Origin of the sequence: Promicromonospora sp. NPDC050249, from assembly GCF_040656015.1 — a bacterium.
In the GTDB taxonomy this organism is placed as follows: domain Bacteria; phylum Actinomycetota; class Actinomycetes; order Actinomycetales; family Cellulomonadaceae; genus Promicromonospora.
Genome location: NZ_JBFAKY010000008.1, coordinates 169,997 through 216,448 on the forward strand (window position 1 = coordinate 169,997; position 46,452 = coordinate 216,448).

The following is a 46,452-nucleotide window of genomic DNA, read 5'->3' on the forward strand; positions in this document are numbered from 1 at the left end:
GCCACGTTGAGTCGCCAGATCCCTGCCCGGAACTCCGGGATCTCCTCGTCCGGGTTCCAGTTCGCCATCACGAAGCCGACCACCTCGTCGCCGTCGAGGACCACCCTTGGCCATGCGGTGGGATTGACGTACGCCTCGGCGACCGACCAGGCGACCGGCGCCACGGGCTCCTTGTCGGGTGGCTGAGGTGGCAGCTGCATGGCCGCGAAGAGATTGTCCGTCGTGAGCTCGGCGATCCGGAGGTTGGCCATGGACCGACTGTGCCACGAGCCACCGACACCCGACGTGTGGCGGACTCGGCGGATCAGCCCGCCAGGGCAGCGCCCGATGGATCACCGATCAGCCGTCGGAAGGCCTCTTCCGCGAGGATCCACGCGCGTTCCCGGGCCTCGCCCGTTCCCGGTGGCCTCGAGTCCGGCAGCATCGCCTCCGCCGTCCGCAGCTCCGCCTCGACGAACTCCAGGAGGGCGTCCTGCACCACGATCGAGCCCATCTCCCGGGTGCGCGACTTCCGACCGATCAGCTCGTCGACGAGCGCGCCGAGACCCTCGGGAAGCGCGGATTCCGCCGCGAGCGTCGGCAGATCCATCGGGGGCGGTGCGGTGGTCTCCCGCAACCTCATCCAGCGCAGCGTGACAGCCGGACGCAACGCGTAGAAGAACTTCTTTGCCACACCGCTCGAGGCCAGCAGAGCCAGGTTGTTCCTGGCCACATGCACGTAGTGCTTCCTCAGCGCGTCCTGGTCCACGACGTCCTCGGCCAGAGCCAGCAGATCGTCGCGGAAAGCCACGTCACCGCGATAGACGATCGGCGAGCGCAGCCACTCCCCCACCGTCGCGTTGCCGTTGACCATCAGTCCGAGGGCCTTACGGACGTCCCAGCCGTTGACGTCGAAGACCTTGTCGAGGGGCGTCTCGATCACGTCGCGCCGCGTGCGCAGGCTCAGATAGTCGCGGGCGCGGTGCACATAGAAAAAGCGGCAGTCGTAGTCCGAGTCCGGCGACGGGAATCCCCAGGCGCGGCTACCACTCTCGATCGCCCACAGCACTCTGACGTCGTGCTCTTTCTCGACACGGTCAAGGCGCGCGTCGATGGCACGGACGACGTCCGGATCCATCGAGCCAGGGATGTTGCGCATGCATGGAACGTAGCGGCGGAGCGACGGTGGAGTCGCGATCTTTTCGAACCGGCCGACCCGTCCAGCGACTCAGCCCCGAAGCCGGTCCCTGGCCTCCATCACGGCGTCGTCGAAGTCGCGGACCATGCGCCCCGCCGCCTTGGCCAGCGCGGGGTTGGCGGCGTCGATCGCCGAGGCCTCCGCGTCCGCGTCGCCGAACAAGCGCGCCTTCTCCGCCATCATCCAGTGCTCCGCGGTGCGATAGCGGTCGCCGTCCACGACGAACGGCGCCTCGAACCACTGGCTCAGGCTGCCCCTACCGGGACTCCCGTCGGGCTCGGGCGCATGACCCCAGAAATGTAGGTACTTGACGGCGGTTCCGGCCTCGACCAGAGCCCGTAGCTCCCCCACGGAACGGGCGGACGCGGGCGGGTGGGTGACGTCGTCGGGCATGGACGGAAGTGTGCCAGGAGCCTCTGACATGCCTGTCCGATGATGGTCAGTCCGCGACGACCTCGACCTCGTAGCCGTCGCCGTTCTCCAGGTAGGCGGCGTAGTGGTCCGGTCCACCGGCGTGCGGATGCCGGTCGGGGAACAGGAGAGCCCAGCCGTGCTCCGGCGCCGCCGCGACCAGCCGGTCCACCTCGTCGCGCGTGCCGCCGTGGAACGCGAGGTGGTTGAGGCCCGGAGCGAGCCGGTCATGGGTATCGGCGGCCAGGGCAGGGCTCTGCTCGACGACGACGTAGGTGCCGTCGAGAATCCAGCTCAGGCCGGCGCCCCACCGCTGGTGCTCCGTGTAGCCGAGTGCTGTGAGGAGCCAGCCCCATGACCGCTCCGCGCGATCGAGGGACGGGACCCACAGCTCGACGTGGTGCAGGCGGCCACGACTCACGGGGCAGCCGCCGCGATGACCCGGGTGAGGCTGCGGTGCAGCACCTGGAGCTCCTCGGTGGACATGCCCAGCCGCGTCATGATCGCCGGCGGCACGAGCAGCGCCTGTTCGCGCAGCGCGCGGCCCTCCTCCGTGAGCTCGACGGCGAGCGCCCGCTCGTCGCGGGGATCGCGGCGGCGCGTCACGTAGCCGATCGCCTCGAGCCGCTTGAGCAGGGGTGACAGGGTGCCGGGGTCGAGCTGCAACAGCCCGCTGAGCTGCTTGACGGACAGCGGCGACCGCTCCCACAGGGCAAGCATGACCAGGTACTGCGGGTGCGTGATACCCATCGGTTCGAGCAGCGGCCGGTACAGCGCGATGACGCTGCGCGAGGCGACGGCGAGCGCGAAGCAGACCTGGCGGTCGAGAGCCAGGAGGTCGTCGGCGGCTGCGGCGTCGGGCTGTGATGTGGCGGTCATGTCGCTCCTCTCGGATATTGACCAGACTAACAGTTTGTGTGCAAACTATTGGTACACCAAGCAAATGGAGGAACGAGATGCGCGACCGCGACGGTCTGACCCTCGGATACCGCTTCAAGTGGCGGCTCAACTGGCTGCTCCTGACCGTGGCCGGACCCGCCCAGCAGGCGGACGACACTGACCCCCGACGCCGTATGGAGCGTGAACGCGCCGCACTGGTGGCGCAGCTCCGGGCCGAGCGGGCCCAGGGCTGAACTCAGTGCCCTGCGGCGATCAGCAGGTCCCGGGAGAGCGGCGCAAGGGGGTAGCTCGCGACCGGGTCGGCAGGATCGATCCACACCAGCTCCTCGAGCTCTGCCCGGACGGCGATCTCGGTGCCTGGCCGCAGACGCACCCGGTAGGCGTGCGCGTCGACGATGTGGTCGGGCTCGTTCGCGGCCGGCGCCCCGAACCTGCCGATGCTCTCGATGTCCGCCGGCTCGAGCCGCAGGCCCACCTCCTCCTCGAACTCGCGGACCAGCGCGGCCAGTGGCTCTTCACCCGGCTCGATCTTGCCGCCGACCTGCATGAACGTCTGCGTACCTCGCTTGCGGACGAGCAGGTGCCGCCCGTCCGACCGCTCGACGACCGCCGCGACGATGCGCAGCGTCGTGATCGGACCGACGGCGTCGTCCCCGCTCACGACTGCTCGACTATCTCTTCGATCACCGTTCCACCCAGGACCTTCACGACGAGCGGCACGCCGACCATGCCGGCCGACGCGATGTCCGGGTCGTCGGCGGACGGCTCGTCGTAGAAGTCAGGCTCCCCGGCCGGGGCGACCGCCGTTCGAGGCGCGCTCGCGCCCGCGTCCGCGGTGGTCCCACGGGACTCGGGGGCGGCACCGCTCGCGGCTCGCGCCCGGCGCTCGTTCGCCTGCCGCAAGGCCTCGCGTGCACTGCCCGCCCCGGACAGGGAGGCTGGCGCCGGTGCTGAAGCTTGTGCCGGGGCCTGGTCCTCGTAGACCGGCTCGGGCTCCGGCATGTCGTAGTCAGCGGGAGGTTCGGTCGCGCTGGCCCCCGAGAGCCAGGCCTCGTCGGCCGCGCTCGCCGCCGCTGGCGGGCGAGCGGCAGGCCTGGACGGCTCCGGGCGACCAGCCTCGGGACCTGCCGGCCGGGGCCGAGAAGGCTCGGGACGCTCGGCGACCGCGACGCTCCCCTGGGTCGATGCCGGAGCCAGCGCCGCCGACCCGCCGGACGAACCGCCGCCGACCGCACTCGTCGCGGTGACACCCACGACGGCCACCGCATCGGCCGACGCGGACGTGGCGGACACCGTGGCCGAGGCCCCGCCGGGAGGCGTGACGTCGGGCCAGTCGGGCGCCGGAACAGTGGCCGGCGCCGGCGCCTCGCCGCTGGGCTGGTCCGACCCGGGACCCACGCCGCCCTCGGTCTGGCCGCCACCCGACGACGCCCCGACCGACGGGCCTCCGCCGGAGGTTCCACCGCCGGACGCCGCGCCGCCGCCGGACGGCCCCTCGTCGAGAGTCGCCTCGACCCGGACCCGGATGCCGAGCGTCTGGTAGACCGCCTCTTCCACCGCGCTGGTGTGCCGTGCGTTCGAGAACGTGCGGGCCAGGCCGGGGGCCGCGAAGCCGAGCTTCAGCGTGTTGCCCTCCAGGGAGGCGACCTGTGCGTTAGGGCCCACGAGCGACCAAGTCACACGCGCAGCGGCGAGCGAGCCGAGCACCTCCGGCCAGCGCCGCCGGACCGTCTCCGTCGTGACGGCCGACTCCGCAGTGGGTGCGGCCTGTGCCGACGCCGGGACAACCGGCTCCGGTTCTGCGGCCGCCGCTGGCGCGGGTGCGTCCTCGACCGCCGGCGCCGGCGCCGGCTCGGGTGCTGGCTCGGGTGCGGCAGCAGGAGTGACCGGAGCAGCCTCAGGTGCGGGGCGAGCCGGCTCCGTCGCAGCGGACTGACTTGGTTCGCCCCGCTTCTTGCGCGCGTCGAGCACTGCACGCGCGGCAGCCGCCCCGGCAAGCCCGCCCGCCGTCGGCTCCTGCGGGGGCGTGCCACCCGATGCTGCGCCGACCGATGCCGTGCCCTGTCCCGGTCCGGGTGCGGCCGGGGCTGCTCCGGTAGCGACGATCCCGCCACGCTCGAGCCGGTCGATACGCGCGGCGAAGCCCGCGGCACCGTCGTCAGCTCCGGGCAGGAGCAACCGAGCGCACAGCAGCTCCAGGTGCAGACGCGGTGACGTGGCGCCGGTCATCTCGGTGAGAGCCGCGTTCACGAGGTCGGCGGCCCGGGAGAGCTCGGCGACCCCGAGGCGTCCGGCCTGGGTTCGCATGCGGTCGAGCTGGTCGGTCGGGATGCCCCGGAGGACGGCACTGGCAGCGTCGCCCGAGACGCCGATGACGATGAGGTCACGCAGGCGCTCCAGCACGTCCTCGACGAACCGGCGCGGCTCGTGCCCCGTCACGATGACCTGGTCGACCACCCGGAAGATCGAACCGCCGTCGCGTGCCGCGAGCGCGTCGACCACGTCGTCCAGCAGGGTCGCGTGCGTGAAGCCGAGCAGGCCGACCGCGAGGTCGTAGTCGACGACCGCGTCCGGGGCGCCTGCGATGAGCTGGTCCATCACGGACAGGGAGTCGCGTACCGAACCGCCGCCCGCACGCGTGACCAGCGGGAGCACTCCGCTCGTCACCTCTACCTGCTCAGCGGCGCAGAGCTGCTCGAGGTACGGGGACAGCACGTCCGGCGGGACGAGCCGGAACGGGTAGTGGTGGGTCCGTGACCGGATGGTGCCGATCACCTTGTCCGGCTCCGTGGTCGCGAAGATGAACTTGATGTGCGGCGGTGGCTCCTCGACGATCTTCAGCAGCGCGTTGAAGCCCTGCGGCGTCACCATGTGCGCCTCGTCGAGGATGAAGATCTTGTACCGGTCGCGAGCCGGCGCGAACGTGGCGCGTTCACGCAGGTCACGGGCGTCGTCCACACCGTTGTGCGACGCCGCGTCGATCTCCACCACGTCGAGCGAGCCGGAGCCGCCGCGCGCCAGCTCGACGCACGAGGGGCACTCGCCGCACGGGGTGTCGATCGGCGACTCGGGCGTGTTCTTCGCGCAGTTGAGCGTGCGGGCGAGGATGCGTGCCGACGTCGTCTTTCCACAGCCTCGTGGACCGCTGAAGAGGTAGGCGTGGTTCACCCGCCCGCTGCGCAAGGCCTGCATGAGGGGGCCCGTGACGTGGTCCTGGCCGATGACCTCGGCGAACGTCTCGGGCCTGTAGCGGCGGTATAGGGCGGTGCTCACCCCCGCAACGATAGACGGCCTCACTGACACGTGGAGGACAGCCCTCCACAGGTTTGATCAGGGGCCGTTACCGACCGGCCGATGCCCGGTCCTGCCGCCGTACACGCAGCTTCATGATCAGCCCGGGAATGCCGACTCCCAGCAGGACCGGGACGGCCGCCATGATCCCGACCCAGAGGACGATCGCGAGGTAGCCGAGCGCGGACTTGGACGAGTCGGCGTCCGCCTGGGCGAGGAACACGACACTCACCACGGCCGCGACCACGACGAGCACCGCGATGACCACCGCGCCCCAGACCAGGATGTTGGCCCACCGCCGGTAGCTGACGCTGATCTCGCGCACCTGCGGTGGCGCGTACCCCTGCGGGGCGCCGGGCGTCTGTGCGTAGTAAGGGCCTGGCTGCTGATCCGTCATGGGTGTACTTCTACCACCTCACGGACCAGCAGCCGGCACCTCATCGTCTGAGCGCCCGCCGCGCCAGCCCGTTCCCCAGCCACTGCACGGCCTGGACGATCACCACGATGATCACCACGACGACGGCGGTCACCGCCCAGTCGTACTGCTGGTAGCCGTTGACGATCGCGAAGTCGCCCAGCCCACCGGCGCCCAGGTACCCGCCGATCGCGGACATGTCGAGCACACCAACGAACAGGAAGGTGTAGCCGAGGATCAGGGGGGCGAGCGCCTCCGGTACCAGCACCGTCCGCACGATCCGGAAGGGCGACGCGCCCATGGCCCGAGCGGCCTCGACCACTCCCGGGTCGATCGAGACGAGGTTCTGCTCCACGAGCCGCGCGAAGACGAACGTCGCCATGAAGCACATCGCGAAGGTGAACGCCTCGATGCCGATCGTCGAGCCGATGACGGCACGGGTCAGCGGCCCGAGCGCCACCAGGAAGATGATGAAGGGTATGGGCCGCACCACGTTGACGGCGACGTTCAGCACCGCGAACACCACCCCGTTACCGAGCAGGTTCCCGGGTCGGGTCAGGTACAGCCCGAGGCCGAGGGCGAGCCCGAGGAAGCCGCCCACGAGCAGCGTGATCAGCACCATGTACGCGGTCTGGCCGGCTGCGTCCCAGAGCAGCGGCGTCAGTTGATCCCAGCTCACAGCTCGTTCCCTTCCGTGTATCCGGTCGGCCCGCCGAACGGCCCGCCACCGAGCCGGGGCCGCCTCGGCGCCCGCAGGTCCGGTGTGTCACCCCGGTCGGCACTCGGTGTTTCTTCCTGCCGGACGACGCCGCCCGCTGTCACCTCACGCGGATGTGCGGCGGTCCCGTGGTCGTCCACCCAGGTGACGTCGCGGAGCGCCGTAACAGCCGCCTCGACGGCATCCGCCTGACCGACGAGCTCGACGGTCAGCGACCCGTACGGCCGCTCCGCGACCTCCGTGATGCCACCGAAGACGACGGTCCCGTCGACGCCGTGCTCACGCAGCGTGCGCGTGAGTCCCGCCGACGAACCCGCTACCTCGTCCACACCCACCGTCACGATGTGCCCCGCGTGCCGCGTACGCAGGCGCGCCAGCACCTCGGCCGACGGCCGGTCACGCAGCGCGGTGGCGACGAACCGCCGGGTCACGTCGTGGGCGGGGGCGCTGAACACCTGGTACACCTCGCCCACCTCGACGACCCGACCGCGATCCATCACGGCGACGCGGTGACAGATCGAGCGCACGACGTCCATCTCGTGCGTGATGACGACCACGGTGACGCCGAGCTCCCGGTTGACGCGCTGGAGCAGGTCCAGCACGTCGCGCGTGGTCTCGGGGTCGAGGGCCGACGTGGCCTCGTCCGCGAGCAGGATGCGTGGGTTCGTGGCGAGGGCTCGCGCGATACCGACGCGCTGCTTCTGCCCGCCCGACAGCGCGGACGGGTACACGCCCGCCTTCTCCGAGAGACCGACGAAGTCGAGCAGCTCGGCCACCCGAGCCTCCCGCCGCGCGCGCGGCCAGCCTGCCACCTCGAGCGGGTACGCGACGTTCCCCGCGACGGTCCGGGAGGCGAGCAGGTTGAACTGCTGGAACACCATCCCGATCCCGGCCCGCACGGGGCGCAGCCGGGCCTCGTTCAGGGCGCCGAGCGCGACACCGTCGACCACGACGTCGCCCCCTGTGGTGCGCTCCAGCGCGTTGATCAGCCGGACCAGGGTGGACTTGCCGGCACCCGACTGACCGATGACGCCGAAGATCTCGCCCTCGCGGATGTCGAGCGTGACATCGTCGACTGCACGCACCTCGGCGCCCCGCCCGCGGCCCGGGAACACCTTGGAGGCGCCCTCGAACCGCACGATGCTGCCGACGGCAGCTCCGGTCGCGGCAGACATCAGGAGGCGTCCGCCTCGATACCGGCCAGGATCTCCTGCAGCTCGGAGGCCGGGTTGTCCTTGATGACACCGGTGCCGCCCGAGGCCTCGAGCACGCCCTCCTCGACCTCCGGGGAGTGGTAGATCTCGATGAGCTGCTGGAACACCTCGTTGTCGGCGTCGGCCGCCCGCGCCACCCACACGTTGATGTACGGCTCGGCCGCGGACGAGTCCGGGTCGTCCGAGAAGATGGCGTCCTCGGCGGTCAGGTCGGCGTCGCCCACGAAGTCGTTGTTGATGATCGAGGCGTCGACGTCCTGCAGCGCGAGCGCCGTCTGGGCGGCGTCGACCGGGGTGACAGTCACGCGTGACTCGTCCTCGAGGATGTCGGCCGGCGTGGAGAACGCGCTGCCGCCGTCACGCAGGGCGACGAGCCCGGCCTCCTGGAGCACGAGCAACGCCCGAGCCTGGTTGGTGGCGTCGTTGGGGATCGCGATCTCGCCGCCGTCGGGGATCGCCTCGACGCTGTCGTGCTTCTGGGAGTACAGGCCCAGCGGGTAGACGGCGGTCGCGCCGATCGGCGTGAGGTCCTGTCCCGAGGCCGTGTTGTAACCCGCGAGGAACTGCAGGTGCTGGAACTGGTTGAGATCGAGGTCACCGTCGGTCAGGCCCTGGTTGGGCAGCTGGTAGTCGCTGAAGTTCACGAGCTCGACGGTGATGCCCTCCTCCTCGGCCAGGCCGGTGAAGGTGTCCCAGTAGTCGTCGCCGGAGTTGACGACGCCGATGCGTACTGGGTCCTCGGCGGTGCCGGCGGCGGCCGTGGCGTCGTCCCCTGCGCCGCAGCCGCTCAGGGCGAGGGCGGTGACGGCGGCGAGGCCGGTGGCCAGGACAGAGGTGAAGCGAGACATGGGTGGTCCTCTCAAGGGCGCACGGGCGCGGGTATGCCTGTGCTCAGGATGCGTGGGGTCTGCGTCTGACGCAGGCCGAGGGATGACGGCGGGCCACGGCCATCAGCAACGTGGCGAGCTCGGAGGAGTTCGAACGGCCCTCAGCGGGCCGGGGGACAGAACGGCGCTCTCAGCGCTCGCACATTCGCGCGCCGCGCACGTGAGCGCGACACATGGCGTCGCGACAGGTGCGCGACGTCGTTGCTGCGGTACAGGTGCGGGTCATACGGACATCGTGCGCCACTGCACGACGTCGAGGCGAATCGCCTCGGGGTAAATCCCACGATGCGGAACGAATACCATCCACATGGTGGAGGAGCCGCTGAATCCCGGGCGCTAAAGGACCCCCCGCACACCCACCAGAGCTCACTTACCCTTGCTGCCTTCCGGCCCTGGGGGAGTTCGGCGAGGTGGTGCCGTACGAGGGGTCTGCCCCCAGCCTAACCGATCCGAACACCCCGGCCCAACCAGGCAGAACCCGCTGTACTCGACCTCACAGCCGCGCCGCACGCTCCGATTCGTTGTCCGAGCACGGCGTCCGGTATCCTCGACAGGCCGCGCCAGACTTCGGTCCTGTGGCCGCGCGCCGCCTCGGCGAAGCGCGAGGAGGATTCGCCTAGTGGCCTATGGCGCACGCTTGGAAAGCGTGTTGGGTTAACGCCCTCGGGGGTTCGAATCCCCCATCCTCCGCAGTGCGCAAGGGCCCGGAACCATTGGAATTCCAACGGTTCCGGGCCCTTCGTCATGTCCCTCGGGGTTCGCTCCCCCAGACGATCGACTACGTCATGACCGCCATTCCGCGCGGTAGTCCGGGTGATCGGCGAACACCATGGCGTGGGCCAGCACTGCGACCTGGAGTCCGGCGAACAGGTTCCTGGTCACTGCGGCTTCGTCCACGCGTCCGCTGTCCGACGCCTTGGCCAGGACCCGGCCAAGCTCCTCGTACGTCTCGACGATGGTCCGCTTGGCCGCGATGTCCACGAGGACCCGCGTCGCACTCCAGCGGTCGATGTGCCGCTGCTGCTCCGGAAGGAACGGGGCGGCCACCGCGGGCTCGCCATGAGCCTCGCCCGGAGGTGAAGAGGCACTGTCGGCCGCTCGTGCGATCGACTCGTCCTCATCCAGTCGTGCAATCAGGAACTCGGTGATGGTCATGCCACCGATCCTTCCACGCGCGACGTCGGCGGCCTGAGCCGCGCAGTTCGCCGGCGCGTCACGTGGCGTTGTGGACGTGCTCACCTCTGTCTGGTCGGGTGAGCGTGCACCAGTTCCCTGACCTGGAGGAGAGCCCATGTCCACCACTCCTGGCACAGCCGGAGTCTCCCGCCGCACGATACTGACGGCCGCAGGCGCAGCGGCAGCAGGCGCCCTCGGCGCCTCCACCGCACTGGCCGGCCCGGCCTCCGCCCGGACCGCAGGGGCGGGCCGGCCGGTGATCGGCCGCGCACGGGGCGGGCTGCTGCACGCGATGAGCTTCAACGTCCGCTACGACCGGGAGGGCCAGACCCGGCCCGGCGAGCCCGACTACTGGCCGGAGCGCGCGCCGCTCACCACGGCGTTCCTGGCGCTGGAACAGCCGACCGTCCTGGGGGTCCAGGAGGTGGAGTTCAACCAGCTCTCCGCCGTCGAGGCCGGGCTCGGACGCGGCTACAAGATGGTGGGGTTCGGGCGCGACGGCGGTGCGGCCGGCGAGTACTCGGCGATCTTCTACGACGCGCGGCGCCTGACCGTGAAGTGGTGGGACCAGTTCTGGCTGTCCGACACCCCGAAGGTCATCGGCTCGGCCACCTGGGGCAACACCGTGACCCGCATCGTCACCTGGGCCGAGTTCCACGACAGCGCGACCGGCCGCGACTTCCTGCACATCAACTCGCACTTCGACCACCAGGCGGAGAACGCGCGAGTGCGCAGCGCCCAGGTGGTCCGCGACCAGGTCGCGGAGACAGGCCTTCCCGTCGTCTTCACCGCCGACTGCAACGCGGCGGCCGAGGGCTCGGCGGCGTACGACGTCCTGGTCACCGAGGGCGGCCTCCAGGACACCTGGCTCGCCGCCGACCGGCAGCTCACCCCGTACGCGGGCACGTTCCCCAACTACGGGACGCCGAACCCCGACGGCGCGCGCATCGACTGGATCCTCGCGTCATCCGGCGTCGAGGTTCGTGCGGCGGCGATCAACACGTGGACCCGCGACGGCCGCTACCCGAGCGACCACACCCCGGTCCAGGCGCTGCTGAAGCTCTGACTGCGTCCGCGAGGTAGAGCGTCTGTCCGCCCCCGCCGATGCCGTTCGCAGACAGGGCCGGACAGACGCTCTACCTCGGCGTCGCAGTGTGCGCGAGGTAGAGCGTGTGTCGGTCTACTTCGTGGAGCTGCGGCGCGTGAACAGCGCCGCGCCGACGCCGGCCGCGCCGACCACGATCCCGGCCACGCCGAGCCAGCGACCCACGGGGTCCACAGCCGGAGCGTCGTCCGCGACAGCGCCCGCGGCGTCGGCACCAGCGGCGTCGCCCGACGCCGCCGCGTGGTGGTGCCCGCCCTCCGCCTCCGCGGCGGTCGTCGTGAACGCGGGTGCGGGGGCCTCCGGCTCCTTGCCGTCGTCGGCGACGAGGTCGTCCCAGTCGACGACCGAGCCGTCGGTGTAGGTCTGGTGGGCGGGGAGCACTATCTCGGTGCCCTCCTCCGGCAGCGCCCCGACCCGGACGGCGAACTCCTGGTACTCGTGCGGCGGAACCTCGTTGCCCTTCTCGGCGGTCCAGGTGATCCGCGCCGGTGCCTCGTCGACCGTCGCGCCCTCGACCTCGAACGGCTCGTCCAGGGGGCGCACCTCGACCTCCACGTCCCAGCCGGGAAGGGTACGCGGGGTGACACTGAGGAACGGGGTGTCGGTGGGCAGGTCCACCACGAGCTTCTCGGTCGACGCACTGTCCGACTCCGTCGGCACGCGGAACGTGAGGCTGGCGTAGCTCTCGGCGGCGGTCGTGTCGGGGTTCACCGTCACGTGGGCGTAGGCCACGGTGGGCAGCAGCACCAGGACGGCGGTTGCGGGGACTGTCGCGAGGGCGCGGCGGGCAGGCAGGCTGGAGCGATTCATGTTCTTGTTCCTTCGGGTGCGGCGGGTGGCATGAGCAGGGCGCGCGGCGACGCACCACCCGCCCGACGCCGTCAGGCCGCGAGGTACGTCAACCGGGCCGACGACGGCGGCCCGCGCTCCGGCGCCACGTGCACGTCCGCGGGCGCACCGGGGCGCTCGGAGACCGCCGGCACGGGGGCCCGCCGGGCCACGGCCAACCGGAGCGGCGCCACCGAGAGCGGTCGGACCAGCCATGATGCGAGCAGCCAGACGCCGCGCTCGACACCCACGAGCAGCCCGACCGACACGACGGTCGCCAGGGCGTGCCAGGCGAGCATCCCCGGACCCATCCCTGTGGGCGCGGCCCCGACGCACGGCCCGTGCGCGAGCGGCCCGGTGAGCGGGGCTGCCAGGTGGGCGTGCACCGCGGCGTCGGGCAGCATGGACGGCGCGCACGCGCCGCCGAGGAACGAGAGGGTCTGGTGCAGTGCGTACTGCCCGAGGCCCGCGAGGGCGAGGCCGCCCGGCCAGCGGACCTGCCGCCGCACGGCCAGCGTAGACACGACGAGCAGCAGGGCGCCGGGCAGGGCGACCAGCTCGGCGGGCGGGAGGTGGCCGCCTGCCTCGAAGTGCGCGGTCAGCGCAAGGGCGAGCACGACCACCGTCCACAGGAGCGCGCGGCCGAAGCCCACGGCGCCTGCGGACGGGTTCAGCACAGCAAGGACCCTAGCCCGCTCGATCAGCGAGCAGGCGTGACCGGCTCGTCACCGGTGGTCTCCCGGACACCGATCCGGGGCTGCGGGTCGATCTCCGAGGACGGCACACATCCCTCGGCATTGGTGAGCGGCGTATCCGCCGAGATACCGACGTCGGCGATGTCCAGAGGGGCTTCGTACTCCGCCCCGATCAGCAGATCGACCGTACGGTCCTTGTTCTTCCGATCATCCAGGACGAGCCGGACATCCGGGAAGTGCGCCGCGAGGGTGTACGCGGCGACGATCCCGCCCTTGCCGAACCGCAGCTCGGAGTACGTGAGGTTCTTGTCGGCGTTGGTCACGTCGACGACCTGGAAGCCCCGCTCCGTGAGCGTGTTCCCGTACGCGCCCCCGAGACCGGTCTGGCCGATGCCGCCGGGGCCCTCGCCCGAGGCGTTCAGCACCCGGACCTGGACGCTCGAGTACGCGATCGGCAGGGCGCCGTCCGGCTGGCCCTCCACCGCAGGGAGGCACGGCACCGGGAAGGTCTCCTGCTCCGCCACGCCCACCGTGTTGAACGGACGGTTGAACGGCGAGCTGATGGCGCCCGAGTAGACCGCGAGCGCGAAGATGCCGCAGACCGCCAGGAACGCGATGAGCACGCCGAAGACAACTGCCTGGCGCTCGTGCTCTCGGCGACGGCGCTCCACGCGCGCCTGGTCCAACCCGGGGGATGTCACTCTTCGAACCTACCTGAGGTCAGCGGATGGTGAGCACGCGAGCGTGCAGTACTGGACGTTGTTGCAGGGCGGCGCGCACCGCGCGGTGCAGGCCGTCCTCGAGATACAGGGTGCCCTCGTACTCGACGACGTGCGCGAACAGGTCACCGTAGAACGTGGAGTCCTCGGCGAGCAGCGTATCGAGGTCGAGCGTGCGCTTGGTGGTCACGAGCTCGTCGAGCCGCACCTGGCGTGGCGGCACGTCTACCCAGTCGCGTGTGCGCGAGCGCCCGTGCTCGGGGTACGGGCGGCCGTCACCTACGGCCTTGAAGATCATCGGTCCATCCTCACTGGACTCGGCGGGGCACGGTCCGGGAGCGGCGGTGAGAACCTGCCTGCTGACACCGAACGGCGCCTCGAACCCTACCGGACGGAGCGTACGGAAGACAGCGGCACGCCCCGCCCGGAAGGTCAGCCGTTCTGCAGGTCACGCCGCCGGAAACCGGTGAAGGCCAGCAGGGACAGCAGGGCGGCGACGCCGCACAGACCCCACAGGTGTGACGCATCGACGCCGTCGACCATCGGGTTGCCCACCCACCAGAAGGGTGAGATCCCCCGCGCCCAGTCCGGCAGGCCGAACAGGTCCGCGAACATCCCCACCACGAACACGTAGCCGAACAGCACCCAGGCGAGGCCGGTGGCCTTCGGCACCCAGGCGTAGAGCGCGGCCGCGAACGCGACGACGACCGCGAGACCAGGCAGGTAGGCGAGGGCGAGCTCCAGGTAGGCACCGAAGCCGGGCTCGTCCAGGCCCGACGACGCGGCGCCCGCCCACAGGGCGAGCACACCGGTCACCTGCACGACGGCCGCACCCGCCAGTGCGAGGACCAGGCCGGAGGCGAACCACCGCGCACGACTCACCGGCTTGGTGAGGACGAGCCCGGCACGGCCGCTCTCCTCCTCGCCCTTGGCCCGGAGCGCCATCGCCACCCCGAACGCCGCCGCGCCAGAGCCGGCATACAGGCCGAACACCCCGAGGAACGTCCGGATCAGGTCGTCGCCCTCGCCCAGGATCGCGGAGTACACGGGGTTGTCGGCCACGGACTCGACGAGGTCTGGCACCGCCTCGACCACCCCGCCCGAGGCGAACCACATGAGGCCGAGCCCGAGGCTGGTCCACAGCAGGGCCATCCGCTGCTGGACCCAGGCCAGGGCGAAGGGTCCGGTCAACGTGGGGGCGGCATCGGACCGGCCCGCTCGGACGGCGACCAGACCCGCGCCGAAGTCGCGGCGCGACCCCAGCACGGCGGCCAGCATGATGAGGAGGACGATCGCTGCCGCGCACAGGCCGAGCGGCCACCAGCGCATGTCCACGAACACCCGGGTCTGCTGCACCCAGCCGATCGGGGACAGCCAGGACAGCCAGCTCCCGTGCTCCTCCTGGATGTCGCCGACGGCCCGGAGCGAGTACGACCCGCCGAGCACAGCGAGCGAGATACCCGTCGCCCCACGCCCGTGCTCCATGGCCTGTGCGGCCACCAGCGCGACGGCGCCGAACACGAGCGCGCCCAGAGCTATCGAGAACGTCATGGTGAACGACTCGGCCGCGTCGAAGTCGTAGGCCACCAGCACCAGGCCCGAGACGACGGCGACGAGCACGTTGGCGATCACCACCTGCACCAGCGCCGCCACGGACGACGCGTGCCGGCCCACCGCGCCGGCGCGCACCAGCTCGGACCGGCTGCTCTCCTCCTCGGCGCGCGTGTGGCGCACGACCTGGAGGATGCTCATCACGGCGAGCGTGAGCACCAGCCACAGGATCAGCTCGTTCGCCACGGCCGCACCCGGCGTGTAGTTGTCCACGCCGTAGCCGGGGCCGGCCATCGAGATCATGGCGGGGGTACGCATGAGGGTCGCCCGGACCGACATCGCCTCCGGGTCGTCGCCGAGGATCACGTACTCGCCGAGCGCACCCGCGTAGAGCAGCGCGACACCGAGCGGCCAGACGAGCAGCCGCAGCCGGTCACGGCGCAGCATGAAGCGCAGGAGGCGGCCCGTGCCCGCGAGCGTGGAGCCGAAGGCCGGCCCGCGCACGGCGGCCGGCGCGGCCGGCGCGGTGGCGAGGGCGGTCATCGTGCGTCCGCCAGCACGTCGCCGTAGTGGCGCATGAACAGCTCCTCCAGCGACGGCGGGGTCGCGGTGAGGCTGTGCACGTCGAGCGCGGCGACGGCGGACAGGACGGCGCCGATCTGCGCGTTGTCGACATCGAACGTGACCCGGGTCCCGCCGTCGGCCGGCGTGGTGACCAGGTCGTGGACGCCGTCAAGCCGCATGACGAACGACGGGTCGCCGGCCACCACCGCGGTCACGCTCGTGCGGGTGAGGTGCCGCAGCTGGTCGAGCGTTCCGGACTCGACGTCGGTCCCGTTGCGGATGATCGTGACCGTGTCGCAGACCTTCTCGACCTCGGACAGGATGTGGCTGCTCAGCAGCACGGACCGGCCGGCGTCCTTCGCCTCGCGGACGTACTCGGTGAAGACGGCCTCCATGAGCGGGTCGAGGCCCGACGTCGGCTCGTCCAGCACGTACAGCTCCGCGTCGGTCAGGAAGGCCGCGACCAGGGCGACCTTCTGCCGGTTGCCCTTGGAGTAGGTGCGCGACTTCTTGCGCGGGTCGAGCTCGAAGCGTTCCAGCAGCTCGGCCTTGCGCGCCGCGAGCCGCTTCTTGTCGTGGCGGCCGCTGAGCCGGGCGAGGTAGTCGATGCACTCGCCGCCGGTCAGGTTGGGCCACAGGCTCACGTCGCCGGGCACGTAGGTGATGCGCTTGTGCAGCTCGACGGCGTCGCGCCACACGTCCCCGCCGAACAGGCGGGCGGAACCGGAGTCGGTGCGCAGGAGGCCCAGCAGGACACGGATGGTGGTGGACTTGCCGGCCCCGTTGGGGCCGAGGAACCCCCGGATCTCGCCGGGCTGGACGGTCAGGTTCAGGCCGTCGAGGGCCTGGACACTGCCGAAGGACTTGCGCAGGTCGTGGATCTCTATCGCTGGTGCCGCGGTCATGTCTCGCTCGCTCTCGGACGTCGGAAGAGGGATGGGGCAGGCGCTACTCCTCCCCCGACGGCGGGTCGGGCACGTACATCAGGTACTCGTCGAGCATGCGGCGCGACGTGAGGAAACCTTCGGTGAACAGCTCCATCATCGGCAGATAGCTGTTCGTGAAGTAGCCGCGGACGATGCTGACGAGGTCGCTCGGGTCGGACGGCGGGTCGAGCGTCACCTCGAGCAGCAGCGCGCCGAGCGACGAGAGGGTGAGGTAGCGGGCCCGCGCCGTCTCGTCCCGGCTGGGCACGATCACGCCCGCCGCTACGCCGTCCTTGGTGTAGCCCACCGCGTCGTCGACCATGTGGCCGATGAAGTCCTGGGCGAGGGCGCTGCCGTCCTGCATGGACCGCAGGACGTAGCCGACGATGGGTGCGTTCTCCTCGACCGCCGCGAACTTGTGGAAGAAGCTGTGGCCCGCCGCGGCCTCGGCGACGTTCTCGCGTTTGAGCCTGCCGATCGTGGCCAGCAGGTGCGCGTCGCACTCGGCACGCAGCTTGTCCTTCGAGCCGAAGTGGTGCATCACGAGGCCGGCGCTCACACCGGCGTCGGCCGCGATGGCGCGCACCGAGGCGCCGAAGCCCTCCACCGCGAACCGGTTGATCGCGGCGTCGCGGATCCGGGCGCGCGCGGTGAGGTCGCTCGGGCTGGCCTCTCCGCTGCCCGCTTCCTCGGCCTTGGCTGAACGCATGTTCAACATGCTAACCACGCGTTCAGCACGGTGTCCAGACATGGGTCAGGCGCACAGATCAGCGGATGTGATCTGTGCGCCTGAGGCCAGAACTGTCAGCCTTCGGCCGTACCACGCCAGCGGCCGATCGCGCCCATGACGTGGTAGATCACCAGGGCAGCGGCGGTGCCGAGGGCGATGGCGCCGAACTCCAGGTCCCCTGCGGTCCATGTGAAGCCCGCGATACCGATGACGAGCGGCACGGCGGCCGTCGCCAGATTGACCGGGTCGGAGAAGTTGACCTTGGCCTGCACCCAGATGCGCGCGCCCAGGATGCCGATCATGCCGTAGAGCATGGTCGTGACCCCGCCGAGCACACCCTCAGGGACGCTCGCGATCAGCGCGCCGAACTTGGGAGAGAGGCTGAGCACCAGCGCACCGAACGCGGCGACCCAGTACGCCGCCGTCGAGTACACGCGGGACGCCGCCATGACGCCGATGTTCTCGGCGTAGGTAGTGGTGCCGGAGCCGCCGCCGAGGCCGGCGAGGGTCGTGGCGACGCCGTCGGCCAGGAGTGCGCGCCCGGTCAGCGGGTCGTAGTTGCGGCCGGTCATCGCGGCCACCGACTTCACGTGGCCCACGTTCTCCGCGATGAGCACCAGCACCACCGGGAGGAACAGGCCGAGCACGTTCGGGTCGAACGACGGCGCGACGAAGTGGGGCAGGCCGACCCAGGCCGCGTCTCCCACCTTCGAGAAGTCGACCTCGCCGCGCACCGCGGCGACGGCGTACCCGATGACGACGCCGAGCAGGATCGCCAGGCGGCCAAGGAGACCGCGGAACAGGACTTGGATCAGGAGGATCGAGGCGAGGGTGATCACTGCGGTCACCGGGGACACCTGGAAGTTCTGCCACGCCACCGGCGCCAGGTTCAGGCCGATCAGGGCCACGATCACACCCGTCACCACGGGCGGCATGGCGATCTGGATCCAGCGCGGCCCCGCAAAGTGCACCACCACGCCGACGAGGGTCAACAGCAGGCCGGTGGCGACGATGCCTCCAAGCGCCACCGACTGCCCACCGGACGCCGTCGCCGCCGTGATCGGCGCGATGAACGCGAAGCTGGACCCGAGGTAGCTCGGCAGCTTGTTGCCCGTGATCAGCAGGAAGGCGATGGTGCCGATCGCCGAGAAGAACAGCGTGGTCGCCGGGTCGAACTTCGTCAGGACCGGCACCAGGAACGTGGCGCCGAACATCGCGACGATGTGCTGCAGACCGATCCCGATGGTGCGCGGCCAGCTCAGCCGCTCGTCCGGGGCAACCACCTCACCAGGGGTGATGCGGGCGCCGTCGCCGTGCCGCTTCCAGCCGAGTCGCATGGTGTTGTCCTTGATCTCGCAACGGGGGTGTCGCGCGGATCCTAGCCGCAGGTACTGCGGTACTCACTGATCAGCTGGTCCGGGACAGGGGGCGGGCAGAGGAACTGCGTGTACCGCTCGTCGTCGTCCACGTAGCGCTTGAGCCAGGACAGGCTGTACCTCGCGATGGTCGTGCCGTCCGTCGTCGGCGCGGAGTGCGAGGCGTCACGCAGCTCCAGGTACGCCTTGTCGGCGTCCGCCGGCAGCGACTCGTAGAACCGTTCGGAGTGCGACCGCACCGGCGCGATGTTGTCGTCCTCTGCGCCGATGATCAGGGTCGGTGTGGTGACCTCGGGAAAGGACTTGTCGGTGTTCCACGCCGCCAGCGGGATCGCCGCCTGCAGCGCCGGGTAGTCCTTGGCGGCCTCCAGGCTGCCGCCTCCACCCATCGAGTGGCCCATCACGGCGAGCCGGCCGGGGTCGATCCGGTCCGCGAGCTCGGTGCGCTGCAGGTAGTCCAGCGCGGCGAGCAGCTGGTCGCCGCGTCGGTCGGGCGAGTCGGACAGGCGGAGCGTGTCGATGGTGATCACCACAAAGCCCTGCGACGCCAGGCGCGGACCCAGCCAGGCGACCGCTGCCTGCGAGGACCGGTAGCCCGGCGACACCGCCACCGCGCCGAAGGTGCCCTCGGAGGTGTCGACGGGGTAGTACACCGTGCCGCCGCCGAAGCCCTCGGCGGCGGCACGCGTGACGACCGCTGTCCCGATCTCGAAGGTGCCCCGCGCCGCCTCGATGCTCTCCACCGTCGGGTCGGGTCCGCGCTGATAGCTGTCGTCGGCGACGGCGGAGGGCACTGCTACGAGGGTTCCTGCGACGAGCGTGGTCGCCGCGAGAGCGGCTCGGACGGCACGAGAAAAGCTCTGCATGAGTTCTCCGATGTGTGTCACGGCAAGCACGGCCGCCACGACCATAAGAAGAATCTCTCCGCCCGGCCTGCGCTAGCGGTAATTCGCATCACAGGCCGGGACGGGGCTTATCAGCCGAGCTGCGGACGCACCTCGCGCGCGATCAGGTCGAGGTGGTCCAGGTCGGCCAGGTCCAGGATCTGGAGGTAGACCCGCTGGACCCCAGCGGCCTCAAGGGCCTTGAGCCGGTCCACGACCTCGGAGACCGTCCCGGCGATGCCGTGCTCGCGCAGCTCAGCGGGCTCGCGGCCGATCGCCGTCGCACGCCTGGTGAACTCGGCCTCGTCCTTGCCGACGACGGCGACCAGCGCGACCGACTGGACCAGCGACCCGGGCGCGCGCCCGGCGTCGGCCAGTGCCTTGTTGATGACCTCGATGCGCGGGCCGATCGCGTCGATCTCGGGGAAGGACTGGTTGTACTCGTCGCCGTACCGCGCCGCGAGGGCGGGTGTCCGGCGCGGGCCGCCGCCACCGATGAGCACGGGGATCCTGGACTGCTGGGGCTTCGGCAGGGCCGGCGAGTCGACGATCTCGTAGTGCTCGCCGGAGAACGAGAACTTCTCCCCCACCGGGGTGCCCCACAGGCCGGTGATGACGGCGAGCTGCTCCTCGAGGATGCCGAACCGCTTGTCGGGGAACGGGATGCCGTACGCGCTGTGCTCGGCCCCGAACCAGCCGGTGCCGAGGCCGAGCTCCACGCGGCCGCCGGACATCTGGTCCACCTGCGCCACCTGGATGGCGAGGACGCCGGGGTGGCGGAACGTCGCCGAGGACACCAGCGTGCCGAGCCGCACGGTCGACGTGTCGCGGGCGAGGCCCGCGAGCGTGATCCAGGAGTCGGTGGGGCCGGGCAGGCCGTCGCCGTCGCCCATGGCGAGGTAGTGGTCGGACCGGAAGAACGCGCTGAACCCGAGGCGCTCGGTCGCCTGGGCGACAGCGAGCTGGTCGTCGTACGTCGCGCCCTGCTGGGGCTCGGTGAAGATGCGCAGGTCAAGAGTCATGACCTCAACGATGCCACGCCCCACCGACGTCGGCTGCGAGCGACCAAGGCAGTCAGTCGAAGGCGGGGTCCGTCGTGCGGGAGCGCTTGATCTCGTAGAAGTACGGGTACCGCGCGAGCGTCACGGAGGCGTCGAACAGGGCGGCCGCCTCCTCGCCGCGCGGGATGCGCGTGAGCACCGGGCCGAAGAACGCGACGCCGTCGACGTGGATGGTGGGCGTGCCGACGTCGTCGCCGACGGGCTTCATGCCGGACTCGTGAGAGACAGCGAGCGCCGTGTCGTAGTCGGTGGACGTCGCCGCCGCGGCGAGGTCGGCGGGCAGGCCGGCCTCGGCGAGCGCCTCGACCGCCACCGCGTCGAAGTCCTTGTTCTGCTGGTTGTGGATCCGGGTGCCTGCTGCGGTGTAGAACGCGGAGAACGCCTCGGGTCCGTGGTCGGTCTGGACCGCCGCGGCGATGCGGCCGATGCCGCGTGACCGCTCGATGCGCGCCCGGTACCCGTCGTCGATGTCCCTGTCCTTGTTCAGCAGGTAGAGGCTCATCAGCTTGAAGGTCAGGTCGACGTCGCGGAGCCGCGCCACCTCGAGGGCCCAGCGCGACGTGATCCAGGCGAAGGGGCACATGGGGTCGACGTAGACGTCGACGACGGGCTTGGCAGCGATCTCGGTCACGCCCGCAGACTACGCTCACTGCGTGACCGGGATCCGTTGGGCGAGTCTCGCCACCGTCGTCGGCGGTGGGGTGATCTTTCTGGTGTGCCTTGTCGGAGTTGTACTGGGTCATCCGTGGTCGGCGGTACCCGGTGGCCTGGGCCTCCTGATGGCCGTACGCGAGGTGCGCTACCTGCACAGACTGCGGTCCGGCAAGATCTCGGACCCGGAAAACTAGCGCCTTGACCACTACATATCGCTCAAGGATTTTTCCCGCGCCCCGAGGGGTACGCGGTAGCCTGCCTGGCATGACCGCCGTCCGTACCCACACGCATGCGCAGGCAGTAGACGTCGCGGTGGACCTGTTCACCCGGCAGGGGTACGAGGGGACCACCGTCGAGGAGATCGCCGACGCCGCAAAGGTCAGCCGGGCCACCTTCTTCCGCCGGTACCGCTCGAAGGAGGACGTGGTCTTCGCCGACCACGAGCTCCTGCTCGAGGAGGTGGTGGTGATGCTGGCCGCCACCCGCCCCGACGCCCGCACCAGTGAGGAGTCCGGGCACGACCTCGGCCGTGCCTGGGACCCCGAGATCGACCCGTACCTCGAGGTGTGCCGCGCGGCACGCATGGTGTTCGACCACCACGTGGGCCAGCGTGAGACGTCGCTCGCCCGGTACGCCCTGCTGCAGCAGGTCCCTGCCCTGCGCGACCGTGAGCTCATCACCACGCACCGCTACGAGCGGGCGTTCACGCACTACCTGCGCGACACGCTGCCGCCGGAGCGGTCGACGTCCACGGCGTCGATAGCGTTCGCCGCGTCCGTGGTCGCCGTGCACAACGCGATACTGCGGCGCTGGCTGCGCACGCCGTCGCTCGAGCTGCGGCCCGAGCTGGAGGAGGCGTTCGCCGACCTGCGGCGGGCCGCCGTCCTCGGCGCCGGCGGCCACGCTCCAGCGAGCGGCAGCGCGCCGTCCGGCCGCCGTGTGGTCGTGACCGTCGTCTCGGGCGGTGCCGGGCCGGACGAGGTGGCTCGCGCGGTCCGGGAAGCGCTCGCCTAGCACGCGCCAGGCACTTCCGGCCGGGAATGGCGTCGTGGCATCCTGTGTTCCGCAAGCAAGCAGTGCAGTAGTTCAAGTGCAGCAGATGCACACGTGCTCCGGGGTCGGTGAAATTCCGAGCCGGCGGTGATAGTCCGCGACCCGCGTCGCTCCTTCGGGAGAGGCTCGGTTGACCTGGTGAAACTCCAGGACCGACGGTTAAAGTCCGGATGGGAGGAAGCACGTGCGGCGCGCGCCGTCACCCCTCGGGGTGCCCTCTCGCGTCGTCGTCGGTGTCCTGGTGGCGCGCCGACCCTCACCCCGGAGTCCCCGTGTGCGGACCTTCGGAGAGGGAAGAGACATGGACTGGTTCCGCGCCGCCTATGACGCGACGTTCCTGGTTGCCGACCAGCAGATCTACTGGCGAGAGGTCATCGGCAACCTGTTCGGCCTGGCGTCGGCGCTCGGCGGCCTGCGCCGCAAGGTGTGGGCCTGGCCGGTGGGCATCGTGGGCAACATCCTGCTCTTCACGGTGTTCATGGGCTCATGGTTCGGTGACGCGACGCGAGCGGACATGCTGGGCCAGGCCGGCCGGCAGATCATGTTCATCGCCGTCTCGATCTACGGCTGGTACCGCTGGCGCCAGACCCAGCGCATGGGCGGCGTCGGCACGGTGGCGGTCCACCCGCGCTGGGCCTCCTGGCAGGCCCGCGTGGGCCTGGTGACCGGCATGTTCGCCGGCACGCTGCTCCTGACCCCGCTCTTCCGGACCCTCGGCTCGTACGAGCCGGTCTGGGCCGACGCCTGGATCTTCACGGGCTCCGTGCTCGCGACCTACGGTATGGCCAAGGGCTGGGTCGAGTTCTGGCTGATCTGGGTGGCCGTCGACCTGGTCGGCGTCCCCCTGCTGTTCTCGGCCGGGTACTGGGCGACCGCGCTGATGTACGTCATCTACGGCCTGTTCACGCTGTTCGGGTTCTTCGCGTGGTGGCGCATCAGCCGCCGCGAGGGCGCCGAGCCGGACGACGCGGCGGTCGCCACCGCCTGAGCGCCCGAGGGCGTAGCGTCGGGCTCCGTGACCTCACGGAACCGCACGGCCAGGATCGGGATCGTCGGCTCGGGCTTCCGGGCCCGGACCATGCTGCGGGTCCTGCAGGCGCTGCCCGACCACTTCGAGGTGGTCGGCGTGGCCACCCGCAACGCGGCGGACCGCGCGGGGCTGGCGGCCCGCGGCCTCACCGCCGCGGGCCTGCCCGGGCTTCCCGCGCCCGCCTACGCCTCGGTGCCCGAGCTGCTCGCCGGCGGCCGGCCCGACGTCGTCCTGCTGACCCTGCCCGCCGGCGCGGCCCAGCCGGTGATCCGTGACCTCGCCGCAGCGGGCGTCCCCGTCCTGACGGAGACGCCCGCTGCGGGCACCGTCGAGGAGCTGGTGGCGCTGCAGCGGCTCGTGGACGACGGCGCCTGCATACACGTCGCCGAGCAGTACCACCTGGAGCCACTGGTCGGGGCGCAGCTCGCGGTCGCGGGCTCCGGACTGCTGGGCACCGTGACGGACGCGCACGTCTCCGTCGCGCACGACTACCACGGCGTCAGCGTGCTGCGCCGGGCCCTCGGCGTGACGTTCGAGGATGCGGTGATCACGGCCCGGCGCGACGCGCGCCGGGTGCTGCCGAGCCCCAGCCGCGCGGGCGATCCCGAGGACCTGGACCTCGTCGACACCGTGCACGCGACCGCGTGGCTGGACTTCGGCGGCCGGCTCGGCACCTACGAGTTCGACGACGTCCAGTACCGCTCCTGGGTCCGCTCCCCGACGCTGCTGGTCCGCGGCGAGCGCGGCGAGCTGCGCGACGACGTCGTGCGGCACGTCGGCGCCGACGGCCTTCCCCGGCGTTCCACGCTGGAGCGGGTCGCCGCGGGCGGTGCCGGCAGCCACGAGGGCCTGTACCTGCGCGGCTACACGCTCGACGGCGGCTGGCTGTACCGCAACGAGTTCCGACCGGCCCGCCTGCCGGACGACGAGCTGTCGATCGCACGCATCGTCGCCGACATGGCCGACCACGCCCTGCTCGGGGCACCGTCGCCGTACTCCGTGGCCGAGGCCGCGCAGGACCAGTACCTCCAGCTCGAGATGCGGCGCGCGGCGGCGTCGGGCGAATGGGTGCGGACCCGGCCGCAGCCGTGGGCCGGTGGGCGGGCCTGCCACCATGCCGACCGCACTCCAGCGTGAGACCTAGTATCGTTTGACCTGAGATCCAGTACCGGAGCACCATGGAACCATGACTCAGATCCCAGGTGTGACGGCGCCCGACTACGACGTCTCGCAACCGCTCGACATCGACTTCGCCGGCGCCTTCGCCGACGTGACGGAGGAGGAGCGGGCGCACCAGCTCGCCGTCCGCCAGTTCGTGCAGGACGAGGTCCTGCCGGTCATCGACGGCTACTGGGAGCGGTACGAGGTCCCGATGGACCTGGTCAAGCGCATGGCCGAGCTGGACTTCCTGCGCGACGGCGTGGACGTGCCCGGCTACCCGAAGATCTCCAAGATGGCCGAGGGCCTGGCCGCGATGGAGATGTCGCGCGGCGACGGCTCGGTCTCCACCATCTGTGGTGTGCAGGGCGGCCTCGCGCTGCGCTCGATCGTGATGCTCGGCTCCGACGAGCAGATCGAGAAGTACGCGGGCCCCATGGCCCGCGGCGAGATCCTCGGCGCGTTCGCGCTGACCGAGCCCACGCACGGCTCGGACTCGGTGGGTCTGGAGACGTCGGCCGTGCAAGAGACGCGGGACGGCGTCGAGGGCTACGTCATCAACGGCGAGAAGAAGTGGATCGGTCTGGGCTCGATCGGCGACATCTCGGTCGTGTGGGCACGTGGCGAGGACGGCCAGGTACACGGCTACATCGTGCCGCAGGACGCCCCCGGCTACGAGGCGACGACCATCGAGGGCAAGGTCTCGCTGCGCGCCATCCACCAGGCGCACATCGTGCTGGACGACGTGTTCGTCCCGGCCGGGAACCTCCTGCCGAAGGCCCGCACCTTCAAGGACACCGGGCGCGTCCTGTTCGCGACCCGCCTCGGTGTCGCCTGGCAGGCCGTCGGCCAGGCCGTCGCGTGCTACGAGTCGGCAGTGGCCTACTCGAAGCAGCGGACGCAGTTCGGCCGCCCGCTGGCCGCGAGCCAGATGGTGCAGGAGCGTCTCACCACGATGCTGTCGATCCTCACGCAGATCCAGCTGCTCGTGAAGCAGATGACGCGGCTCGACGAGGCCGGGCAGCTCACGGGCCCGCAGGCCTCGCTCGCCAAGTACACCGCCACGCGGGGCGCCCGCCAGATCGCGGCGATCGCCCGCGACCTGCTCGGGGGCAACGGCATCCTGCTCGAGAACCGCGTGGCCCGGCACTTCACCGACATCGAGGCCCTGCACACCTACGAGGGCACCGAGAGCGTGCAGGCGCTGATCATCGGTCGCGAGATCACGGGCACCAGCGCGTTCGCCTGATCGCTCCACCAACAGGCCGGGGGTAGGGGAAACCCCACCCTCGTGCCGTGGGGCGGCAGCATGTCGCGGGGCCGCGCGTCGGCCTAGTGTCATGCACATGACCAGCGATGACGGCCCGACGCCGCCCCAGCTCCGCACCCTCGAGGACCGCGTCGCGCCCGCACTCGTCTCGGCCGCCGCGTTCTTCCGGGCGCCGTACGACGCGGCCACCTGGCGGGCTTTCGCCGCCCTCGCCGTCGGCTGGCTCTGGCACCTGACGGGCGGGGTGGTCCTGTGGGTCCTCGTCGCGGTGTCGGCGGGCCTCGTCCCGGCGCTCGGCATCGGGGTGCCGCTCCTCGCCGCAGCCCTGATCGGCGCACGGTGGTTCGGCGGGGTCGAGCGCGCCCGCCTCGCCGCCCAGACGGGAATCACGATCCCCGCCCCGCCGCCGCTCCGGGCCCCCGCCCGGCGCCGACTCGGGTCGACGCTGTGGGCGCCGGTCCGCGACAACCGCGCGTGGGCCGCCACCCTCTATGCCTTCCTCGCGATGCTGATCAGCACCGTGTCCTTCGCGGTCGCCGCGGCACTGGTCGGCGGGGCCGCCGCCGCGCTCGTGTTCGTCGTGCTCGGCAGGGACAGCGCCCTCGCGACCTGGTCAGGTCTGGCGTGGCCCGCCACCGTCGTCGGCGCGCTCTCCGGCGCCGTCCTGCTCGTGTGGGCCGCGGCCGCCCTCGCGCAGTACGGGTCGTACCTCGTCCTGCGCCTCGCGACGTTCCTGCTCGGGCCGTCCGCCGCGGACCTCGCCCACGCCCGCGCCGCCGCCGCCGAGCAGGAGACGCGCCTCGCCGAGGCGTCCGCCCACACCGCCCGGGAACGAGCGGTGGTCCTCACCGAGTCGCGCACCGCGGTCGTCTCGGCGGCCGACACCGAACGCCGCCGCATCGAACGCGACCTGCACGACGGCGCCCAGCAGCGCCTCGTCGCCCTCGGTGTCGAGCTCGGTGTGGCCCGCCGGCTGGCCGACAAGAATCCTGAGCACGCTGTCGCGGCCCTGGAGCTCGCGCACCGCGAGATCAAGGAGACGCTCGCCGAGCTGCGCGACCTGGTGCGCGGCATCCACCCCGCGGTCCTCTCCGACCGCGGGCTCGACGCCGCGCTCTCCGCCCTCGCGGGGCGCAGCCCGGTGCCCGTACGCGTCGAGGTCACCGGTGACCTCTCGCCCGCGAGCGCCGCCGCGCAGGCCGCCGCGTACTTCGTGGTCGCAGAGGCCCTGACCAACGTCGCCAAGCACGCGGGCGCCGACTCCGTCCGGGTGGTGGCGGTCCTCGTGCCCGACGACGACCCGGTGCGCCTGCGCATCACCGTGCACGACGACGGCCGCGGTGGCGCCGAGCCGTCCCACGGCAGCGGCCTCGAAGGCCTGCGTGGCCGTGTCCTGGCCCTCGACGGCACGTTCGAGCTCGACAGCCCGCCCGGTGAGGGCACCCGCCTGACCGTGGAGGTCCCGTGCGCATCGTGATCGCTGAGGACTCCGTCCTCCTCCTGGACGGGCTCACGCGGCTGCTCGCCGCCGAGGGGCACACCGTGACGGGGCACGGCACGGCGGACGAGCTCGTCCGCGCGCTCTCCACCCCCGACGTCGAGCTGCCGGACCTGATCGTCACGGACGTCCGGATGCCGCCGTCGCACACCGACGAGGGGCTGCGCGCCGCCGTGCACCTGCGCAGCCTGCACCCCGACCTGCCGGTCCTGGTGCTGTCGCAGTACGTGGAGCAGAGCTACGCGACGGAGCTGTTCGCGCGTGGCGCCCGTGGCCTGGGCTACGTGCTCAAGGACCGCGTCGCCGACGTCGACGAGTTCCTCGACGCGGTCGCCCGGGTGTCCGGCGGCGGCACCGTCGTCGACCCCGAGGTGGTCACCCAGATCATCGCGCGGCATCCCGGATCCGACCTCGACGTCCTGACCCGGCGGGAGCGCGAGGTGCTCGCGCTCATGGCCGAGGGCCGCTCCAACGCCGCCATCGCGGACCGCCTCGTCGTGGGGCTGGCCGCGGTGGAGAAGCACGTCACCAACATCCTGAACAAGCTCGGCCTCCCGCCCGCCACCGACGACCACCGCCGTGTGCTCGCCGTGCTGCGCTGGCTCGACCAGAACGGATCCCGCTCATGAACCAGCCATATCCCCAGGACGCCCCGGTCCTCGTCGACGCACCGGAACCGCCGCAGCGCGGCGCCACCGGCCGCGTCCTGGCGGCCGCAGGCGTCGCTCTCGCCCTCGCGGCGATCGTCCTCGGCGCACTGTTCCTGACCGACCTGATGATGTCGGAGACCCGCACCACCCACCGGTCCTACGACGCAGTGAGCACCGTCGAGCTCGTGGCCGACGGCGACGTCACGGTCACCGCCGCCGAGGGCGACATCGAGGTCGACGTCATTGCCCACAGCGGTCTGCGGGAGCCCACGTACTCGGCGGACGAGTCCGCGAGCCGGCTCGAGCTCACGCACCGGTGCGGGTGGTTCATCGCCCTGCCGCGCTGCTCGGGCGAGCTCGACGTCGCGCTGCCGGCCGGCACCGAGGTGGTGATCCGCACGGAGAACGGCGACATCGTGGCGACCGGCCTGGCCGGCGACCTGTCCCTGGACACGAGCAACGGCGACGTCGAGGCCGCCGGGCTCACCGGCCCGCTGGACGCCCGGTCCAGCAACGGCGACATCGACGTCAGCGACTCCCGTGCCGACGTGGACGCCTCGACGTCGAACGGCGAGATCTCGGTCGCCGACGTCGACGGCACGGTCACCACCGACAGCAGCAACGGCGAGATCACCATCGACTCGGTGACCGGCGACGCCTCGGCGGACACCAGCAACGGTTCGGTGGAGATCTCCGGGGTCGAGGGCGACGTCTACGGCGTGTCCAGCAACGGCGAGGTCACGGTCGTCGGCGACGGCGAGCCCGTGGCCCTGACGATCGACACGTCGAACGGCGACCAGATCATCGAGGGATCCACCGACCCGAACGCCGAGCGCACGGTCGAGATCCGCAGCTCGAACGGCGACGTGGCCTACCTCGGCAAGTAGTACCAGGCAGTAGTACCGGGCGGGCCCGTCATCCAGCACGTGCAAGGATGTGGCCGTGCCGAGCGCGTCAGACATTTCGCCAACGCCCAAGGCCGTGGGCAAGGACATCCTGCGGTCCGCCAACCATGTGCTCACCTCGTGGCCGGCCCTGTGGATCGGCTTCGTGCTGGCCCACGCCTGGATCATCCTGCAGGCGTGGGTCTTCGAGCCGCAGATCCTCGGCGACGTGGGCCTGTACGAGTGGTGGGTCCGCAACGGCATGAACACCGGGTCGTGGCCGGTCTTCGACTACGACTGGGTCTATCCGCTCGGCGCTCTCGCGCCCATGGTGGTCCCCGCACTGTTCACCGACTCCACGCACGGCTACGACTGGGTGTGGATGAGCCTCGTCACCGTCGCGAACGCCGGCGCGGTGCTGGTGCTCGGCCGGGCACGCCCGCGCGGACGGGTGGCCGTCTGGTTCTGGCTCGCGTTCCTCATGGCGCTCGGGCCGATCTGGATCGGCCGGCTCGACGGCCTGCTCGCGCCGATCATCCTCGTGGCGCTGCTCGTAGCGGCCCAGCGTCCGGCGGTCGCGATGACGCTGGCCACCATCGGCGCCTGGATCAAGATCGCTCCGGGTGCGGTGGCCCTCGCGCTGGCCGCGACGGCGTCGAGCGCCAAGGGGTTCGTCCGGAACGTGGTGCTGCCGGGCGCAGCGGTGTGCGCGGTGGTCGTCGGCGTCGCCATCGCGGGCGGTGGGCAGGACAACGTCCTCGACGTGTTCGGGGAGCAGGGCGACCGCCAGCTGCAGGTCGAGGCGGTCGGAGCGACGCCGTTCACGGTGGCACGCCTCTGGGACCCCTCGATCCGGGTCGAGTACGACAACGTCATCTACACCTACGAGGTGCAGGGCGCCCAGGCCGACGCCGTCGCCCAGGCGCTCGACGTCGCGCTCCCCGTCGCCGCGCTGCTGATCGCGGCGCTCGTCTGGTGGGCGGCACGACGCCGGCCCGACCGCGTCGGCGACGTCCTGCTGATCGGTGCCACAGCGGAGCTGCTGGCCCTCATCGTCTTCAACAAGGTGGGCTCCCCGCAGTTCATCGCCTGGATCGGGCCGCCCATCGCCGCGGCGATCGCGCTCGGGACCCGCAGCCAGGGCACCCGGCGCACCTGGTTCCTGCCCGCTCTCGGCACCATCGTGGTCGCCCGGCTCACCATGGAGATCTACCCGCTCCAGTACGGCGAGTTCCTCGGCGGATTCCCGCTGGCCACGAGCGTCGGGGCCCTGCGCAACGTGCTTCTCGTGGCCCTGATGATCGGGGCGATCGTCCGGCTGGTCCAGGTCGCCTGGTCGCGTCGGGCGGTCTCCAGAGCGACTTGAGGGACCGTTCAGCAGGTTCGTCGTGCCAGTCGCACGATGGCTCGGCTACGGTCGGGAACGTGACATCGTGTGTAGCGGTTACCGACTCGACGCCACCCGTTCCTCGGTTCGCCGCACTAAAGACTCCGTCCGGACATCGACGACCGGCAGGTTCGTAACGTGCGAGTAGCCATCGTTGCGGAGAGTTTTCTCCCGCAGGTCAACGGGGTCACGAATTCCGTCCTGCGGGTTCTCGAGCACCTGCAGGAGCGGGGGGACCAGGCAATGGTCCTCGCGCCCGATGCCGATGCCTCGATCGGTCATGTCCCTCCCTTCGTCAGCGGCGCCCCGGTCGTCGAGCTCGGCTCCATCGGCTTTCCCGGGTACCCCGACGTGCGACTCGTCGTCGGCAAGAAGTGGCGCACCGAGCGCACGCTGGCGACGTTCGCGCCCGACGTCGTCCACCTCGCGTCGCCGTTCATCCTCGGGTGGCGCGGCATCCTGGCCGCCGAGCGCCTGCGGCTGCCGAGCGTCGCCGTCTACCAGACCGAGGTGCCCGGCTATGCGGCGCGCTACGGTCTGGGTGGCTTCGAGCCGCTGCTGTGGAAGCGGGTGAAGGACATCCACGACCGCGCGACGATGACGCTCGCGCCGTCCACGGCGACCATGCGGCAGCTCGAGGACCACGGCATCCCCAACCTGCGGCTCTGGGGCCGCGGGGTCGACACGGAGGTGTTCCACCCGCGGTTCCGCGACGAGGCATGGCGCCGCAAGGTCGGCGCCGGCCGCGAGATCCTCGTGGGCTACGTGGGCAGGCTCGCCGCCGAGAAGCAGGTCGAGGCGCTGCGCGTGGTGCAGAACCTGCCGGGCGTGCGGCTCGTGATCGTCGGCGACGGGCCCGAGCGGGAGCACTTGCAGCAGGTTCTCCCGGAGGCCCACTTCACGGGTCTGCTGCGCGGGGCCGAGCTGTCGCGGGCGATGGCCGGCCTCGACGTGTTCGTGCACCCGGGCGAGCTCGAGACCTTCGGCCAGACGCTGCAGGAGGCGCACGCCAGCGGGGTTCCGGTCGTGGCACCCGCCGCGGGTGGCCCGCTGGACATCGTGCGGCACTCCCACGACGGCTGGCTGTACCCTCCAGGTGACCACGAGGCGCTCCGCGCCCGCGTCGTCGACCTGGTGGGCGACGAACGCAAGCGGCGCGCCTTCGGCACATCGGCCCGCGAGCGCGCCGAGGGCCGCACGTGGCACGACATCTGCTCCGAGCTCATGGGCCACTACGAGGACGCGGTCCGGGTGCACGCGAGAGCCGGCTCAGCGGAGGTTTGACTTGCGCATCGTCCACGTCGCGAACTTCTACAGCCCTCGTTCCGGGGGTATCCGAACCGCTATGCACGCCATCGCCGGGCAGTACGTGTCCCGGGGGCACGAACCCGTGCTCGTCGTGCCGGGCAAGCGGGACGGGGTATCGCTCGTGGACGGTATCCGGGTGGTCACCCTCGCCGCGCCGCGCGTGCCGTTCTCCGGCGGCTACCGCGCGGTGGTGCAGCCGGGCAAGATGCGCGGCCTGCTCGAGACCCTCGCGCCCGACCGGCTCGAGGTGAGCGACCGCACCACGCTCGCGGGGCTGGGCGACTGGGCCCGTGAGGCCGGCGTCCCGTCGCTGATGATGCTGCACGAGCGGGTCGACGGGGTGCTGCGCTCCTGGATCCCCGGTGCCGCGGCGGGTGGTAGCGCGGCTGCGTTCGGTGCGGCCGCGGCGCCGGCCCTGGCCGACCGGTACAACCTCGCCACGCTCACCCGGTTCGACCGCCTGGTGGCCACCACCCACTTCGCGGCCGGCGAGGTCGAACGCCTGGCCGACCGCAACCGGTCCGCCGTCCTCCCGCCGCTCTACCGGGTACCCCTCGGCGTCGACCTGGAACGGTTCCGGCCCGACCGGTACTCCGACGAGGCCCGCGCGCTGTACGCACCGCCCGGCACCGCGCTCGTCGTGCTCGCGAGCCGCCAGTCCGCGGAGAAACGCCCGGACCTCGCGATCGACGCCGCCGCGCAGCTCGTGCGGGACGGCCGGCCCGTGCGCCTCGTCGTCGCGGGAGCCGGGCCGCTCCTGCCGAAGATGCGACGCCGGGCCGAGGCCGCGGGGCTGCCGCACCGGTTCCTGTCGTTCGTCCCGGACCGCGACCGGCTCGCAACCCTGCTGACCTGCGCCGACGTCGTCATCGCCCCCGGGCCGATCGAGACGTTCGGGCTCGCGGCGCTCGAGGCGCTGGCGTCCGGGACGCCGGTCGTCTGCAGCTCGTCGAGCGCCCTGCCCGAGGTGGTCGGTACTGCCGGTGCCGCCGCACCGCCGGACGCCGCCGCGCTCGCCCTCGCGCTGCACGAGGTGCTGGACCGTGACGTGGACGAACGGCGCAAGGCCGCCCGGGCGCGCGCGGAGCTGTTCCCGTGGAGCGCCACCGGCGACGCGATGCTCGCGCTGCACTCCCGCAGGGCCTTCGACCTGAGGCCGGACCCCGTGGGGCATCGGTGAGATGACGCCGCCGGCGGGACGTGAGCGCAGCTTTCGACTCGTCGCCCTCGGCGACTCGATCACCGTGGGCGTCGGCGACACGGTCGGTCCCGACGCCGTGCACGGCCCCGGCTGGGCAGCTCATCTCGCCACCGTGCTCGGCGCGGAGACGTTCACCAACCTCGCCACCGAGGGCGCGCGCTCCCGCGACGTCGTCGGCCCACAGCTCGACGCCGCCCTGGCGCTCCGGCCGCACCTCGCCACCGTGCTGGTCGGCGGCAACGACGTGCTCCGGAGCGACTTCGACCCCCGGCACACGCTGGCGGACCTGCACCGGTCCGTCGACGAGCTGTGCCGCGCGGGTGCCGACGTCCTGCTCGTGCTGCTGCCGGTCATCGGGCTGTTCGAGCTCGGTCCGCGGCTGGTGCGACGCGTCATGCGGCGCCGGGTGGCGTCGATCAACGCGGCGGTGGAAGAGGTAGCGGCCTCGGCACCCGGGCGGGTGGTCGTCGTGGACGCCGCGCGGGCGATCGCACCGGCCGGGCCCAGGGCGTGGCACATCGACCGCGTCCACCCGTCGCCGACGGGCCACCGGGCCCTGGCCCTGGCAGCGGCGGCCGCCCTGTCCGCGGACCCGGCCGCGGTCGGCCCAGCCCCGGGGTTCGAGAACGGGGTTATGGACGCGACGGCGTCCGTCACGAACACAACCCCGTTCTCGGCCGCCGAGGCCCGCGGGCAGCTGCCCGACGCGCCCGAGCCGCCGTCGGTGGCAGAGCGGCTGGTCTGGCTGCTGCGGGCCGGGCTGCCCTGGTGCGTGCGCAGGGGCCGGGACTTCCTTCCCGGTCTGCTCCGGGCCGTCGTGCACGACCTGCGGGCGGAACGGGCACTCACACCCGGCGTCCTCAGGCCGCGGGTGTCCCGCCCGACCCGTTCCGCGGCCGCATGGCGTCGATGATCCGGGTCCAGTTGTCGCCCCCGTGACCGCTGTCGCGGACCCAGGTGTAGTACGCCTGGACCGCTGCGGGAAGCGCAGTGTCGACGCCGACCGCCTCGCTCGCGGCGACCACGTGGTCCGCCGTCGCGCCCATCATGGTGGCCGTGCTCAGGTCGCCCGGGTGCTCACCGGCGTCGATCTGGGCGCCGGGGCTCCCGCCGACCGCGAGCATCTCCCCCACGCCGACCAGCGTGAGCATCAGCTCCTCCAGCGCTGCCGACGCGGTGACCCCGCTGGACTCCAGGAGTGCCGTGGCGTGCATGAGCGACGCGAGAGAGGTCAGGAACACGTCGAGGTTGGCCAGGTACATGAGCTGCGCCAGCCCCAGGTCCTCCCCGAGATAGCGCGGCGCGCCGATCGTCGCGAGCGTCTCCCGGTGGGCCTCCATCAGGTCGCTCGGGCCGCTGTAGTAGACGTACGCCGCCTCGGTGCCGACCATCGGTGCCGGCGTCATGACACCGCCGGTCAGGAAGCGGGCACCGTGCTCCTCCGCCCATGCGGCGCCCTCGCGGGTGCGGTCCGGCGAGTCCGAGCTGAGGTTCACGAGCGTCCGGCCCGCGAGCGCCTCCGCCGCCGGACCGAGGATGTCGTGCATCGCCTGGTAGTCGGTGAGGCTCAGGATGACGAGCTTGCTCGCCGCGAGAGCGTCGGCGGGTGTGGCGGCAAGGGTGGCGCCGGCCGCGACGACGTCGGCGGCCCGGCTCGGCGTCCGGTTCCAGACGGTGACCGGGTGCCCCGCGCGCAGCAGGGCGTGGACCATGGCCTGACCCATCGGGCCGAGGCCGATGAGGGTGACTGGTGCGTTCATCGGCGGGCCTCCGCGAGTTCGGTGCTGTCCGTGCTGCGGGCGTGGTCCGTGCTGCGGGCGTGGTCCGCGCCGTCGGTGCGGTCGGCCCGGAGGCTCTCGTAGATCCTGGCGAAGGCCTCGGCGCCGTGGCCCTGGGCGATCTGCCTGCTGATCAGCTCCTGTACCGCGGCGATGGGCGTCGGGTCGACGCCCTGCTCCTCGCTGGCGCGGACGATGTGGCTGAGGTCGGAGAAGTCCAGGCTCTGCTGACCGGCGACGGTGTAGTCGCCGCCGTCGATCACGCGGGCGTCGGAGGCGAAGCCGAACGTCATCGCACTGAGGAACGGCGTCGCGCGTGCCGCGAAGTCCGTGGCGCTCATGCCCGCGGACCCTGCCATCGCGGCGCCGTGGAGGAATCCGGCGAACATCGTGTACATGCCCGAGAGCAGCGCCAGGTCGAACAGCGAGGCCAGGCCCGCGTCCTCGCCGTCGTAGGTGCTCGTCGCCCACCGGTCGATCACCGGCCGGACGGCGTCGAAGACCTCCCGGGTGCCGCTGTACAGGATCGAGGCCTCAGGGGCGCCGATCATGTGCGGGGTCGCCATGATCGCGCCGTCGAGGTACTCGACGCCGTGCCCGGCCGCCCAGGTGGCCAGCTCGCGCGCCTCGTTCGGCGTCGTGGTCGTCAGGTTCACCAGCGTGCGCCCCCGCAGCTCGGCGACGACCGGGTCGAGGGTCTCGTGCACCGACGCGTGGTCGAACAGGCAGGCGATGATCAGCTCATTGGCCGTGACGGCCGCGCTGATCGCCGACGCCGCCTCGGCGCCCCGCGCGCTCAGGCCGGCGGCGCGGGCGGGGGTGCGGTTCCAGACGGTCACGGCGTGGCCGGCGTCGAGCAGGGTGGTCGCAAGAGCGCTGCCCATCGCGCCCAGGCCCAGCACCGTGACGCCGGTGCCTCGGGGTTCGGTCATCAAAGGTCTCCTCGGTAGGTCGGTACGCGACCATGCTCGGCGAGGGACGTACGATCGTGGAAGTACCCACTAATTACTGGGGTACTTACCACATGGTGCGTACCCCGTCCGACCCCTCACGAGGAGCACCCGATGGCGATGTCACCGCGCAACGGCCCCTACATCTGCGGCATCGATGCGGCGCTCGACGTCGTCAGCGGCAAGTGGAAGGGCCTGATCCTCTGGGAGCTCGACGAGCACGGCGTACGCCGGTTCGCCGAGCTGCGGCGCGGCCTGCCCGGCGTCAGCGAGAAGATGCTCACCCAGCACCTGCGCGAGATGGAGGCGGACGGGCTGGTCCGCCGCCAGGTCTACGCGGAGGTGCCGCCGCGCGTCGAGTACTCCCTCACCGAGCACGGCCGGGCGCTCAACGCCGCCCTCGCCCCGCTCGGGGAGTGGGGTGTCGAGCGGATCCGGCGGGAGCGGTCGGACCTGGTCGAGCACGCCGACGCCGCGGCGCTGCCCCGGCCGTGACCCTGCGGTTCAGGCCAGCGGCAGCAGCCCGCGCTCGGTGAACACCTTCCGCGCGACGCCGACGGCGTTCAGTGCCCGCGGGAACCCGCAGTAGACGGAGCTGTGCAGGAAGACCTCGATGATCTGCTCCGGGGTGAGCCCGACGTTGAGCGACGCACCGACGTGCACCTCGAGCTGCGCCTCGCTGCCGCCGAGGGCGGTGAGGATCCCGAGGGTCACCAGCTGCCGCTGCTTGGGCTTCAGCCCGGGCCGCGCGTAGATGTCCCCGTAACCCCACGCGACGATCTGGTGCCCGAGCTCGGGGGCGATGTCCGCCAGGGAGTCGATGACGTTGTGGCCGGGGTCGTCATGGACGGAGTCGAGGACCTTCTTGCCGGACGCGAATCGTTCCGCGCGCACCGCGTCGTTCTTGGTCATCGTTCTTCTCTTTCCGAGCTGCCGGCACGGGTGACGTGGGCTCGATTGTCGATGCAGGAGCACGCGCCGGTGGGCGCGGCCCCAGTCCAGCCCATGACCAGGCGGTAGCGCAAGATGTCTGCGCAGGTCAACGGGGCTTTTTTTCACCCGCTCACGTGCAGGCGGCGTCGGGTGCGGGCCGTTGCTGTCCCGACGCGTGACAGTCGACCTACGCTTGCCGTGTGACCGCATACGTACCCTTTGCTCCGCTACCTCTCGATCAGGAGGACGTGCGGTACGAATACGGTCCTGACTCGGCACGCAGGCCAGGTGTGCCGCACGGCTTCACCGTCGAGCTGCTCTGGGAGAGCGCGGCGTACCCCGGGACCACGCGGAAGGTCTGGATCCATGTGCCCGCCGCCTACAACCCGGCCGAGCCCGCCGGGATCGCCGTCTTCCAGGACGGCTGGTGGTACCTGGATCCCGACGGCGAGGTCCGGGGCGGGATCGTCCTGGACAACCTCGTCCACAGCGGCGACATCCCCGTCACGATCGGCGTGTTCGTCGACCCCGGGGTCTTCGCGGACATCGAGGATCCCGCCCGGCGCAAGAACCGCAACGCCGAGTACGACGCCTTCAACGGCTGGTACGGCGCCTTCCTCCTCGAGGAGATCGTCCCGGAGGTCCGACGGCGGTTCGCGATCACCGACGACCCGGAACGCTGGAGCATCGTCGGAGGCAGCAGCGGCGGGAGCTGCGCCCTGACCGTGGCCTGGCACTACCCGGACCGGTTTCGCCGGGTCGCCGGCTTCCTGTCGAGCTTCACGCAACTGCCGGGCGGCAACAACTATCCGGCGCTGATCCACATGATGCCCCGCAAGCCCCTCCGGATCTTCATGCAGGCCGGACACCGGGACCTGCGCTGGAACCAGCCCGACCACAACTGGCTCGCGGAGAACCTGCGGGTCGCCGCGGCCCTGGCGGAGGCCGACTACGACTTCCGGCTCGTGCTCGGCGACGGCGGGCACAACCCCAATCACACGGGAGTCCTGCTGCCGGACGCGCTGCGGTGGCTGGGGCGTCCGGGTGAGGCCGGCTGAGGCGGTACCTGTGCGCGCCGTCTGCGAGACCTCGCCGGTCCACAGCCTGTGGATAACGTTCCGGGTCGTCGCCGTCGCCGGCGAGCATGAGCACGCCACCGTGGTGCCGGACGGCGGGGTGGCCTGGCGGCTGACTCAGCCCAGCGCGACAACGAGGTAGTCCTGCACGACCGTCGCGAAGCCGCGCGGCACATAGCCGCTGAGCTCTGCGGGTGCTACCCACACGATGTCCCGGAGCTCGTCGGTGTCGGCGACGTGGGCCTCGCCGTGCTGCACGCGGCAGGCTACGTAGCCGATGAGCCGGCCGGTCTCCGGGTGTACCCGTTCCCCCAGCGTCGTCACAGCCGCGACCACGAGGCCCGTCTCCTCCGCCGTCTCGCGCACAGCCGCCTCTGCGAAGGTCTCACCATGCTCGACGGCGCCGGCCGGGAGCTGCCACGACAGCGAGCCTTCGGATACTCCGCTGGACCAGGAGGAGACGACCGTCCCGGACGATGACGGCTGCGGCGATCGCCGTTCGCTTGTCGGCGCTCGCACCAGTTGTCATGGATCCGACCTCAGACGCTCAGGGGCGCAACCGACAGAGTCCCCGCGTCGGCGTCGAGCTCGCACTCGACCCCGAGCGGGACAGACACCGGATCCTCGAGGTGCCCGAGCGGCAGCCCGGCCAAGATGGGCACGCCGAGCGAGCCGAGCCGGTCGCGAAGGACGTCCAGGACCGTCCACTCGCGGTCCTCGTAGTCCTCGAAGCCCTCCAGGGCGCCCACCGCGACACCTGAGATCCCGTCGAGCGCGCCGGACATCAGCAGCTGGGTCAGCGCCCGGTCGACCATCCCGAGACCGACCTCCCGGTGGGTCTCCACCAGCAGGACATGGCCCGCGAGGTCGTTGTCGACGACTCCGACACCGCGGGCCAGCATCTCGAGATTGCCGCCGTACAACGGCCCGGATGCCGTGCCACTGGTGGTGAGCTCGGCACCGAACCGGCCGCCGTCGCCCCGCACCGGTTCGCCACGCTCACCGACCAGCAGCCGCCGGACGGTCTCCGCACGAGTCCCGGCAACTGCGCCGTGTACCGATGGAACACCGGCCAGGTGCCACACCTGGTGCAGCGCGGTGATGTCACTGAACCCGATGACCGGCTTCGGGTCGGCGCGCAGGGCGTCCGTGTCGACGTCGGCGAGCAGCCGGAAGCTGCCGCAACCACCTCGCAAGCACACGATGGCCCTGACCTCCGCGTCGGGGATCGCGGCATTGAGATCTGCGGCGCGCTGACGATCACCGCCGGCCAGGTACCCGAGCCGGTCGGTGGCATGACGCCCGACGCGCGCCCTGAACCCCCACGACTCGACGGTCGCGACGCTCTCCGCCACCCACGGCTGGTCGCTCCAGCTGGCCGGCGACACGAGCGCGATGACGTCGTCGGGCTCGAGTCTCCGCGGTCGAGCCGCCTTGGACCGAGGCTGAGGGAGTCGCGACATGCGGGACCTTACCGGGCCGACGACGGCGTCAGGCCGCTAACCTGCCTGCGTGCCCGGACCCGATGCGTTGTCCACAGGCCCTGTTGATCTCATTGCCCTCCGCGAAGCGCTGGAGGCGTCGTGGAGTGCGCAGACGTCGTACGGCGGGGTGTGGGAGGAGGGCAATCCCGCTCTCGGCCAGTGCTATCCGACGGCGCGCGTGGTGCAGCACTTCCTGCCCCGGAGCGAGATCGTCAAGGGAACCGTGTGGACCGGTGTCCGGCAGGAGATCCATTTCTGGTGCGAGCTCGAGGTCGGGGACACAACCGTCGCGATCGACCTGACCTGGCAGCAGTTCCCGCCCGGATCCGTCGTGACGGCTAGGGAGACCCTCGACCGGAACGCCCTCGGAGACAGCCCCGCGACCGTCGTCAGGTGCGACCTCTTGCTGACGGACGTCGAGGCACACCTCCGTCGGGCCGTCCGCTAGCGCCGGTCACTCGCCGAGCGGGACCTCACGGATCACGTCCCACTCGTACATCCGCTGGTCGCGATGCATGCGGATCAGCGAGACCTTCGTGTATGTCGCGGTAGACGGCGCTGCCGGCTCGGCTCGGTCAAGGGCTTCGCGGATCGGCGCGACATTGGCGTCGGCATTGCCGTACGCAACCGAGACATGAGCTCGGAACCCGTCCTCGGATTCCGGACACTCGCCGAGCGCGTCGGTGATACCCGCCCGGATGGCTCGGCGCACCTGGTCGAACGCCTCGGGATCGCTCGGCGCCAGGATCACGGCTTCGCTCGTGATGTCGGCTCGCTGGTACGACGTCGTGATCGGGGCGAGCGCGCGCAGCCGGTCGGCCACTCGAAGGGTCATGAAGTCGAGGGCCGCGATGTTGATGTCCTCGACGTGGCCGACACCCTGCATGGTCATGTGCAGCCACTCGTCCGGGATCGGGTCGAGGGTCTCGACCGCGCTCACGGCGGCTCGGTAGCGCTGCGCGAGGTCGTGCACCTCGGGCTGATCGTCCTGCGTGATGTGCCAGGCGTAGAACCTGGTCCCGACGCGCCAGCCTGGACGCCACCACCAGTGGTCGGTCATGGCGGAGTGATCGGCGTTGCGCGCGCTGTCGTCAGTCATCAGATATCAGACTCCCGTGCGATGAGGTCAGGCTCGACCAGCATGCCGTAAGTGGACGCACATATCGTCTGACGTCGCGGGTGATCCTGGCCCTACGCTGGCGCGCATGACCGAGAGCTCAGGCACCGGCGTCGAGGCGCTGCTCCGTGAGGACATCATCCCGCTCGCTGCCAGCACGTTCGTGACGGTGTTCACCGGCGTCGGGCTGGGGCGCAATCAAGCTCGGAACCAGGTCGACAAAGAGCTCGCCCGTCGGTTCGGAAAGCCCCGCGGATCCGACAGTTACCACGCCTTCCAGGCCGTCGTCCATCAGATGGTCCTGGTCTGGGAACAGGCGCGGATCGCCTCGAGGACACCGTCGGGACCCCTCCTCCTGCTGCCCGACGGCGCCCGGCTGCTCGCCGCCTCGAACCCCGTCGACGAGTTGCGGGGGCTGCTCCCGCGATGAAGACCTGGCCGGAAATACCCGCCCGGGCCGACGTCGAAGCGGTGGTCCGCGACTACTTCGACCTGCTCCGGGCCGGGCAGGTCGACGACGCCGCGCAACTGGTCGACCACACGCCGGTCCCGCACGTGCTCCGGTCGCTCTGGAAGGGGTCGGTGGGAACGACCCTCGACGAGGGACTTGGCGACGGTCTTCCTGCCGACGCGTGGAGCACCGACCTGTCCTGGCTCGGCGAGCTCGAGCTCGGGGACTTCAGCTGGGGCGACAGCAACCACTTCTACGTCGAGATCGTCTACCGCGCTCAGGTGAGCGAGCTGTCGCTGGGCTTCTGGGTCAAGCCTGTCGGTGACGGCTGGGCCGCCTCGGGGCCGTCGACGCTCTGGTAATTCGCGTCTGCATGGTTCGTCCGGTCTCGCGGCGTCCCGTCCCGCTCTTAGTTTCCGCCGCGACTTGCGGCTTCCGTAACGTCAACCTCTAGTGTCGGGGCACCGCTGTCCCTCGATCCTCTTGATTCCGGTAGGTGCCCGCCGGAGGCATCTGGGACTCGGGAAGATGGTTGGATGACCAATAGTTACTTTCAGCGTGTCCAGTGGCTTCACGATGATCCGGAGGATCCGGTGGTGCTGTGGGCTCACGTTGTCGACGGGTGGGAAGTGCGGAAGGTCGATGAGTTCCCGGACGGGAGTCTCGCGTGGGCCGATGGTGAGCACGAGTCGGATAGCACTGGGCTGGGGACGGTGCCGGTGCCAGCACCTGAGGAGATCGAATCGGATCCGCAGTTCCTGGTCGAGTTGGTGACGAGGGAAGTGTTCGATCGGGTCTGGCAGCGGGCTCGTGCCGGGGATGCACCCTGAGCTGCCTGATGTGACGGAGTGAGAGACGGTCTCGACTACTGCTGTCAGGGCCGTCTTCGCCATGTCTGGGGCCGCGCCGGTGGTGGGTGCGACGGGGTGCGGCCAAGGCGCCCTAGCGCCGAGGTCGCGGGGTCCCTGTCGCAGGCCCCGCCGACGGCGGGGCGCTACGCCGCGGAGCGGCGCCTTGACGGAAGGAAATGCCGCGCTCTACCGGCCGCGTGCGCGAACAGTTAAAAGGAGGCTCCGGAGGGCACCGGGGTGACAGTGAGGCCGCACGACTTCCGACGCGCCGTGGCGTCCCTTCTGGATGCTCAACTCGACACGAAGACGGCGGCAGCCCAGCTCGGTCCCTCGACGGAGGCAACGACGCTGCGGCACTACGTGAAGCGGACGCACATTGCGCCCGCCGTCCGGGTGGTCCTGGACCTGCTGGTCAACCGGCCCACCAGCGACTCCCCCGAATCGAATGTCATGGGAAAGTGATGGATTCCGGAGACGACGACGGCCCCCGACCGGCAAAAAAATGCAGGTCAGGGGCCGTGCCTTGCACTCAGGGTGCGGTAGCGGTGGGATTTGAACCCACGGTGGACTTTCACCCACACACGCTTTCGAGGCGTGCTCCTTAGGCCGCTCGGACACGCTACCTTTGCCCGCCGCAAGAGGAGCGGGCCGTAGCAGGATACCCGGTCGAAGCCCGGTTCCACGAATCGACTTCGGCGCCCCGGGCACACAGTGACGAGCGTCTCCCCCAGCCGCCGACTGTCCGACGACCAGAACCGCCAGATCCTCCGAACGCGTCGCATCATCCGGCGACCCGGACCCGACCGTAGAGTGGCCTCATGGCGACGACCGCTGACGCAGAACCTCTCTCCGACACTGCGGCAGGTGCTGCGGCGGGCACGGCGGACGACCCTTCAGACGCCAAGGTGGGCGACCTCGTCGAGCGCACGGCGGCCTCGATCCGCACATGGATCATCACGGGCAAGGCTCGCCCGGGCGAGCGCCTCTCGGAGAAGGCGGTCGCCGAGACGCTCGCGGTCTCGCGCAACACTCTCCGCGAGGCCTTCCGGGTGCTCACCCACGAGAACCTGCTCGTCCGACGTCCGCACGCCGGCGTCATGGTGGCCGTCCCCACGCTGGCGTCGATCCTCGACATCTATCGCGTACGCCGCATGATCGAGGGTCAGGCCCTGCGGGGCGCGCTGCCCGGGCACCCGGCCACCGAGATTATGCGCAAGGCCGTCGAGAGCGCGGAACGGGCCCGCGACGAGAAGGACTGGCGCACGGCGGGCACGGCCAATATGGAGTTCCACCGCGGGATCGTCGCGCTCTGCGACAGCGAGCACCTCGACCGGCTCTACGCCACCGTCTCCGCCGAGCTGCGCCTCGCGTTCGGCCTGCTCGCCAACCCGGAGTACCTGCACGCCCCCTACGTGGCGCGCAACGCCCGCATCCTGGAGATGACCCTCGCCGGGGAGAGCGCGGCAGCCGCCGCAGAGCTCGACGAGTACCTCGTCCAGTCGGAGCGGACGGTCGCCGCCGCGTACTCCCGGCGCACACCCGGCGACTCTGCCTGAAACCTCGGCACCCAGACGTGTCACTCAGAGTGCACATTGTCGACTGAGAGCAACACATCCCGCTCGGTACCACTTTCCCCGGAGCGCCTGGCCGGTGCCGCCCCACCACCGCCAACGGCCCACCCCACACCGGCTCACCGCACCGGCAGCACCGCCAGCAGCTCCTCGAGCTGCGCTCTCGTGTTGGCGACATAGCCGCCCCGCAGCCGCATCGCCGCGTCCCACACCTCACGCTCCCCCGACGTCTGCCGCTCCAGCACGCTCATGTTCTCGGTGAGGTCCAGCCGTCGGTTGAAGCCCTGGACCGTGTCCCGCCAGCGGTGCAGAGCGGTCACCAGGACGGTGTCCCGGCGCCGGTCGAGCGCCCCCGAGACGAGCGCCGCGTCGACGGCGGAGACCGCGAGCCGCGCGAAGACGGCCCGCGGCCGGTCGTCCGTCGTCCGCGCGAACTCGTTGTCGGCGAGCACCGCCCGGTTGCGCTCCAGCTCGCGCCGGATCGCCGCGAGCACCTGGGCGTGCCGTTCCGCCTCGCTGCTCAGCCGCTCGACGATCAGCCCCGTCATACCGGCGATGAGGGTCAGCGAATTGACCGCCGGCTCCCAGCGCGGCTCCCCGGGAAGGGCGAACCACAGCACGCCCAGCACAAAGGCGGTGGCCAGCAGCACGTAGGTGACCGTCGCGACGGTGGCGCGGGCGACAGTCACGTGCCGCTCGACGAGCCGGCCCAGGCCGGGCACGGTCAGGCCCAGATGGTGAAGGGCCGGTCGTCCACCCGCGGCTCCGCCACGTCAGGCGGGCCGACGACGTAGACCCGGTCCCCCGGACCCAGCACACCGAGGATGCGCTCGAGAGCGGCCGCGGCGTCGGCGTCGTCCGTGACGGCGAGATCCAGGTGCAGGTGCAGGACGCCCGCACCCACCCGCGCCCTGCGCCGGAGCAGAGGCACCGCGCGGACCAGCAGGCCGAGCCGATGCCCCACGGGCTGCTGCACTGTCGGTTCGGCCATGTCGGTCATCCTCCGGCGTGAGCGGGCAGATATCGCTGCACAACCAGGCTAGCGGCGTCCGACATAAGTATCTAGGTTGTTCAACAATTTTTGCTGACCTGCTGCACGGACTCGACCAGTGAAAGACAGGCTCGACCAGCAGTAGATCGCTGGCCGAGCCTGTCGTCGCTGGTCGAGCTTGTCGAGACCTCAGTAGACGTACGGCCAGCCCGCCGAGTCGTAGCCGAGCAGGTTGATGCCCAGGCGGGACGCCCCGCTGTCCGTGTAGTAGTGGTAGAAGAACGCGTCGGCATCGTCGTCGGCGATCACCGCCTGGTGGCCGGGGCCGTGGATGCTCCCGTGGCCCGCCAGGATCTCCGTCCCGCCACCGGAGTTCATGGCGGTCCCGGCCCGGTCGACGTACGGACCGGTGACCGACGTCGAGCGACCCACCATCACGCGGTAGGTGCTGCTGGCGCCCTGGCAGCAGGCGTCGAACGAGACGAACAGGTAGTAGTAGCCGTTCCGGTAGTGGATGGTCGGCGCCTCGATCGCGCCGCCGCCACGGCCCGCGATGCTGTGGAACTCGGTGCCGGACCGCTTGCCCGTCGCGGCGTCGAGCCGGATCATCTTGAGGCCCGACCAGAACGAGCCGAAGCTCAGGTACCAACGGCCGGACTGGTCGATGACGAGGTTGGGGTCGATGGCGTTCCAGTTGTCCGACGTCCGCGACTCGACCACGAGGCCCTGGTTCGTCCACGAGCCCTGCGCACCCGTGGTGCTCGTGGCGAGGAAGATCGCCGAACGGTTCGAGCCGAACGTCGAGGCCGAGTAGTACATGTAGTAGCGGCCGTTGACGTAGGTGATGTCCGGCGCCCAGACGTGGTTGCTGTTGTTCGTGTACGCGTGCGCCCACGGGACGCCGTTCGGGAACGCGGCCCCGGCGTCGTTCCACCGGGTGCGGTCGGTGGACGTCTTCAGGGTGATCCCGTTGCCCGTGTGGGCGAGCAGATAGCCGCCCGACGGCGTCTTGGCGACCTCCGGGTCGTGCACGCCGGTGCTCCCGGTGACGGTCCCCGGGTTGGGATAGGCCGCCACCACGCCGGGTGCCGCCATCGACGCGGCGGGGCTGATCGTGAGCCCCGCTGCGACAAGCAGCGCGACGGCCACCCGTCGGCGTCGGGCTCTGCCGGCTGATCGTGTTCGGAACTGGTGCATCTTTGCCTCCGTCCGGAAGGTGCCGGCCGCGACGGAGCCCGGTTGTGAGCGCTCACAATCCAGGGCCGGACCGTCGTCGCTCCGGCTTTACAAGGTTGTAGAACAGTGTGGGGCGGGTGAATTGGCGCGTCAAGGGCCAGCCAGGACCAGAGTTGCCGGCACCTCGGACGAGGACTTCGAACGGTCGGCGAAACACGCTGTCAAATCTGGCATCCTGCGCGGTAGCCTTCCGACACCGCCGAGGGAGGACACCGATGCCCGCGCCCACGCTCTTCGACTACTCGGACCACAGTCCGTACTCGAACCCCGGAAATCACACAGGACTCTTCACCGAGCTGAGCACCGCTCCAGCCGACCTGCACAAGTTCGTCTGCTCCGCCGTCGTGCACTACCGGGCCGGTGGCCCGCAGCTGACCGAGGCCCAGAAGTCCGACCCGGACCGCCGCTGGCTGACCTCGATCCTGGACGCCGCCGAGATGCGTGCGCCGCTCGACGGGCCGCGCACGCAGGCTCAGCAGGTGGCCGGCTGCTGCCGTGACCACACCCTCCTGGCGCTCGGCGTGCTGCGCACGCACGGCGTCCCCGCGCGGTCCCGGATCGGCTTCGCCACGTACTTCGTACCCGGCTGGAACGCCGACCACGTGGTGGGCGAGCGCTGGGACGGCACCCGCTGGGTGCGGTTCGACCCGGAGCTCAGTCAGGAGGACTTCGACTTCGACGTCCACGACATGCCGACCGGCCCGGACTCCCCGTTCCCGACGGCGGCCGAGTCGTGGCTGGCGATCCGGGCCGGTACCGCCGACCCCGCCACGTACGGCGTGGACAGGGACCTGCCGGGGCTGCGCGGTCGGGACTTCGTGCGCGACTACGTGCTGCTCGAGGTCGCGCACCGGCACCGCGACGAGCTGCTGCTCTGGGACCTGTGGGGATCGCGGCTCCGGAGCCCTGTGGTCCGCGAGGCGGGGAACGGTCGCGCTGAGGCCTGGATCCAGGAGACCGGGCTGCCGGGTGCCGACGTGTCCGACGCCGAGCTGGACGCCGTCGCCGACGAGCTCGCGTACCTGCTCGTCGCCGCCGACGCCGGGGACCAGGAAGCCGCCGACCAGCTCGCCGAGCTCTACCGCGAGGACGTGCGGCTGCACCCGGGCGAACGCGTGCTCACGCTCTCCCCCACGGGCCACCACGGCATCACGGACCTCTCCGCCCACTGACGGCCCGACCCACTGCCGAGACAGAACTGGGTTTCTCGCGGCGTCCGCGTGGCGTGCAGCCCGACGTGATCGTCCGCCAGATGCGGGATGTCGGCTTTGCTCGGCGCGAAGTTGGTCGCCC

The 46,452-nt window shown here is 71.0% G+C and carries 55 protein-coding genes, 2 tRNA genes, 1 other RNA gene and 1 riboswitch (1 of these 59 running past the window's edge); of the genes, 24 read left to right on the top strand and 34 right to left on the bottom strand.

Annotated elements, in window-relative coordinates; genetic code table 11:
* The 5 genes from AB0I32_RS08930 to AB0I32_RS08950 all read right to left on the bottom strand — a co-directional run.
* On the bottom strand, positions 1–251 hold the 5' portion of the coding sequence (locus tag AB0I32_RS08930) for a GNAT family N-acetyltransferase (protein WP_357504949.1). The gene continues 199 nt to the left of window position 1, outside the view; the window shows 251 of its 450 coding nt (coding positions 1–251); it begins with the start codon at positions 249–251; the stop codon falls past the left edge of the window.
* 53 nt (positions 252–304) lie between these two features.
* Positions 305–1,138: a nucleotidyltransferase domain-containing protein gene (locus AB0I32_RS08935; RefSeq protein ID WP_357504951.1), complete on the bottom strand. Its 834-nt coding sequence runs from the start codon at positions 1,136–1,138 to the stop codon at positions 305–307.
* A 69-nt stretch (positions 1,139–1,207) separates the two neighbouring features.
* Entirely contained in the window at positions 1,208–1,570 is a 363-nt protein-coding gene (locus AB0I32_RS08940; RefSeq protein WP_357504953.1) for an NADAR family protein, read from the bottom strand.
* 46 nt (positions 1,571–1,616) lie between these two features.
* A complete protein-coding gene (locus AB0I32_RS08945) occupies positions 1,617–2,009 on the bottom strand; it encodes a VOC family protein (protein WP_357504955.1) in 393 nt (130 codons plus the stop codon).
* Entirely contained in the window at positions 2,006–2,467 is a 462-nt protein-coding gene (locus tag AB0I32_RS08950; protein WP_357504957.1) for a MarR family transcriptional regulator, read from the bottom strand. The genes AB0I32_RS08945 and AB0I32_RS08950 overlap by 4 nt, the downstream gene beginning before the upstream one ends.
* Before the next feature lie 77 nt (positions 2,468–2,544).
* Between AB0I32_RS08950 and AB0I32_RS08955 the strand changes: the two genes are divergently transcribed.
* On the top strand, positions 2,545–2,721 hold the full coding sequence (locus tag AB0I32_RS08955; protein WP_165827327.1) for a hypothetical protein: 177 nt from the start codon (positions 2,545–2,547) through the stop codon (positions 2,719–2,721).
* A gap of 2 nt (positions 2,722–2,723) precedes the next feature.
* On the opposite strand, the gene AB0I32_RS08960 is transcribed toward AB0I32_RS08955, so the two are convergent.
* From AB0I32_RS08960 to ffs, 7 genes are all read right to left on the bottom strand, one after another.
* Positions 2,724–3,149, bottom strand: a complete 426-nt coding sequence (locus AB0I32_RS08960; protein WP_357504959.1) for an NUDIX domain-containing protein — start codon at positions 3,147–3,149, stop codon at positions 2,724–2,726.
* The gene (locus tag AB0I32_RS08965; RefSeq protein ID WP_357504961.1) at positions 3,146–5,761 is read right to left on the bottom strand and encodes a DNA polymerase III subunit gamma and tau; all 2,616 of its coding nucleotides are present in this window, start codon (positions 5,759–5,761) and stop codon (positions 3,146–3,148) included. Before AB0I32_RS08965 ends, AB0I32_RS08960 begins: the two co-directional genes overlap by 4 nt.
* Positions 5,762–5,828: 67 nt before the next feature.
* Positions 5,829–6,176 (bottom strand): hypothetical protein, encoded by a 348-nt coding sequence (locus AB0I32_RS08970; protein WP_357504963.1) that lies wholly within the window; start codon positions 6,174–6,176, stop codon positions 5,829–5,831.
* 40 nt (positions 6,177–6,216) lie between these two features.
* On the bottom strand, positions 6,217–6,873 hold the full coding sequence (locus AB0I32_RS08975) for an ABC transporter permease subunit (RefSeq protein WP_357504965.1): 657 nt from the start codon (positions 6,871–6,873) through the stop codon (positions 6,217–6,219).
* Complete coding sequence (locus tag AB0I32_RS08980) at positions 6,870–8,087, bottom strand: ATP-binding cassette domain-containing protein (RefSeq protein WP_357504967.1); 1,218 nt, start codon at positions 8,085–8,087, stop codon at positions 6,870–6,872. The genes AB0I32_RS08975 and AB0I32_RS08980 overlap by 4 nt, the downstream gene beginning before the upstream one ends.
* Entirely contained in the window at positions 8,087–8,974 is an 888-nt protein-coding gene (locus tag AB0I32_RS08985; protein WP_357504969.1) for a MetQ/NlpA family ABC transporter substrate-binding protein, read from the bottom strand. Before AB0I32_RS08985 ends, AB0I32_RS08980 begins: the two co-directional genes overlap by 1 nt.
* A 375-nt stretch (positions 8,975–9,349) precedes the next feature.
* An RNA gene (gene ffs, locus AB0I32_RS08990) (signal recognition particle sRNA small type) lies at positions 9,350–9,446 on the bottom strand.
* A gap of 172 nt (positions 9,447–9,618) precedes the next feature.
* On the opposite strand from ffs, the gene AB0I32_RS08995 reads away from it, so the two are divergent.
* Positions 9,619–9,703: transfer RNA gene (locus AB0I32_RS08995), tRNA-Ser, on the top strand.
* Between the two features lie 93 nt (positions 9,704–9,796).
* Here AB0I32_RS08995 and AB0I32_RS09000 read toward each other — a convergent pair.
* Positions 9,797–10,168, bottom strand: a complete 372-nt coding sequence (locus AB0I32_RS09000) for a DUF6221 family protein (protein WP_357504972.1) — start codon at positions 10,166–10,168, stop codon at positions 9,797–9,799.
* A 136-nt stretch (positions 10,169–10,304) separates the two neighbouring features.
* Between AB0I32_RS09000 and AB0I32_RS09005 the strand changes: the two genes are divergently transcribed.
* On the top strand, positions 10,305–11,255 hold the full coding sequence (locus AB0I32_RS09005; protein ID WP_357504974.1) for an endonuclease/exonuclease/phosphatase family protein: 951 nt from the start codon (positions 10,305–10,307) through the stop codon (positions 11,253–11,255).
* Positions 11,256–11,369: 114 nt separating this feature from the next.
* Here the strand turns inward: AB0I32_RS09005 and AB0I32_RS09010 are convergent, their stop codons facing one another.
* The 11 genes from AB0I32_RS09010 to AB0I32_RS09060 all read right to left on the bottom strand — a co-directional run bounded on the left by AB0I32_RS09010 (position 11,370) and on the right by AB0I32_RS09060 (position 21,259).
* Entirely contained in the window at positions 11,370–12,104 is a 735-nt protein-coding gene (locus tag AB0I32_RS09010) for a YcnI family protein (protein ID WP_357504976.1), read from the bottom strand.
* A gap of 71 nt (positions 12,105–12,175) precedes the next feature.
* Complete coding sequence (locus AB0I32_RS09015) at positions 12,176–12,799, bottom strand: hypothetical protein (protein ID WP_357504978.1); 624 nt, start codon at positions 12,797–12,799, stop codon at positions 12,176–12,178.
* 23 nt (positions 12,800–12,822) lie between these two features.
* Positions 12,823–13,518, bottom strand: a complete 696-nt coding sequence (locus tag AB0I32_RS09020) for a LytR C-terminal domain-containing protein (protein WP_357504980.1) — start codon at positions 13,516–13,518, stop codon at positions 12,823–12,825.
* Between the two features lie 19 nt (positions 13,519–13,537).
* The gene (locus AB0I32_RS09025) at positions 13,538–13,834 is read right to left on the bottom strand and encodes a type II toxin-antitoxin system VapB family antitoxin (RefSeq protein ID WP_108493446.1); all 297 of its coding nucleotides are present in this window, start codon (positions 13,832–13,834) and stop codon (positions 13,538–13,540) included.
* 134 nt (positions 13,835–13,968) lie between these two features.
* Positions 13,969–15,630, bottom strand: a complete 1,662-nt coding sequence (locus tag AB0I32_RS09030) for a hypothetical protein (RefSeq protein ID WP_357504982.1) — start codon at positions 15,628–15,630, stop codon at positions 13,969–13,971.
* Complete coding sequence (locus AB0I32_RS09035; protein ID WP_357504984.1) at positions 15,627–16,556, bottom strand: ABC transporter ATP-binding protein; 930 nt, start codon at positions 16,554–16,556, stop codon at positions 15,627–15,629. The genes AB0I32_RS09030 and AB0I32_RS09035 overlap by 4 nt, the downstream gene beginning before the upstream one ends.
* Before the next feature lie 43 nt (positions 16,557–16,599).
* On the bottom strand, positions 16,600–17,286 hold the full coding sequence (locus AB0I32_RS09040) for a TetR family transcriptional regulator (protein WP_357504985.1): 687 nt from the start codon (positions 17,284–17,286) through the stop codon (positions 16,600–16,602).
* 95 nt (positions 17,287–17,381) lie between these two features.
* A complete protein-coding gene (locus AB0I32_RS09045; RefSeq protein WP_357504987.1) occupies positions 17,382–18,644 on the bottom strand; it encodes a solute carrier family 23 protein in 1,263 nt (420 codons plus the stop codon).
* A gap of 41 nt (positions 18,645–18,685) precedes the next feature.
* Positions 18,686–19,549: an alpha/beta hydrolase gene (locus AB0I32_RS09050; RefSeq protein WP_357504989.1), complete on the bottom strand. Its 864-nt coding sequence runs from the start codon at positions 19,547–19,549 to the stop codon at positions 18,686–18,688.
* A gap of 110 nt (positions 19,550–19,659) precedes the next feature.
* Positions 19,660–20,589, bottom strand: coding sequence for an LLM class F420-dependent oxidoreductase (locus AB0I32_RS09055; RefSeq protein ID WP_357504991.1), 930 nt, complete (start codon positions 20,587–20,589; stop codon positions 19,660–19,662).
* 52 nt (positions 20,590–20,641) lie between these two features.
* On the bottom strand, positions 20,642–21,259 hold the full coding sequence (locus tag AB0I32_RS09060; RefSeq protein ID WP_357504993.1) for a disulfide bond formation protein DsbA: 618 nt from the start codon (positions 21,257–21,259) through the stop codon (positions 20,642–20,644).
* A 22-nt stretch (positions 21,260–21,281) separates the two neighbouring features.
* Between AB0I32_RS09060 and AB0I32_RS09065 the strand changes: the two genes are divergently transcribed.
* The 12 genes from AB0I32_RS09065 to AB0I32_RS09120 all read left to right on the top strand — a co-directional run bounded on the left by AB0I32_RS09065 (position 21,282) and on the right by AB0I32_RS09120 (position 33,634).
* The gene (locus tag AB0I32_RS09065; RefSeq protein WP_357504995.1) at positions 21,282–21,476 is read left to right on the top strand and encodes a hypothetical protein; all 195 of its coding nucleotides are present in this window, start codon (positions 21,282–21,284) and stop codon (positions 21,474–21,476) included.
* A gap of 70 nt (positions 21,477–21,546) precedes the next feature.
* Positions 21,547–22,296, top strand: coding sequence for a helix-turn-helix domain-containing protein (locus AB0I32_RS09070; RefSeq protein WP_357504997.1), 750 nt, complete (start codon positions 21,547–21,549; stop codon positions 22,294–22,296).
* An 89-nt stretch (positions 22,297–22,385) separates the two neighbouring features.
* A riboswitch (FMN riboswitch) is annotated at positions 22,386–22,523 on the top strand.
* Positions 22,524–22,636: 113 nt separating this feature from the next.
* Positions 22,637–23,323, top strand: coding sequence for a nicotinamide riboside transporter PnuC (gene pnuC, locus AB0I32_RS09075; RefSeq protein ID WP_357504999.1), 687 nt, complete (start codon positions 22,637–22,639; stop codon positions 23,321–23,323).
* A 27-nt stretch (positions 23,324–23,350) separates the two neighbouring features.
* Entirely contained in the window at positions 23,351–24,502 is a 1,152-nt protein-coding gene (locus tag AB0I32_RS09080) for a Gfo/Idh/MocA family oxidoreductase (protein ID WP_357505001.1), read from the top strand.
* Between the two features lie 49 nt (positions 24,503–24,551).
* Positions 24,552–25,772, top strand: coding sequence for an acyl-CoA dehydrogenase family protein (locus AB0I32_RS09085; protein WP_357505003.1), 1,221 nt, complete (start codon positions 24,552–24,554; stop codon positions 25,770–25,772).
* A gap of 97 nt (positions 25,773–25,869) precedes the next feature.
* Positions 25,870–27,270 (top strand): histidine kinase, encoded by a 1,401-nt coding sequence (locus tag AB0I32_RS09090; RefSeq protein ID WP_357505005.1) that lies wholly within the window; start codon positions 25,870–25,872, stop codon positions 27,268–27,270.
* Positions 27,258–27,920: a response regulator transcription factor gene (locus AB0I32_RS09095; RefSeq protein WP_357505007.1), complete on the top strand. Its 663-nt coding sequence runs from the start codon at positions 27,258–27,260 to the stop codon at positions 27,918–27,920. The genes AB0I32_RS09090 and AB0I32_RS09095 overlap by 13 nt, the downstream gene beginning before the upstream one ends.
* Positions 27,917–28,828: a DUF4097 family beta strand repeat-containing protein gene (locus tag AB0I32_RS09100; RefSeq protein WP_357505009.1), complete on the top strand. Its 912-nt coding sequence runs from the start codon at positions 27,917–27,919 to the stop codon at positions 28,826–28,828. The genes AB0I32_RS09095 and AB0I32_RS09100 overlap by 4 nt, the downstream gene beginning before the upstream one ends.
* A 55-nt stretch (positions 28,829–28,883) precedes the next feature.
* Positions 28,884–30,191, top strand: coding sequence for a hypothetical protein (locus tag AB0I32_RS09105; protein ID WP_357505011.1), 1,308 nt, complete (start codon positions 28,884–28,886; stop codon positions 30,189–30,191).
* Positions 30,192–30,350: 159 nt separating this feature from the next.
* Positions 30,351–31,496, top strand: coding sequence for a glycosyltransferase family 1 protein (locus AB0I32_RS09110; protein WP_357505013.1), 1,146 nt, complete (start codon positions 30,351–30,353; stop codon positions 31,494–31,496).
* A 1-nt stretch (position 31,497) separates the two neighbouring features.
* Entirely contained in the window at positions 31,498–32,700 is a 1,203-nt protein-coding gene (locus tag AB0I32_RS09115; RefSeq protein WP_357505015.1) for a glycosyltransferase, read from the top strand.
* A gap of 1 nt (position 32,701) precedes the next feature.
* Positions 32,702–33,634, top strand: coding sequence for an SGNH/GDSL hydrolase family protein (locus AB0I32_RS09120; RefSeq protein ID WP_357505017.1), 933 nt, complete (start codon positions 32,702–32,704; stop codon positions 33,632–33,634).
* Here the strand turns inward: AB0I32_RS09120 and AB0I32_RS09125 are convergent.
* Together AB0I32_RS09125 and AB0I32_RS09130 are read right to left on the bottom strand one after the other, a co-directional pair.
* Positions 33,582–34,481, bottom strand: coding sequence for an NAD(P)-binding domain-containing protein (locus AB0I32_RS09125; RefSeq protein WP_357505019.1), 900 nt, complete (start codon positions 34,479–34,481; stop codon positions 33,582–33,584). The two genes, AB0I32_RS09120 and AB0I32_RS09125, sit on opposite strands and share 53 nt — an antisense overlap.
* On the bottom strand, positions 34,478–35,431 hold the full coding sequence (locus AB0I32_RS09130; protein WP_357505021.1) for an NAD(P)-binding domain-containing protein: 954 nt from the start codon (positions 35,429–35,431) through the stop codon (positions 34,478–34,480). The genes AB0I32_RS09125 and AB0I32_RS09130 overlap by 4 nt, the downstream gene beginning before the upstream one ends.
* Before the next feature lie 132 nt (positions 35,432–35,563).
* Between AB0I32_RS09130 and AB0I32_RS09135 the strand changes: the two genes are divergently transcribed.
* Positions 35,564–35,944, top strand: coding sequence for a helix-turn-helix domain-containing protein (locus AB0I32_RS09135; RefSeq protein ID WP_357505023.1), 381 nt, complete (start codon positions 35,564–35,566; stop codon positions 35,942–35,944).
* Between the two features lie 9 nt (positions 35,945–35,953).
* On the opposite strand, the gene AB0I32_RS09140 is transcribed toward AB0I32_RS09135, so the two are convergent.
* Positions 35,954–36,361 (bottom strand): carboxymuconolactone decarboxylase family protein, encoded by a 408-nt coding sequence (locus tag AB0I32_RS09140; RefSeq protein WP_357505025.1) that lies wholly within the window; start codon positions 36,359–36,361, stop codon positions 35,954–35,956.
* Positions 36,362–36,630: 269 nt separating this feature from the next.
* On the opposite strand from AB0I32_RS09140, the gene AB0I32_RS09145 reads away from it, so the two are divergent.
* Positions 36,631–37,440, top strand: a complete 810-nt coding sequence (locus AB0I32_RS09145; protein WP_357505027.1) for an alpha/beta hydrolase-fold protein — start codon at positions 36,631–36,633, stop codon at positions 37,438–37,440.
* Between the two features lie 135 nt (positions 37,441–37,575).
* On the opposite strand, the gene AB0I32_RS09150 is transcribed toward AB0I32_RS09145, so the two are convergent.
* Both AB0I32_RS09150 and AB0I32_RS09155 read right to left on the bottom strand, forming a co-directional pair.
* Positions 37,576–37,977 carry an NUDIX hydrolase gene (locus tag AB0I32_RS09150; RefSeq protein ID WP_357505029.1) on the bottom strand — a complete coding sequence of 134 codons (402 nt, stop codon included), beginning with the start codon at positions 37,975–37,977 and terminating at the stop codon, positions 37,576–37,578.
* A gap of 20 nt (positions 37,978–37,997) precedes the next feature.
* The gene (locus tag AB0I32_RS09155; protein WP_357505031.1) at positions 37,998–38,921 is read right to left on the bottom strand and encodes an LD-carboxypeptidase; all 924 of its coding nucleotides are present in this window, start codon (positions 38,919–38,921) and stop codon (positions 37,998–38,000) included.
* A 49-nt stretch (positions 38,922–38,970) separates the two neighbouring features.
* On the opposite strand from AB0I32_RS09155, the gene AB0I32_RS09160 reads away from it, so the two are divergent.
* Positions 38,971–39,390 (top strand): hypothetical protein, encoded by a 420-nt coding sequence (locus AB0I32_RS09160; protein WP_357505033.1) that lies wholly within the window; start codon positions 38,971–38,973, stop codon positions 39,388–39,390.
* A gap of 6 nt (positions 39,391–39,396) precedes the next feature.
* Here AB0I32_RS09160 and AB0I32_RS09165 read toward each other — a convergent pair whose 3' ends face one another.
* A complete protein-coding gene (locus AB0I32_RS09165) occupies positions 39,397–40,041 on the bottom strand; it encodes a 2'-5' RNA ligase family protein (protein WP_357505035.1) in 645 nt (214 codons plus the stop codon).
* 106 nt (positions 40,042–40,147) lie between these two features.
* Between AB0I32_RS09165 and AB0I32_RS09170 the strand changes: the two genes are divergently transcribed.
* From AB0I32_RS09170 to AB0I32_RS09185, 4 genes are all read left to right on the top strand, one after another.
* Positions 40,148–40,489 (top strand): hypothetical protein, encoded by a 342-nt coding sequence (locus AB0I32_RS09170; protein ID WP_357505037.1) that lies wholly within the window; start codon positions 40,148–40,150, stop codon positions 40,487–40,489.
* Positions 40,486–40,872, top strand: a complete 387-nt coding sequence (locus AB0I32_RS09175; protein WP_357505039.1) for a hypothetical protein — start codon at positions 40,486–40,488, stop codon at positions 40,870–40,872. Before AB0I32_RS09170 ends, AB0I32_RS09175 begins: the two co-directional genes overlap by 4 nt.
* Positions 40,873–41,046: 174 nt before the next feature.
* Positions 41,047–41,340 (top strand): hypothetical protein, encoded by a 294-nt coding sequence (locus tag AB0I32_RS09180; RefSeq protein ID WP_357505041.1) that lies wholly within the window; start codon positions 41,047–41,049, stop codon positions 41,338–41,340.
* A gap of 291 nt (positions 41,341–41,631) precedes the next feature.
* Positions 41,632–41,823, top strand: a complete 192-nt coding sequence (locus AB0I32_RS09185) for a hypothetical protein (protein WP_357505043.1) — start codon at positions 41,632–41,634, stop codon at positions 41,821–41,823.
* Between the two features lie 75 nt (positions 41,824–41,898).
* Here AB0I32_RS09185 and AB0I32_RS09190 read toward each other — a convergent pair.
* Positions 41,899–41,985, bottom strand: a tRNA-Ser gene (locus AB0I32_RS09190).
* 194 nt (positions 41,986–42,179) lie between these two features.
* On the opposite strand from AB0I32_RS09190, the gene AB0I32_RS09195 reads away from it, so the two are divergent.
* A complete protein-coding gene (locus tag AB0I32_RS09195; RefSeq protein ID WP_357505045.1) occupies positions 42,180–42,917 on the top strand; it encodes a GntR family transcriptional regulator in 738 nt (245 codons plus the stop codon).
* Positions 42,918–43,051: 134 nt separating this feature from the next.
* Here AB0I32_RS09195 and AB0I32_RS09200 read toward each other — a convergent pair whose 3' ends face one another.
* The 3 genes from AB0I32_RS09200 to AB0I32_RS09210 form a co-directional block, all read right to left on the bottom strand.
* Positions 43,052–43,621, bottom strand: a complete 570-nt coding sequence (locus AB0I32_RS09200) for a hypothetical protein (protein WP_357505047.1) — start codon at positions 43,619–43,621, stop codon at positions 43,052–43,054.
* A gap of 35 nt (positions 43,622–43,656) precedes the next feature.
* Positions 43,657–43,923, bottom strand: coding sequence for a hypothetical protein (locus AB0I32_RS09205; protein WP_357505049.1), 267 nt, complete (start codon positions 43,921–43,923; stop codon positions 43,657–43,659).
* Positions 43,924–44,112: 189 nt separating this feature from the next.
* Positions 44,113–45,120, bottom strand: a complete 1,008-nt coding sequence (locus AB0I32_RS09210; RefSeq protein ID WP_357505051.1) for an arabinan endo-1,5-alpha-L-arabinosidase — start codon at positions 45,118–45,120, stop codon at positions 44,113–44,115.
* Positions 45,121–45,374: 254 nt separating this feature from the next.
* Here AB0I32_RS09210 and AB0I32_RS09215 point away from each other — a divergent pair, with 254 nt between their 5' ends.
* Entirely contained in the window at positions 45,375–46,331 is a 957-nt protein-coding gene (locus AB0I32_RS09215) for a transglutaminase-like domain-containing protein (RefSeq protein WP_357505053.1), read from the top strand.
* The last annotated feature ends 121 nt before the right edge of the window (positions 46,332–46,452 follow it).

Excerpts from the sequence above, each read along its gene's own strand:
- AB0I32_RS08940 (WP_357504953.1), bottom strand. The coding sequence starts at position 1,570 with ATGCCCGACGACGTCACCCACCCGCCCGCGTCCGCCCGTTCCGTGGGG.
- AB0I32_RS09170 (WP_357505037.1), top strand. The coding sequence starts at position 40,148 with ATGACCGAGAGCTCAGGCACCGGCGTCGAGGCGCTGCTCCGTGAGGAC.
- AB0I32_RS09085 (WP_357505003.1), top strand. The coding sequence starts at position 24,552 with ATGACTCAGATCCCAGGTGTGACGGCGCCCGACTACGACGTCTCGCAA.
- AB0I32_RS09120 (WP_357505017.1), top strand. The coding sequence starts at position 32,702 with ATGACGCCGCCGGCGGGACGTGAGCGCAGCTTTCGACTCGTCGCCCTC.
- AB0I32_RS09000 (WP_357504972.1), bottom strand. The coding sequence starts at position 10,168 with ATGACCATCACCGAGTTCCTGATTGCACGACTGGATGAGGACGAGTCG.
- AB0I32_RS09035 (WP_357504984.1), bottom strand. The coding sequence starts at position 16,556 with ATGACCGCGGCACCAGCGATAGAGATCCACGACCTGCGCAAGTCCTTC.
- AB0I32_RS08950 (WP_357504957.1), bottom strand. The coding sequence starts at position 2,467 with ATGACCGCCACATCACAGCCCGACGCCGCAGCCGCCGACGACCTCCTG.
- AB0I32_RS09045 (WP_357504987.1), bottom strand. The coding sequence starts at position 18,644 with ATGCGACTCGGCTGGAAGCGGCACGGCGACGGCGCCCGCATCACCCCT.
- AB0I32_RS08955 (WP_165827327.1), top strand. The coding sequence starts at position 2,545 with ATGCGCGACCGCGACGGTCTGACCCTCGGATACCGCTTCAAGTGGCGG.
- AB0I32_RS09005 (WP_357504974.1), top strand. The coding sequence starts at position 10,305 with ATGTCCACCACTCCTGGCACAGCCGGAGTCTCCCGCCGCACGATACTG.
- AB0I32_RS09195 (WP_357505045.1), top strand. The coding sequence starts at position 42,180 with ATGGCGACGACCGCTGACGCAGAACCTCTCTCCGACACTGCGGCAGGT.
- AB0I32_RS09205 (WP_357505049.1), bottom strand. The coding sequence starts at position 43,923 with ATGGCCGAACCGACAGTGCAGCAGCCCGTGGGGCATCGGCTCGGCCTG.
- AB0I32_RS09070 (WP_357504997.1), top strand. The coding sequence starts at position 21,547 with ATGACCGCCGTCCGTACCCACACGCATGCGCAGGCAGTAGACGTCGCG.
- AB0I32_RS09165 (WP_357505035.1), bottom strand. The coding sequence starts at position 40,041 with ATGACTGACGACAGCGCGCGCAACGCCGATCACTCCGCCATGACCGAC.
- AB0I32_RS08985 (WP_357504969.1), bottom strand. The coding sequence starts at position 8,974 with ATGTCTCGCTTCACCTCTGTCCTGGCCACCGGCCTCGCCGCCGTCACC.
- AB0I32_RS09025 (WP_108493446.1), bottom strand. The coding sequence starts at position 13,834 with ATGATCTTCAAGGCCGTAGGTGACGGCCGCCCGTACCCCGAGCACGGG.
- AB0I32_RS09155 (WP_357505031.1), bottom strand. The coding sequence starts at position 38,921 with ATGTCGCGACTCCCTCAGCCTCGGTCCAAGGCGGCTCGACCGCGGAGA.
- AB0I32_RS09130 (WP_357505021.1), bottom strand. The coding sequence starts at position 35,431 with ATGACCGAACCCCGAGGCACCGGCGTCACGGTGCTGGGCCTGGGCGCG.
- AB0I32_RS09135 (WP_357505023.1), top strand. The coding sequence starts at position 35,564 with ATGGCGATGTCACCGCGCAACGGCCCCTACATCTGCGGCATCGATGCG.
- AB0I32_RS09210 (WP_357505051.1), bottom strand. The coding sequence starts at position 45,120 with ATGCACCAGTTCCGAACACGATCAGCCGGCAGAGCCCGACGCCGACGG.
- AB0I32_RS09125 (WP_357505019.1), bottom strand. The coding sequence starts at position 34,481 with ATGAACGCACCAGTCACCCTCATCGGCCTCGGCCCGATGGGTCAGGCC.
- AB0I32_RS08980 (WP_357504967.1), bottom strand. The coding sequence starts at position 8,087 with ATGTCTGCCGCGACCGGAGCTGCCGTCGGCAGCATCGTGCGGTTCGAG.
- AB0I32_RS09055 (WP_357504991.1), bottom strand. The coding sequence starts at position 20,589 with ATGACTCTTGACCTGCGCATCTTCACCGAGCCCCAGCAGGGCGCGACG.
- AB0I32_RS09215 (WP_357505053.1), top strand. The coding sequence starts at position 45,375 with ATGCCCGCGCCCACGCTCTTCGACTACTCGGACCACAGTCCGTACTCG.
- AB0I32_RS09090 (WP_357505005.1), top strand. The coding sequence starts at position 25,870 with ATGACCAGCGATGACGGCCCGACGCCGCCCCAGCTCCGCACCCTCGAG.
- AB0I32_RS09140 (WP_357505025.1), bottom strand. The coding sequence starts at position 36,361 with ATGACCAAGAACGACGCGGTGCGCGCGGAACGATTCGCGTCCGGCAAG.
- AB0I32_RS08970 (WP_357504963.1), bottom strand. The coding sequence starts at position 6,176 with ATGACGGATCAGCAGCCAGGCCCTTACTACGCACAGACGCCCGGCGCC.
- pnuC (WP_357504999.1), top strand. The coding sequence starts at position 22,637 with ATGGACTGGTTCCGCGCCGCCTATGACGCGACGTTCCTGGTTGCCGAC.
- AB0I32_RS09180 (WP_357505041.1), top strand. The coding sequence starts at position 41,047 with ATGACCAATAGTTACTTTCAGCGTGTCCAGTGGCTTCACGATGATCCG.
- AB0I32_RS09100 (WP_357505009.1), top strand. The coding sequence starts at position 27,917 with ATGAACCAGCCATATCCCCAGGACGCCCCGGTCCTCGTCGACGCACCG.
- AB0I32_RS09030 (WP_357504982.1), bottom strand. The coding sequence starts at position 15,630 with ATGACCGCCCTCGCCACCGCGCCGGCCGCGCCGGCCGCCGTGCGCGGG.
- AB0I32_RS09010 (WP_357504976.1), bottom strand. The coding sequence starts at position 12,104 with ATGAATCGCTCCAGCCTGCCTGCCCGCCGCGCCCTCGCGACAGTCCCC.
- AB0I32_RS09175 (WP_357505039.1), top strand. The coding sequence starts at position 40,486 with ATGAAGACCTGGCCGGAAATACCCGCCCGGGCCGACGTCGAAGCGGTG.
- AB0I32_RS09050 (WP_357504989.1), bottom strand. The coding sequence starts at position 19,549 with ATGCAGAGCTTTTCTCGTGCCGTCCGAGCCGCTCTCGCGGCGACCACG.
- AB0I32_RS08935 (WP_357504951.1), bottom strand. The coding sequence starts at position 1,138 with ATGCGCAACATCCCTGGCTCGATGGATCCGGACGTCGTCCGTGCCATC.
- AB0I32_RS09040 (WP_357504985.1), bottom strand. The coding sequence starts at position 17,286 with ATGCGTTCAGCCAAGGCCGAGGAAGCGGGCAGCGGAGAGGCCAGCCCG.